A 57,671-nucleotide genomic window follows, 5' to 3' on the forward strand; every position below is an offset into this window, starting at 1 on the left:
TATTTGCCGATGATTTCCGTTAAGCTTACCCCAAAACGGGATGAATCATCTTCCATGACGATGACTTCACCGCGCGCGATGACCCGTCCATTGACGACAATGTCGACTGGGTCGCCGATTTGTTTGTCAAGTGTGATAACCGCTCCACGTCCGAGATCCATCAATGTTGCAACCGGCATTGTGGTACCGCCCAGAACAACCTGAACCTCGACAGGAATACTCATGATAAGATCGGCATTACTTGCGGAACTTGCAGATTCGCTTGGCTGTGCCTGGGTATTGTGTTTGGCGGCGTTTGCGCCAAAGGCGGCGCCTCCACCAAAACCGGCTCCTGCCGGCTTTTGTGGATTGGCTCCGAATTGACCTGTATTGCCCGGATTGGCACCACCAAATGGTGCTGCGCCGCCTGCCGGAGCGTTCGGTTTGAAACCGCCTGGCATTGCAGTGCCCGCTGTTCCCGGACGTGGTGGCATAGTCGGCTTGGCTCCCATCGGAGGCGGGGTCGTTGTCGGTTTCGTATCGTCTGCCATTATTTCACCGTTTCATTACAGCCCAAGGCCGTTTGCGATTAAAATTGTACTCTGTTGCCAAGATCCGATTTATGAACTCTGCGTTGGACAAAAACCGGCAGACCGTTATTCTGCATTGTTTGCTGATTAACCGAATGGGTTGTCGGGGCAGAATTTGTTGTGGGTCCATGCGACTGGGCAGTCAATATACCACGAAGACGGTTAAAATCTCCTTGCAACTGATTGCGGATTGTTTCCATATGGGCAACCGAACGGTCAACTTCGCGGCGGATCCGTGATGACTCGGTGATGCGTGCATCGAGTTTCTTGTTCTCATCCCGAAAATCCTGATGTTCTTCTCTGAGCGCCCTGACAGCGCGATCAAGGCTTGATGTTGCAGCATGAACCTGTTCGGCCAATTGACGCCCGAGACGAATGGTACTGGCCAATTTGCGTGATGTAATGACAAATACACCGACAGATGTCATCGCAAGAACGGCACCTATAATATTAATTATGAACCAGTTCATCATACATTTCCTCTTCTTCATCAATCGGGTCGGTAACCCGTACAGAAAAATTCGATCCCACTTTGCCCAAAGAGCATTTGTAAAGCGGTTTGTCGCCGCTGCGCAATCTTACCTGCTTAACGGCATTTGCCGGTAATGGCAGGACTTGTCCTACTTCGATATGCATCAAATCATTCAAGGTCATCGAGCCTTCAATGATATAAGCTTCAATCGCTACATGAGCCCGGCTGACTTCCTGACGCAAACGCTTGGCCCATAATGGATCGGTTCGCGTCGAAGGTGCCCGCAAAACTCTGGTAACGGCCTCCTGGATCGGCCGGTGACAACTTCTCGGCATAAGCAGAGTAAGGGTTGTTTCGACCTCTCCGGATTTGAACGAAAGGACACAGGAAAACATCCTTAATTGCTGGAATTCTTCCATGTCGAATTGTTGCGCATCCGTCGTTTCTTTATAGTTAAAAAGCGTCCCGTCACCATTCCCGAAAACATCATCCATTGCCAGAGATAAAACTTTGGCCAATGTCTCTCCTGTTCGCGTTTCAACGGCACTGAACGGCCGACCATTGCGGTTGAGAATCGCCGGTTCGGGTGCTCCGAAAAAGGCGTCTGTTACAACGCTTACAAGATTTGCATCCAGAACAAACAATACGTCACCACCCCACTGGTCTGCTTCGAACCTGACAACCAGCGTATCCCCCGAGATAATTTGGGGTAATGCGTCGGCTTTCAAAGTGTCGAGCGATTTAATTTCTATGGTGAATGTAGCAGACGTATATTGCGCCAACCTTGCGCTCAAATTTGTTGCTGCATCGCCAAATACATGTTGAAACGACATAAGGTCGTCGCTCGACAGCCCAGCAGCACGCAAAATATGCTCGGCCAAAACATCTTTTTTCTTTTCTTCCACTGTTTCTCCGGCAGCAGTGCTCGCGGCAGAAGCGGCGGGTTTTTGGTCACTTGTTGTGGCATTTTTAGTCGTGTTGCCAGGGGTTGCTTCCGACATCTTTATGCAGCCTCTTTACTTGAAGGTTGGCCGGAAATGGCTTCCTGCTCGACCACGTCAATTGTCGGACGGTCTTTTGCAGAAATCGTTTTGCGTCCATATTCAAGGGCAATTTGTGGCATTGCACCATTCATGTAAGCCAGAAGTGTCTGTTTTATCACGGTATAAATACGAGTTTTCTTGCCACGAACAAGCTTGATTTTCGACGCAATCGGAGCAAACACGGCATAAGCAAAGAAAATACCGCCAAAAGTACCGACCAAAGCTGCACCGATATAATGCCCCAAAACCTCCGGTGATTCATTCAGATGGCCCATCGCTTTAACAACACCGAGAACGGCCGCAACAATACCAAGAGCAGGCAAAGCATCGGCTACTGTTTGTAAAGCCGAAGCGGATTTGAGCGCATCCTGTGAAATGGTATGGATTTCCTCATCCATCAAAGCCTCGATTTCGAAAGGACGGGCATTTCCGACAAGTATAAGACGGCAGTAATCACAAATAAAATTGGTGATTGAGTCATCTTTCAATATTGTCGGATATTGTTGAAAAATGGCAGATTCTTTCGGATTATCGAAATGGCCTTCAACTTCCGACCGTGATTTTGAACGCATTTCGCGCATCAAGGCATAGAGAAGGCCGAGTAATGAAAGATAGTCCTTTTGTTTGGGAACAGCTTCTTTCATTGCCTCCAAGGTGGCTTTCATCGTGTCTTTTATAACAGAAAAAGGGTTGGCAATAATAAATGTGCCGAATGCAGCACCTAGAATGATCACAAATTCCCAAGGCTGCATAAGAACAGATACATGCCCCCCCATTGCCATAAAGCTTCCGAGGATACAGCCAAGTGCAATCGCTAATCCGAGAATAACACCCAACGCAAACGCTCCTATGTCTTAAGTCAACTAATCTATAGAATGATGGCCTTGCGTGAAACTTGCCAGATCAAAATCTATAATTCAGTCATGACATTATCGCAAGTTTCTTGCCAGAACGCTAAAAAACAGACATTCTTGATATTATATTATATTTATAATGACTGTTATGCTATTATCCATAATAAATATGATGACGACAACAAAACAGTCATGAGCTGTTGTAACGGTGAATTCAGTTTCGGGCAAGTTTCATCCGCTACATAACAATTACTGAGGAAAGGTAATCCTATGATTGGCACTTATGTCAGCTATAGAAGTACAATTGATAATATGTCAAAGACGCTTGACAGGGTTATGAGTGAACCCAATGTCAAGCGCGAAACAGACTATTACACTCAGAACATAAAAAGCGTAAAAACAGTTGACGATTTTCTTGGTGATACGCGCCTTTTCAATTATGCGATGAAGGCTTATGGCCTTGAAGATATGATCTATGCCAAAGGCATGATGCGCAAGGTTCTAACCGATCCCAAGTATGCCGCAGATCTGACGGATAAACGTTATCAACAATTCGCCGCTGCTTTCAACTTCAACGCATATGGAGATAAGGCCACTTCTCAGGACAGTGCAACAAAAGCTGCAGTCAATAAATACATGCAGCAGACACTGGAAACAGAAGTGGGTGACCAGAATGAAGGTACGCGTCTTGCACTTTATTTTACGCGTACTGTTGGTGGCATGGCTAAAAATGGCAGCTTGTCAAAAGATGAGTGGGCTTACCAGATCATTGCGGATAAAGCACTTGCAGAGGTTGTCTATACGGCTCTTGGTATTCCCGACAGCGTGCGCGGTTCCGATGTCGACGCGCAAAAACGACTTCTCGAACAGAAAATGAGCTTTGATGATCTGGCTGACGCGACAAAATTGGAAAAATTCATCGGCCGGTTTTCGGCAATGTATGATGCCAAAAACCAACCGCAGGTAAGTCCTGCATTAACTCTTCTGCAGAGCACAAATACGGGGAGCACATTCGGTTTTTCGAATGCCTCGATGATTGCAATGCAGTCGCTTAAACCGGGCGGCAATTGATCATAGCGCTTTTTGCGTTGATCTTTTGTCCGCCTCATTGGAAGCCAGACGTCGTGACACTGTCTGGGCAAGAAAGGACAAAGATTGATGCAAAATCCGATCTATGTTGGTGTTTCGGGGCAAATCAGTTTAGAAAGGCGCATGGAAACCATTGCGCGTAATATGGCCAATGTAAACACAACAGGTTTCCGGTCGGAAGAGATGAAGTTTGAATCTCTTGTTTCCCCTGTTGCCCGCGACAATAACCAGAACGTTAATTTCAGTAGCGCCGGAAAAACTTATATCTCGACCAATCGTGGGCCGGTTACGCAAACCGGCAATCCTCTTGATGTCGCCGTTAATGGCGATTCCTATTTTTCACTACAAACGCCGAATGGTCAGGTCTATACCCGTGACGGGCGTATGGTTATGACCCAGGAAGGTGGGCTCGTATCGGTTCAGGGATATCCGTTTCTGGATAATGGTGGTGCACCCATACAGATTGATCCCGCAAACGGCACCCCGCGCATTGCTGCCGACGGTGCAATTTATCAGAATAATTTGCAGGTAGCAGCTATCGGTCTTTATCAATTCCAGCCGGACAGCAATCTGCATTATGGCCCCAATGCTTCCGTAATTCCTGACAAGGCACCTATTCCGGTTCAAGGTGATGCGGCAAACGGCGTTGTACAGGGCTTTCTGGAAAACTCCAATGTCAATGGTGTTGTCGAGATGACCCGTCTTATCGAAGTTTCAAGAGCTTTCGAACGTGTTGAAGCTATGATGCGTCAGCAGGAAGAAAGAAGTTCGCAGGCAATTCAGACTTTGGGTGGTAAAAACCAATAACAGATAATCAGGACTGAAATTTCAGCCGCTTGAGATTATCATTTTTGTGGAAAAATTTTATGGAACAGAGCCCGGAAGAAAATAGTGATCTTGGTATATCCCGTACGAATGCCTTGTCTTTGCTCGTTGCTTTTGCCGAACATGAAAAACGTCAACAGTCGCCTTTGGTCAGCAAAGGCGGTTTGGTGAGTGATGTTTCGCGCGTTGCTGTCGAAGCACGCGGGCTTTCCGATGATGTTGCGCTTGGTGATAGTGTCCTGATCGATTGCGGACACAACATGGCGCGCGGAGAAATCATTCGTGTGAATGAAGATCATGTGTTGATCAAGCCTTACGATGAAACTCTTGTTCCGGCGCTTAATGCATCTGTATTTGCAAACGGGCCTTTGCTCGTTTCTCCCGACAAATCATGGAAAGGTCGGGTGGTCAATGCATTGGGAGAGGCCATTGACGATTTGGGGCCTGTTGCTACAGGTCCCGGAAAAATGCCGGTTGAAACGCAGGCTGTACCAGCCCTTAAAAGGGCACGGGTCGGTAAAGGATTGCGCACAGGCGTTAAAGTTATTGATATATTTACGCCGCTCTGTTTCGGCCAGCGTATCGGTATTTTTGCCGGTTCCGGTGTTGGTAAATCAACATTATTGGCAATGATGACCTCAACCGATGATTTCGACACAGTGGTCTTGGCATTGACCGGAGAACGTGGTCGTGAAGTTCGCGATATGCTTGACGATACGATGAAGGGAAAGCTATCCAAAGTTGTCACAGTCGTTGCGACAGGAGACGAAAGTCCGATGATGCGCCGGTTAGCGCCGGCTATGGCAACGACAATTGCCGAATATTTTTGTTCCTTAGGTGACAATGTATTATTGATGGTCGATTCCATTACCCGTTATGCGCTGGCTGCCCGCGAGGTGGCAATTGCGGCTGGTGAACCACCGGTTTCCCGCGGTTTCCCGCCAAGTGTGTTCAGCGATCTGCCGCGTTTGTTGGAACGCGCCGGTCCGGGGCCGGAAGGAAAAGGGTCAATTACCGGCGTTTACGCGGTTCTTGTTGATGGTGACGACCATAATGATCCGATCGCTGATGCTATTCGCGGTATTCTTGACGGACATATTGTGCTCGACAGAGCAATAGCAGCACAGGGCCGCTATCCGGCAATTGATATTCCGGCTTCAATTTCCCGTTTGGCACCGCATAGCTGGACTCCCGAACAAAAAAAGCTCGTAAGAAGTTTGAAAGAGATGATTTCACGCTATGAAGAAACGCGCGATCTACGTGCTATGGGTGCCTACCGTCCCGGATCGGATCCGGTTCTTGATCAGGCGGTGGTTATGGTGCCGAGAATTTACGATGCTATGAACCAGTCACCGGATACGCCGGTTCCCCGCGATCCTTATGATGATCTTGCCAAAGCCCTGAAAAATCAGTCCGCCTAAAAACGGCGCAGGAGAATTTCAATCATGACTGATATTACAAATTTTGGTTCATCCTTTCCGGGCTTTGGTAGCGAAACCTATCAAAAGTTCAGTGGTTTCAGGATGAAAAATCTGGCCAATAAAAAACGCAGCGATGCCACGGAACAAGAATTGGCAAAACTGTTGTCTGATCTCGAAAATATTGAAACTGATCGAGTAAACCAGAATAATAGGGAAAAAAATAAAGGTCAGTGGTTTTTATCCTGGCGTAATCCCGACGAGCTTTCGCCAATCGGCGCCAGCACAAATGGAGTTGCTGAGGACAAAAAGCATATTGGTGTTTTCAAGAGAGTGATTGCGGCAATATCTGCCGGTGTAGCAGGGCTGCAGGCATTCACATTTGCAAATTCGGCAGCAAGTTCATCGACAGGTGTGTTTTTTGGAATTTTCAGTTCTGTTGATTCCATGTTGCGCGCCATGGGGGTTGCTATGGCAATTGGCTGCGGCAGTTTGCCATTTGTTGTTTATGCGTTCCAGATTGGTGGACAGGGCGGGGCAGGTGCATCCGACAATAAGCCGGCAGCGGTAGGTACATTCAAACCTCATGATGGCTGGTACAAGCGCTCGCATTTCGAACTTGTCGATCGCGTCGATCCTTATGCTACGCGTGACTATGATTCAAAGAAAGCGATTATGTCAAACGGACGGGGGCTTCCAAAAAGCGAAAATCCTGACAAGACAGACGGAAGCTTGAAACCGACAGCTCCAAAGTCGAAACCCTATGTTGTCAAAGACGTTGTCAATGGAATGGCAATGATAGAATATGATCAGGGGTATTGGTTCGCAAGACCCGGCAGCAAACTTCCTGATGGAAGTTATTATGTCCGTGTTATGAAAGATAGCGAAACCGGTAAAGTTGCTCTCAAGACCTCGAAAGGAATAATTCCGGTCAATCAATAAGTTGCCGGTCAATCAATAAATTGAATATGAAGCCTTGAGAAGCACAAATTATCACAAAAGCCATATTTTGCCGAAACTGTTAGGTAAGTCATTTGAAGGGAAGACCTTTTCGGTAAGATGGCGCTGGTTCTTCCGTTTTGTTCTATTCTTGGGTTTCCTTTCAGAATTTAAAATGCGCTTGAGGGCGCTATCCGATATATGAAGAGAGCGATCCGGTAAATGAAATGTGTTAGATGAAGTTTTTGGGTGAAGATTGACAAAATTCATTGCTTTAGCGCCACCGGATTCTTAAAAACAGGTTTTGTTTTTATGATAACTCATTGAAATATTTTATATATTTATATTTTTTAAAAAACATTTCAAACGCAAGTCTCGCGCAAGTTTAAGGGCCTATTGTTTATTCTGTTCAATAGAGTATACGACAATGGGTCCGGTAAATCTTTTCGATATAGCAAATAAACAAGCAGACTGGTTGGCAACGCGCCAAAAGACTGTCGCGAGTAACGTTGCTAACGTTAATACTCCCGGATACAAAGCGCGTGACGTAAAAGACTTCGCTGCAATTCTCAACAATGATACCATGGCAATGGCTGTAACAAACAGTAAGCACATGGATGTCACGGATAATGGCATGGAATCCCATGCAATGCGGCCTGAAGATACGATTGAAACCACCCATTCCGGAAATAATGTCAATCTGGAAGAAGAAATGCGTAAAGGTGGTGAAATCGGCCAGCAAATGTCACTCAATACCGTTATCGTAAAAGCCTTTCATCGAATGATGATGGCTACCGTTAAAGGAGGATCGTGATCATGTCTGATCCACTCGTTGCAGCCGGCCGGGTCGCAACAACAGGGCTTGCAGCCCAATCAACCCGCCTTCGTATTATTGCTGAAAATATGGCCAATGCGAATTCGACAGGAGATACTGCCGCAGCAAATCCCTATCAACGCAAGACAGTCAGTTTTGAGGCCGCTCTTAATCCTTATGCCGAAGCTCAAGGCGTAGAAATTGCCCGTATTTCCACGGATAAATCACCTTACATTGTCAAATATGAACCGGGTCATCCGGCCGCCGATGCTAATGGTTATGTGAAATATCCGAATGTGAATGCAATCGTTGAAATGGCAGATATGCGTGAAGCAAACCGGTCTTATGAAGCAAATCTACAAGTTATTCGTCAGGCCCGGGATCTCGTATCCCAGACAATTGACCTGCTGAGAGGTTAATAAGTTGAAAACCATAATTATAAATAAAGATGAAAATCTTTCGAAGCTTGAAGAACAATTGAGTAATAATGAGATCAATATCAAAGGCCAGACTATAAAGATTAGCGATGAAAGTAGCTATAAAGCCAATCTCGAAGTTATCTGCCGCTCTGCACATTTGCTTGCAAGTGCACTGAAAATGACGGGGATTTGATGATGATACAGTCGTTAACATCAGCAACAACACGTGCCGCTCTTGAAAGGTTGGGGCAATCATACGGCTCTAATGCCAGCCAGACAACTTCATTAGACACGCAAGCTACAGGTCAGGCTCAGGGTGTAAAAAGTCCTAGTTTCGATCAGGTACTCGCTGAAGTTAGCGGCGCCGTCGGAAACAATCTTGAAAAGGCCGAAAGCCTTTCAATGCAAAAAATGGAAGGTGGCGACGTGTCGGTTCGTGAAGTTGTCAATTCGGTAATGGATGCCGAACGTTCATTGAACACAGCAATTGCCATCAGAGACAAGATCGTTCAGGCCTATCTCGAAGTTAGTCGTATGCAAATTTAACCGGTTGGTTCGGGTAACACTTGAGCAAATGAAAGAAATAAAGGGAAAAGTCCAATGGTTATGAGATCTTTATCAATTGCGGCCACCGGTATGAACGCCCAGCAGACCAATCTTGATGTGATTGCAAACAACATCGCAAACATCAACACCACTGGTTATAAACGCTCCCGCGCCGAATTCAGTGATCTTATGTACACGACAGATCGCGCTGTTGGCGTCCCGAATATGATGAATGAAGCAACTATTCCAGAAGGTGCCATTGTCGGTCTTGGTGTTCGTACTGCTGCCGTTCGCAAAAACAATATGCAGGGTTCATTCGTCCAGACAACCAACTCGCTTGATTTGGCAATCCGTGGACGAGGTTATTTTGAAATTCAGGATCCGAATGGCAACACGTTTTATACCCGTTCGGGTGCATTCAACCTGAACGAAAACGGACAGGTTGTCACCCTTGATGGCAATCTCGTCCAGCCGGTTATTACTGTTCCGAACGAACTCGGCAAAAACGGCATTATTACAGTGAGTGCAGATGGTCGCGTAACCTATCAGCCGGATGCCGATGCTGCTCCGGTTGAAGCCGGCCGTCTCAACATGATCAATTTTACCAATGAAGCAGGCCTCGAGCCGGTTGGTGACAATCTTTTTCGTGAGACACAGGCTTCGGGTGCACCTATTGCGGGTAATCCGGGTGAAGAAAATTATGGCACGATCATGCAGGGCTATCTTGAAGCTTCGAACGTTGATCCGGTGAAAGAAATTACCGAATTGATCGCGGCTCAACGTGCTTATGAAATGAATTCGAAAGTTATTCAGGCCGCAGATGAAATGTCGGCAGTTGTTTCGAAGAACTTAAGGTAATTTAAAATGAAAAAGCTTTCTCTCCTTATTGCTGGTTTATTGTTGTCGACAGCGTCGATAACGCAAGCCTATGCGGATAGGATAGGCTTTCTCGTTCCGACCACGACAGTCTATGCCGGACAGCCTGTAAGCAATGTCGGTCTTAGCGAAAGGATGTTTTACATCAAGGTTGATGCGGCTCCTTTATATGTAACCGATGTCAAGCAGGCTTTGAACAAGGTTGCTAAACGTACATTGCCAGCCGGCCGGCCGATCTCGTTATCTTCTTTGGGAGATCCGGTTCTGATTGAACGTGGTCAATCTACAAAACTGGTTTTCAATGCCGGTGATTTGGTAATAACCGCTTCGGGCGTTTCGATGGAACCCGGCAGTGCAGGTGATTTTATCAAGGTTCGCAATGTCGATTCCGGTCGTATTGTAAGCGGTACGGTCTTGTCTGACGGCAGCGTCAGGGTAGGTGGGCAATGATTGGTTGTTCGTTTGGGATTGGTCGTTCGTTAAGGATTGGTCGCTCTTTAGGAATCGTTGCGGCTTTATTGATGGGTGTTATGCCCGCATTTGCCGATGAAGGTGGCCGCAATGTTCGCCATTTCAATTCCGAAGCAGCATCCGATGCTTCATGGCTCGGTTCGGGCGGTGATCCGGCAAAGATGCGCTATTCCGACCTTTCACGCCCCGGAGTTGTTGCAAGATTGAAAGACATTGCTGAAATTCAGGGCGTCCGTGAAAACCAGCTCGTCGGCTACGGTTTGGTTATCGGTCTTAACGGCACAGGCGATTCGTTACGTAATTCACCTTTTACAGAACAATCTTTACGTGCCATGTTGGATAATCTCGGAATTAGCCCGCCGGCTGGTGCTTCGCGTGCAAATAACATTGCCGCGGTTATTGTTACCGCCGATATTCCACCTTTTGCAACGCCAGGTTCAAGAATTGATGTCAGTGTTTCATCACTGGGTGACGCAAAGTCCTTACAGGGTGGTACGCTGGTTATGACACCGCTTCTTGGTGCAGATGGCGAAACCTATGCTGTTGCACAAGGTAATATGATCATTTCCGGTTTTGCAGCACAAGGTGCCGCAGAAACTGTAACACAAGGGGTTCCGACCTCCGGTCGTATTCCGAATGGTGCGTTGGTTGAACGTAAAGTTGAAGGCAATTTCAACCGCGATGCCGATATTGTTCTGGAATTGCATAATCCGGATTTTTCGACAGCTATCCGCGTTGCTGATCTGGTCAATGTTTTTGCCAATAAACGCTATCATCAAAGCGTTGCAAAAGAACGTGATGCCAAAACGGTTGTTTTGAAAAAACCGGCAAGTATTTCGGCAGCCCGTTTCATTGCCGAAATCGAGGGGCTTCCCATTCCGACAGATGAAGTTGCCCGTGTTGTTGTCGACGAACGTACAGGCACGGTTGTCATCGGTGAAAAGGTCCGTGTTTCGCGTGTTGCCATTTCGCATGGCAGTTTGACTGTTCGTGTTACCGAAACGCCTTATGCGTCACAACCCGAGCCGTTCAGTGAAACGGGAGACACTGTTGTCCTGCCGCAAACAGCCGTCGATGCAAATGAACAAACGTCCAATATTGGTATTCTTGGCGGTACCAATCTCGACAATCTGGTTAAAGGTTTGAACCAGATAGGTGTCAAGCCCACCGGCATCATCGCCATCCTTCAGGCGATTAAAACGTCCGGTGCACTTCATGCGGAGCTTGTGGTTCAATGATCGGATCTCGGCGTAAAGTTCTGGCAATTCTGGGATTGGTTCCGCTGTGCGGGCTCATGAATAACGCTTTGGCACAAAAAGGTGCTGCGACTTCAAGCCCGAACAAATCATCCACCATTCCTTCGGCTCCGTCGCCGCAGCGTACACTTCCCTCTGCCAATGCCTCGCAGGATGAAATTGAAAAATTCTGCGGCAATATTGACAGTCAGGCGGCAGATGCCCGCTTCGAACTACAGAGTCAGCAATTGCAGCAATTACGCATGCAGATCGATGATCGCATCAAGGTTCTGGAAGAAAAACGTCAGGAATACGAGAACTGGCTGAACAAACGTAACGAATTTTTGGCAAAAGCTCAGGATTCATTGGTCAATATCATTTCCAAAATGCGCCCTGATGCTGCTGCTGCCCAATTGGCGCTGGTTGATGATTTTGCCGCAGCCGCCATTATGTTGAAACTGACGCCGCGTATCTCAAGTGCCATTATGAATGAATTGCCGCCGGAAAAATCGGCTAACCTCACCAAAGTTCTGGTGAGTGCACAAAAACTTCCGCCGGAAAACAAGCCGGCACCCAAGTCTGTAAAAGCAGGCCAATGATGAAAGTTAAACAAATGAAAAACGTTTTAGACACCCGTAAATCAAGAGTCGCGCTTATCAGTGTCGTTCTGGCAACGGTTGCGCTTTCTGGCTGTTCTTACAATACAAAAGATTTTAACTCGGTGCCGGATTTTTCGCCGGTTCGGGCAGATCTCGGCTATGCTCCCTCGATGAACCCCGATATTTATCCGACAAAACCGAAAGAAAGCAAATATTCGCTTTACCGTTCATCGTCAAACAGCTTTTACCGCGACCCGCGTGCGATGAAACCGGGGGACGTATTAACTGTCCAGATTTCGATCAATGACCGCGCCAATTTGAATAACAAGAGTGATCTGAAACGTGATGCCAATGGCAAATATACGTTAGGCGCAACTTACCCGCTGATAGGTAAAAACAGTGGTAGCGTGAATGGTGATTCAACCGCCCACTCGAAGGGTGATGCGAAGGTTGAGCGTAAGGAAGACATCAAATTGTCGGTTGCAGCAGTTGTTACAGATGTATTGCCGAATGGCAATCTGGTTATCAACGGTTCGCAGGAAGTTCGCGTCAACTACGAATTGCGTGTTCTGAATGTTGCTGGCGTTGTACGCCCGCGTGATATTACCGGTAACAACACGATCGAATACAATAAAATCGCTGAAGCCCGCATTTCCTATGGTGGGCGTGGTCGCATGAGCGAGATCCAGCAACCGCCTTATGGCCAGCAGATTATGAACCAGATATCGCCATTCTGATAGAATTTATAGATATGATAATAAAGGGAGCTTCATCTTCAACAGGCTCCCTTTGTTCAAGTTCTGTATAAGGACTTGAAAGCTTGCCACTTTAAGGTTTATTCATCTATTCTCTGATAGAATACTGATAAAACGGAAAAAAGGGCATAAATGCCTTGAACTTTAACTTAAGAGGTTTTTATGGCAGGAGAGCCTGAAAAAGGTGACGGAAAAGGAAAAAAGGCTGGCGGTTTCAAAGCACTGCTTCTTGCCGGTGTTATTTTAACTTTGGTTGCTGCTGGCGGCGGCTGGTTTTTGGGAACACAAATCGGTAAGGAAATTGCTCCTCCGCCGGAGCCGGTAAAAACCGAGGCCCAGAAAAATGCCGACACGATCGCGTCAAATAGCAGTGTTACCATTTTAAATCCTATTCTTACCAATATGGCTGCGCCCAATAACGCCTGGATCCGTATTGAATGTTCTCTCGTATCACAACCCGGTGAAGTGCTTTCTCCTTCTGTTGCTGCTGAAATTTCAAATGATTTTTTGGCTTATTTGCGAAATAGCACGATTGCGCAAATCAAAGGAGCTTCCGGACTTATGAATCTGCGGGAAGATCTTGTTGATCGGGCGCGTACCCGTTCACAGGGCAAAGTGACCAATGTTCTGATTTCTAGTCTGGTGGTCGAGCAATGAAACGCCTTTTCCTGCTGGCATTTTTTATGTTGCTTTTGGGCGTTGACAGTGCCTTTGCGCAGGAAACCAATGCCGCAGCAGCACAAGCATCAGGCGGCGGGGCGCTGTCAAATCTGCTGCCGCAGGCGGGGGGTTCGATAAGCGGGCGGATTGTCCAACTTTTCGGTTTGTTAACGGTACTTTCCGTGGCTCCGGGGTTGCTCATAATGGTAACAAGCTTCACCCGCTTTGCCATTGCGTTTTCCCTCTTGCGTTCCGGCCTCGGTTTGCAAACAGCTCCCTCCAATCTGGTCATGATTTCGCTCGCATTGTTCATGACATTCTATGTTATGGCTCCGACCTTCAATCAGGCGTGGACCGGCGGCGTTCAACCGCTTATGAATAACGAGATTAGCGAACAACAAGCGGCAGAACGCATTGGCCAGCCATTTCGTGAATTTATGCTCAGTCAGGTGCGGGAAAAGGATCTTGATCTTTTTGTCGATCTGGCAGACCCCTCGTTTCAGGTTGGCTCCGGTGAACAGGTCGATTACCGTGTTCTTGTGCCTGCCTTTATGATTTCCGAATTGCGGCGCGGTTTCGAAATCGGTTTTCTCATTGTTTTGCCCTTTCTGGTTATCGACCTTGTCGTTGCAACTTTGACAATGTCTATGGGCATGATGATGCTGCCGCCAACCGTTATATCCCTGCCTTTCAAAATTTTGTTCTTTGTTTTGATCGACGGGTGGAATTTGCTGGTAGGAAGTTTGATACGCTCATTTAATTAGACGAAAAAACTAATTAACATATTTTTGAAAAAATTTTTTTCTAAAAAACCTTTACAAAAATTAGTAAGCCGACTAAATAAGAGTCGTGAAAGGTTAGCGAGGTCTTCACAAAGAAAACCGCTTGTAGCTAATAGGCATGATGCCGTTCTTTCACCCGCTGGTTGGCCAGCATGTCCCTGTTAAATTCTAATCCGAAGGGACAATTATTATGGGTACAAGTCTACTTACCAACCAATCCGCTATGAATGCTTTGCAAACATTGCGTTCAATTGGTGATAATATGGACACAACGCAGCGCCGTGTTTCAACGGGCTTGCGTATTAATGAAGCATCCGACAACACCGCTTATTGGTCAATTTCATCTATGATGAAGTCTGACCGTAATGCATTAAGTTCTGTTTCCGATGCGATGGCTTTGGGTAAAAGCCAGATTGATGTTGCTAACGCAACCATTGATAAATCGAAAGAATATCTTGATAACATCCAGAAATCTTTGACCACTGCCTATGAAAAAGGTTCAGGCGATGTTGCAAAGATTCAGGCTGATATCAAAGCCAATATGAATGATATTCAGTCAGCTGTTTATTCGGCATCTTTGGCTGAAAAGAACATTCTTGGTAATGGCGGTGAGTCAGTCCGTATCGCCGGTTCCTACCGTCGTGAAGGCTCGAATGTTTATGTTGATATGATCGACGTTGGTGGTGCTGACCTTAACTTTGCAACCAAAGGCGCAGACGGTACGTTCGATTTGACCAAGGGCGTCTTGAAAGACGTTTTCGGGAAAGCAGAAACTGCACCGGATTTTGCGTCTTTGGACAGTGCACTTCAACAAGCTCAGGCTGATCTTGCTTCAAAAGGTGATACTGCTACTGACCAAGATAGAAGCAAAGTAACACAGGCTCAAGACGCCATTACTGAAGCTGCCAAGGATATGACAGTTCAGGATTTTGTTGATACCGATTTCAGTAAAGTTTCGTCGGCAACGATGGAACAGGTTCTGAAAACTGTTCAGGGCAAAGTTACGAATGCAACATCTAATGTTGTGACTGCTGGTGCAACACTTGGTGCTGCGAAAGCACAGGTTACAGGCCAGATCGACTATGTCAGCAAGTTGATGGATGCCGTTGATAAAGGTGTCGGTTCACTGGTTGATGCCGATATGAATGCAGAATCTGCCCGCCTTGCTTCTTTGCAGGTTCAACAGCAATTGGGCATTCAGGCTTTGTCAATTGCCAACCAGAACAGCCAGAACATCTTGTCGCTGTTCCGTCAATAATGGCAATCATGCTCTTCCGGTTGCAAATGCAACCGGAGTTGCTCTATTAATTTAAAAAGGCCGCGTCATTTACGCGGCCTTTTTTTATGGCCATTTGATATTTATTGCAGGATGTAGCGAAAATAAAAACATAAGCCGGCTAACTAAAACATTATCATTTTCTTAAAAAACGTAATAAAATCATAATGATAAATGTAAAACATAAATAAAAATAAAATCGATATTATTTTTTATAAAGTATATTTACATTTAAACCATTATAACGTATATATAAGACGTGACAGGTTAGTGAGGTATTTGAAAGAATACCGATAAAACTGATAGGCATGATGCCGCTCTGTCACCCGCTGGTTGGCCAGCATGTCCCTGTTAAATTCTAATCCGAAGGGACAATTATTATGGGTACAAGTCTACTTACCAACCAATCCGCTATGAATGCTTTGCAAACTCTGCGTTCCATTGGCGATAATATGGACACAACGCAGCGCCGTGTTTCAACAGGCTTGCGCATTAACGAAGCATCCGACAACACTGCTTATTGGTCAATTTCATCCATGATGAAGTCCGACCGTAACGCATTAAGTTCTGTTTCCGATGCGATGGCTTTGGGTAAAAGCCAGATTGATGTTGCTAACGCAACCATTGATAAATCGAAAGATTATCTTGATAACATCCAGAAATCTTTGACTACTGCCTATGAAAAAGGCTCAGGCGATATCAAGAAGATTCAGGCTGATATCAAAGCCAATATGAATGATATTCAGTCAGCTGTTTATTCGGCATCTTTGGCTGAAAAGAACATTCTCGGTAATAATGGCGAGTCAGTTCGTATTGCCGGTTCCTATCGTCGTGAAGGTTCGGCTGTTTATGTCGATATGATCGACGTTGGCGGTAAAGAACTCAACTTTGCAACCAAGGGCCCTAACGGCACATTCGATTTGTCCAAAGGTGTCTTATCGGATGTCTTCGGCTCGTATGATACGACCACTCCGCCTCCAGAGGCAAACAAAACTCTTAGTAAACTGTTAGACGCCATCAAGTCTGCGAAAGAGAATTTGGATAACTCGACCTCGACCGCTGGTGCTCAAGAAGAAGAAGGAGGTGCCGAAGGAGGTACCTCTACCTCTACCAATCCACTACAAACTGCTTATGACGACGCCGTAAAAGCCTTAACTGACGTAGCAGACAAATTGACAGTGAAGGATTTTGCTAACGCTGATTTTAGCTATGTTTCTGCGTCAGGTATGGAGAAGATTATTAAAGCTATTCAGGGCAAAGTCACGACTGCAACGTCCAATGTTGTGACTGCCGGTGCAACAATTGGTGCTGCGAAAGCTCAGGTTACAGGCCAGATCGACTATGTCAGCAAGTTGATGGATGCCGTTGATAAAGGTGTCGGTTCGCTGGTTGATGCCGATATGAATGCAGAATCTGCCCGCCTTGCTTCTTTGCAGGTTCAACAGCAATTGGGCATTCAGGCTTTGTCGATTGCCAACCAGAACAGCCAGAACATCTTGTCGCTGTTCCGTCAATAATAGCAATCATGCTTCTCCGGTTGCATCTCTAACCGGAGTTGCTCTATCAATTAAAAAAGGCCGCGTTTCTAACGCGGCCTTTTTCTTGAATAGACTTCTTGCATGCCATTTTTTCTTAAACGCTTTTTTGCCGGTGGCATGAACACTTATTGATTAAAATTTTCTCATCTATTCCGGAATGTAATATCAAGCCTGTTTTCCGACCTATTCATTGTTAAGCTTCAAAAAAACAGGCAGATCGGAAAACGCAGTCAGAATGACAGGCCTGAATTATTGTGCAACATTGATCTGGGTAATCATAGCATCAACACTTTTAAAACTGTAAGGCATAGAAACAGTTTTTTCCACGGGTTGTGGATAGCGTACATTCGTTTTCGGGTCGACATAGTGGGTCAATTTCATTGCTACAGAACAACGAATAACGTCACCACTCGGGCCAATAGTACGCGGGTCGGTCAAAGTAATTTTTGCCTTCTGCCCATTATAATAGTCGTCAACTCCGATTTGATAGTTCATCCCAATGACCAATTTGTCGTGAAGAGCGTCCAACACGGCTGTTGAACTACAGGTCTTTTTTGAGCCGCCACAGGCAACAAGCGGCAAACACAAAATTGCTGTGAAAAATAAACGGTACATCGATTATCCTTTTTATTTGCAACAATTAACCATCCCCCGACGAAACAACATTACAGTTGCGGCATTGTTTACACTTTTATTGATAGCTGTTTTACACAGGTCAACAAGGTTGACACGTTGTGGGTATCACGTCAATCGGACAGAGACAATAATATTAACCATAAAGTCGCTTTCGAAAAATTGTCGCTTGAACCTTGCCGGATTGATCACCCTCGCGCAAGCTTCAGCTTTTATTGTGCAAAGTAAAGTTAGGGATATATCAGCTTTTGAAGGCTATATCTTTAACGAAAACCAACGGGTTTTTGCCCAATAAATACGGTAAAGATAGATGGATAGAATACTGGCTCTGTTTTCTTCGATTGGCTCGGCTCTTGGCAAATTGGGCGCCAAACGCCTGATTGCGCTAGGTCTGGTCGGAGTTGCATTATTCGGAACGATTCTGTTTTCAAGCTTTTATCTCACCCGCCCGACTTATGAAACACTCTATGTCGGACTAACACGGGATGATGTGAACCGTATGGGCATGGCTTTGGGTGAAGCAGGCATTGCTTTCGACGTTTCTTCTGATGGAACATCCGTTCAGGTGCCGGTTGGACAGGCTGAAAAAGCACGTATGTTTTTGGCTGAAAAAGGTCTGCCGACATCCAACAATGCCGGCTACGAACTTTTTGATAATATGGGTTCGCTTGGCCTTACTTCCTTCATGCAGGAAATCACCCGTCAACGTGCTCTGGAAGGCGAAATTGCTCGCACAATTCAGGCTGTTCAAGGCGTAAAGGCTGCACGTGTCCACATTGTTTTGCCCGATAAAGGCTCTTTCCGTCGTGCCAATCAGAAACCTTCTGCTTCTGTTGTTATCCGCACTGATGGCAATTTTGCTACCGAGTCGGCACAATCTATTCGTCAGTTGGTAGCGGCAGCCATTCCGTCCTTGGAAGCAAGTTCGGTTACAGTGCTCGATACCAGTGGCAAATTGTTGGCTTCAGGGACAGATGCCATGAATGGCGCTCCTGTCATGATGGCATCTCTTGAACGTCAGGTTGCTGCCCAGATTGACGAAAATATTCGCAAACAATTGGCTCCTTACCTCGGCATGGATCACTTCCAGACCAGCGTTCAGGTTGCATTGGATACCGACCGCCGCCAGACGAATGAAACGATTTATAATCCGGATTCGCAGGTTGCCCGTTCGGTCCGCAGTGTTCGCGATCAGGGCGACTCCCAGAACAATCGTAATAACGGCGCTGTCGGTGTTGAACAGAACATTCCGCAAGAAGAAATCGGAGGCGGCTCGGGTGAAAACTCTTCCGATAAAAAGGACCGCCGTGAAGAAACAACCAATTACGAAATCAACTCGAAAACAATTTCTACAGTCAGCGACGGTTTCAACGTCAAAAAGCTTGCTGTTGCTGTTGTTATCGACCGGTCACGCTTGAAACCAAGCGACAAAGAAGCTCCCGCACCGGCCAACTATGTTGATGATCAGGTCAACCGCATTCGTCAAATGGTGGCAACAGCTTCGGGGCTCGATCCTGACCGTGGTGATATAATCAATGTAACGGCTGTCGATTTTGTCGCAAATGATGATGAAAATATGCAACCTGTTGCAACACCGATCTGGCAATCTATTTCGAAATATACATCGGGTCTGGTCAATGGAGCAGCCCTTGTCATTGCGGTTTTGCTTATCATGTTCTTAGGTGTACGTCCGCTTATGCGGGAAATGCATGGCAATCAGCTTGCTCTTGCCGGCAGTAACGAAAGTGCATTGGCAGGCCCCGAGAATATGCCTGCTTTGCCGAATGAGGCTAGCAAAAATGAAGGGTTTGATGGTAATATGATACCGGATGAAGATGGCCTACAAGATTTACGCAACCGTATGCGTGTTCCGCCGCAAAATCGGCTTGATCAGATGATTTCTATGGATGAAGACCGTTTTGCAAATGTCTTACGTGAATGGGTACAGGAAGATAATAATAAAGGAACGCCTGCACAAGCAGCTTGATAAAAAAGATACTCTGGTGAAAGACGATGAGTGTAATGGATAACAGCGATACAAAAATGGAAAATAAGAAAGCGACTACGCTTTCCCATTTTTTGAGCGACTTTGCGCCACGCCAAATTCCCGACACCGAAGTTGAAGTTTTACCAATGGATGCGGAGGTTCCTTTTCACGAGGAAGCAACGGTTGAAGAAGCCGATCCGATGGTCGATTTCCATCAGGCGGAAAGCAAGCCGGAAGATACATTTGACGAAGCATCTCTGGTAGCTCAAACCAAAGTCAATGCGGAAGAACTCAGGCAACAAGCAATTGACGAAGCTGTAGAGAAAACCAAGACCGAGCTTGAAACCCGATTTGCTCGGGAAAAAGACGCACTCATACAAGAACATGAAAAGGCTATGAGTGACCTTAAAGATAAGACAATAGCGGAAGTTGCCGCCAATCTTGATGAAAATTTAAAGAACGGCCTTGATAAAATAGTTGAAGATATCAGTAAAGATGTCGCAAAAATTCTGGCAGTCTTTATTGGCGAAAAAATGCATGACGATGCTCTTGCCGATTTTGCCAAACGCATTGCCCGGGAAGCTTTGTCGGCGAAACAGCCACTTGTCATTGAAGGTAACAGCGACCTGTTGAAGGCTTTGGAAAAGCGTCCTGATTTCAATAAGATGAAATTTGTTTTAAAGCCGACAGACTCTTCCGATATCCGGCTCGAGCTTGGAGATCAGGTTATTGCGACGCGTCTTGAACCGGTCATGAAAGAATTGAAGGGGCTGGTACAATGAACTCCGACGAGCCCGAAGAACACAATGAAATTATTATAGTCCGTCGCGGTGGACAGGGCGAGGGCGAGCACCATGGCGGCGCCTGGGAAGTTGCCTATGCCGATTTTATGACATCGATGATGGCATTCTTTCTGGTTATGTGGCTGATCAATGCTGCAAATGAAGAAACCAAAGCAGCTGTCGCGAGCTATTTCAATCCTATCAAACTGGTTGACCGTCGTACCAATCCGAAAGGCATTCAGGACAATGATGCGGTGGGCGACAATGACCAGAAATCGGGCAATGAAGCCCACGGCGAACCCGGTGCCAAGGAAAGCAGTGACGACCAATCCAGTGTCGACCAGCAAAAAATGATGAGCGAGCCTTATGAAGAGCTCGACAAGATAGCACAAAAATCGGCAGCGGAAGGCTCTCAAGGGGATGGGGCAGGTGGAAATGCCGAAGGCGGCTCACAAAAAGGAGCAAGCGAAGGAACAGCTTATCGTGATCCGTTTTCACCGGATTACTGGACCAAAAATGCCTCGCATGAAATAGCCGAGACCGATGGAGGTCCAAGTCAGAACTCGGGTGGGCGTGATCCAAATCAGCCGAGCCAGCCTGGAGTTGCAATACCGCAACAAGCGGCTAGCGAACCCACTGTTCCCGGAAATGAAGGTAAGCCGGTACAGGCTGCTCAGGAAACCCAGCAAACACCGAAAGATCAGTCTTCCAATGAGAACAAGCCTGAAAATGCTGAAAATGCCGAAGCTCAAAAGAACGGTCAGCAACAGACGGAGACAAATAAAAATGAGCAGACAGGGGAAACAAACGGCGATTCGGCGCAGGTAGCCGAACCGCAAGTCAATTTCAGCAAGGCCGAAACACCGCAAGACGCTGCCAAGGATAAATCATTGCCACAGGTTGTTCGTGAAATTTCGGGCGAGTTGAGCAAACTGATCAAGGATACGAAAAGTACGCAACAACCGATGGTTCGGGTTGTCTCGGTCAAGGATGGCGTCGCTATTGAATTGATGGATCAGGCGCATTACGGAATGTTTTCTGTCGGTTCTGCGAAACCGGATAAGAAAGTGGTCGATCTTTTGGCCGGCGTTGCAAAAATTCTGCAAGATAAAAAAGGCGATGTTATTATTGCAGGCCATACAGATTCCCGCCCTTATAGAAATGCCACTTATGACAACTGGCAGTTATCAAGTTCGCGTGCCCAAATGGCTTATTACATGCTGGTGCGTGGCGGGCTTGATGAAAAACGTATTCTCCGCGTTGAGGGCTACGCAGATCGTCAATTGAAAAACAAAGCTGATCCTTATGCGGCAGAAAACCGTCGCATAGAAATATTCATGCGCTTGCCACAAAGTGGAACGGAAGGGAAAGGCGGCGAAGCCAATACGGATAAGGCAGATGACGCAACTAAAGTGGAGAAGAAACAATGACAAATCGTTTCTTTAAAATGATATGTCTTGCCGGTGTGGCATTGCCACTCCTGACATCGACTCCGCTACAAGCCCAGCTTGCCGAATCTTCTTTGGGACCGGTTCAACTTATCCGCTCTCTGGAAAGCCTGCAGGATGACATTGCCAGCGGACAGCCCGGTGCGTTGCAAATGCAGCCGCGTGTTCTTGCCGATATCGGACAAAAATTTTTAAAAGAGGATCCATCGACCTGGGAAAATGCGCAAAATATTTTTGCAGCATTGACCTATCTATTTAATGGTGGAAACCCCGATGTCGTAGAAACTATTCTCAAGAATGCACCGGACGGGATTATTCCGAAGAATTATATTGATGGTGCCCGTGCCTATGCCCACCACAAAAAAAATAGATTTCTAAAAGCTTTTGACGATTTGCCGGAAGATGATTCAGAAATTCCTGCGGCATTGTTACTTTCCATTACTTTAAGCACTGTTGCCGATATGGCCGAGGCGAGTCCGGAAAAAGCATCCGAACGTCTCAACTGGGTAAGATTGGCAGCACCCGGTTCATTGTTCGAAGAAGCAGCGATAAGGCGCCAGATCAAAGTTGCTTCCATGACCGGAGATATCAAGCTTTTACGGCTTCTTACCAGAAATTATGTTACACGTTTCTCAAGATCTCCCTATGCAAATGAATTCTGGCGTGATTTTGCGACAACTTTACCTTCGCTGGATAATCATCTTGATGATCAACAATTAACCGAGTTTGTCAATTTTGCTCCTAAAACAATCCAGTTGGTTATCTATTTGAAGATTAGCCGTACCGCTTTGATAGATGCGCGTATGGCACGCGCCCATTTCGGAGCTGAAAAGGCAATTGATATTGCCCACAGCCTGAATGTCTCGGACGCGTCGGCGCGCCTTTATTATGCAGCAAGTTCGGTAGGTTCGACAGCGGCAGAAGATGCCGGAGCAATGTTGAAAACAATTTCCGTGAACGAATTGCCGGAAAAAGACCGGCCATTGCTGATGGCTGCACAGGCTGTAGCAAAAGGTGTTGTTCTTGATACGAGTATTTTGCCAAAGCAAACTGATAATGATGAAGAAGATGACGATCAATCGGCACTGAAAGAAGCGGTGGGCGTGCCTGTTGATCAGGTCGGTACGAAAACAAATGAGCCTTTACCGACGCCAACAAATACCACTTCGGGGAAAAAAGACGAACAAAAGATTTCAGGCGAAATTGATCAATTTATGCAGCAGACACAAAAGAAAATCGATGATGTAGACAAATTATTGGAGAAAAAATGATGGTAATATCGGGGGAATTTACGAGCATTAATACAAACTTCAATCAAATCAGGACTGATAATAAAAAGTCCCAGCAAATCCCGCAGTCGTCACACGAAAGCTTCGGTGACGTCTTGAATAAGGCTGGAGACAATAACAAGTCCGGCTCTTCAAGAGAAACAGACCGCCAATCGGCAAAGTCAAATTCGGACAAAGCCTTTGCTGATAAGTCTGCAAATGACAAGATTTTAAACGACAAGGCTGCAAACGATAAGATTGCAAACGACAAGCTCGGCTCTTTGAGAGAAGCAGACCGTCAATCGGCAAAGTCAAATTCGGATAAAGCCTTTGCGGATAAAGCTGCAAACGATAAGATTGCAAACGACAAGGCTGCTGTTGACAAAGCTCTAAACAATAAAACGCATTCTGACCAATCTGCGCAAACGAACGCTTCTGACAAAAATAAAGTCCGTGATGAAAGTGACAAGAATAAGGAAAATGCCAAGCCCTCCGTTCCTGATGGTCATGACGAGTTGAATGATCAGTCGGCTTCATCTGTTCATGACATTCTCGAACAACTGGATACACATAAAAATTTGGCGTCGAACGAAAAAAATGGTGCCAAATCCGGTTCGACTGAAGGGGCAGACGACAATCTGGCTTTGACAGTCGGGACAGACTCCCCGAATAAATCGCATTCGCTCAAGCCGAAGGATGGAAAAACAGTCGATGCCGACGGTGAGGAAGATGGTAACGAAAATAATGTCAAAGTGGCATTCGGCCCGTTGCCGACATTGAACCATTCTACCGTCAATCCGGATAATAGTGTCAAAAACGGTGACTCTTTGAATGGTGATAAAAACAATGACGGCAAGCATCAGATAGATGTCAATATCGGGATTGCAGGTTCTTCTGATAAGGCTGGCGATGCTGCTTCGAAAAATACTCGCGACGCTTCGGCTCCGGCTTTAGAGACGAACGAAACTGTTAAAGCCAATGCCGCAATAGAGACGGGTGTCCTTGCAACTGCGGGAACCGGTAAAGTAGCTGGCGCACATAATGGAAATGCCGAACCTTCTGATAACAATAACGTTTCGGTGGCAGATGATGATTTTGTGGGCAAATCCGGTCTTACGTTGGAAGATGAAACCGCACCACTTGGCGACAAGAATGCCAACGACTTCAAAACCACTGATGACAAGTCCGGTAATACTATATCGGGCCGCAAACAAAGTAACGCCAAACGCACGCAAGACATTGCAAGCCAGCTATCCAATAATTCGCAACAATTAAATTTCGACGACGCGGCAGATAAAATGCAGGCCGGTCAAACATTGAATATCGGAGATAAAATTGCAACCAACACTGCGAGGGCCGAAAACCAGAATGTACTCGGCCGTATTGCTGGCGTTGAAATCACCGAAAACAAACAGGTCGGGGATATGCGTGTATTGCGCATACAGTTGAATCCTGAAAATCTTGGTATGGTCGAAGCAAGGTTGCGCAAAACAAATGATGGTCTCCAGATTGAAATTCATGCCGAACGTCAGGAAACGGCACGCCTCCTTGCAGCCGATAATCATGCTCTGCATAAAGCTCTGGAAAAGTCGGGGGTCAGTGATAATGGCCAGCTGTCAATCATGATTGTTGATAAAAGTTCACAAACTGTCCAGCAAGGACAATCAGCCAATTCCGGCCAATCCAACTCTCAGGATAATAGTGGTCAGAATTTTAATGGTCAGCGGCAGTCTGCAGGTCAGCAAGGTCAAGGTGGACATAATGCTTCAAGGCAAACATTCAGCGAGTTTCCTTTCACTGACACGCCTTTGCAGGAAGAACATTTACGTGTCGAAAATACTCGTCGCGATCCTCGCCGTCTGGTGGTCTAGTCTGACAGTTGTTTTTGAGGCTTCTGCAGGCAATGCCTGTGAAGGAGAAATGATTGAAGCATCCAAACGTTACGATATTCCGCTCGGTATATTGTATGCCGTTGGATTGACTGAAACAGGCAACAAAGACTCACTCCAGCCTTATGCGCTCAATATTGATGGAAAAGCAGTATTTGCACAAAGTGAGTCGCAGGCTCTGAAGATTTTTTACGAGGCAAAACGTCGCGGAGCGAAACTCATTGACGTTGGTTGCATGCAAATTAACCACTATTATCACGGAGAGCGTTTTCCATCTGTGGCAGCAATGTTCCAGCCACATCTCAACGTAGATTATGCCGCGCGTTTCCTTAAAGAACTGAAGGAACGGGAAGGTAGCTGGACCATGGCAGTGGCACGTTACCATGCCGGCCCGAATAATAATCCGGCACAAAAACGATATGTCTGTCAGGTCATCGCCAATATGATCGCTTCCGGGTTCGGTAAATGGACGCAAGCTTCGCGCCAGTTTTGTCGTGGAGAACTGCAGGTGACGTTTTAATAAGCATGGTTAAATTTTATAGTTAACGTGCTGGCATCTGACTAACTGTTTGAAAATCAATGATTTTCATACGAAAAATGACGGTTTGAAATAAGAATTTATTAAAAAAATCGTCTATTTTTGGGAAAGTATGGCGGATTCTTGGCAGAAAAAGTTAAAAACAACTTGTAATTTCTGCCGCGAAAGATATCTTAAAGAAAAGTCCTCATTAAGGATAAGTTCTTGAGTTTTAGGACTTAGTGAGGAAGTTCATAGGAATAGGAACATGATAATAGTTGTAGACGAACGCAAGCTGGTGACTGATGGTTATTCTGCCTTGTTCGCACGGGAAGGGATCTCGGCAACAGGTTTATCATCTGCCGATTTTGATGATTGGGTAGAAACCGCCCCTAAATCGGAAATGTCAGCAGTCGAAGCGATTCTTCTTGGTGATTGCAAAGACCGCATTGAGCTGCCAAAGAAAATTCGCGCTCATTGTGATGCTCCTGTATTGGCCGTCACAGAAACCAATTCGCTTGAACAGACACTGGCACTGTTTCAGGCCGGAATTGACGATGTATTGCGCAAACCTATTCATGTTCGTGAAATATTGGCTCGTGTTGCAGCAATACGCCGTCGCATGGGTGGCGAAATCCGCCAATCGGATGCTGCCGTTGTTCTTGGGCCGATCAGCGTGTTCAATGACGGTCGTGACCCGAAAATCAATGGTGTCGATTTTGTTCTTCCCCGTCGCGAACGTCGCATTCTTGAATATCTCGTAGCCAATCATGGCCGTCGTGTTAACAAAACACAGATTTTCAATGCGATATATGGCGTGTTTGATGCTGAAGTAGAAGAAAATGTCGTTGAAAGTCACATCAGCAAATTGCGTAAAAAACTGAAAGCCAAACTTGGAACCGATGTTATTGATTCAAAACGGTTTCTGGGCTATAGCTTGAATATTGATTAAACATTTTCGTAACTCCATACGATTTCTTGAAGCCTGCATTTTTTGCAGGCTTTTTTTTATCTTTTGAAAACAGCTTTTTTTGAAAAATACCGGATTTATCTTCATTATAGAAAGGGCTCTGATCATAGTTTTTCTTGGGGTATGTTACCTTGATCAAAGCTCAATAGGGAAAGTTTCGCAGCCAATCACACCGACATATATTCGTTATTTTTAGTTTGGTCTTGAAAGCTAAGTCCGTAAATATGTTTTGGAAAAAACAGTTTCGAATGCTGTCAACTGTCTTCTTGGGTGACCATTTTTCCTTTGTAAACTGTGACAACGCCAGCTTCGCACAAGGAAGCGCCTCTATGGTGCAACTATGGTTCTCAACTTAAGGAGATAACAATGGGTATTTACGGTATGATGCGTACCGGCGTTGCAGGAATGAACGCACAGGCAAACAGACTTACAGGCGTTGCAGATAACGTCGCTAACGTTAGTACGGCAGGTTACAAGCGGACGGATACCCAGTTTTCCGATCTGGTTATGCCATCAACGCGTAACGCTTATCAGTCCGGTGGTGTCACGACAACGGTTCGCCATGATATTTCAATGCAGGGTGCAGGGCGTGGAACAGGGAAGCCAGGCGATATTATGCTTGAAGGCAACGGCTTTTTCCGTGTGCAAGATGAAGCCGGAACCGAATATCTGACCCGTGCGGGTTCTTTCCAGAGAAACGGTCAAGGTTATCTACAAAATGCAGCAGGATTTTATCTGCTGGATGAAACCGGCAAACGCGTCATAATTAAAGGTGGCGCGGGTGAATTGATGCAAGGTAAAGTGACCGAGAATATCAACCTTACCGCCAACCTACAGGCTGATAAAAAAGCTATCAAAAGAACAGGTGATGATAAGGTAGATTTTGATATTAAAAACGAAAAATCTTATCATTTTAAAAAATCTAAAACAATTTACGATGAACAAGGTACAGCCGTTGATGTTGATTTTTATTTTACCAAAACAGATGATAACACATGGGAAATAAAAACCTATGTTGGAGATCAAAATATAGCCTTGGCAACTAAAGATCAAGACGGGAAAACAATATTAAAACCAGGCACAAACCCGGATGATAAAATTCCGAACACTGTGATAACTGGCCTTAAATTTGATAAAGAAGGAAATCTGGCAGGCCTTGTTGACTCCGAAGGTCATACCCTTCTTGGCACCGACGGTGAGCCCGATCTCAACATAAAAATTGGTCTTGACGTTCCTAATGTTAACAAAGAGGCAGGTACTAATAAGGTAACAACTTTTTCTACAATGGTTAATCTTTATAATCCGGATAAAGATGGGAAAACAAGTCTGACACAGATTGGTGCCAACTTCACATTCGATGCGGAAGCTGACGGTTATGCACCGGGAACCTATAAAGGGTTCAGTTTTGGAACAAACGGCGAAATACAGGTCAGCTATAGTAATAGTCAGATAAGAACAATCGGCACCGTTGGCCTTTCCACAGTGACAGCGCCTGACTCGCTTATTCCTCTTACCGGAACAGTGTTCCAGGCCGTACCGGAAGCCGGTGGTCAGACATTCGGACATCCGGGTGAAGGTACATTCGGCGTTTTAAGAAGCGGTATGTTGGAAGAGTCAAATGCCGATATCGGTGATGAATTGACAGACATGATCGAAGCACAGCGCAATTATACTGCGAACTCGAAAGTGTTCCAGACGGGTTCGGAAGTAATGGATGTTATTGTCAATTTGAAACGATAGGACTAACCTTACTTGAAACCGGCTCGACTGCCGATTACATGAGATAAAAGAAGGCTAAAATGACACTAGGTACAGCACTTTCGACAGCAAGAAATTCACTCAAGACATCGTCTGGACAGATGAGTGTTGTATCCCAGAATATTGGTAGTGCGCGTGACACAAACTATACTCATCGCACTACCCATGTCCTATCTGGCGCCAATGGCATGGTGAGTTCCAAGCTTATTCGGGATGACAATCCCGAACTTCTTGGAAACTACCTTCTCAAGTCAAGTCAATCGGCAGCGGCTGCGGCTATAAATGACGGAGCAACACAGCTCTCGAACATCTATGGTACAAACGACTTTCAAAATTCTCCGTCGCGTTTGCTTGATGATTTCAAAAAAGCTTTGCAGTTCTACGCCAATAATCCAAGTCAAAGAACAGCCGGTGACGCTGCTATTGACAAGGCAAAAGATCTTGCCAACAGTTTGAATGCCGGTTCCAAGGCAATTGATAAATTACGTACCGATACCGATAGTGAAATCAAGGATTCTGTCGATCACATCAATGATCTTTTAAAGCAATTTCAGCAAGTCGAGAAAGAAATTGTCAATGAAAAAGGGTCGGGGCGCGATGGCTATGCCTATATGGATCAACGCGATGCAATTCTTAAGGAATTGTCTCAGGAAATTGGTATAACCACTGTTACTCATCCCGACGGGACAATGTCGATCTACGGGATGGATGACAGCACGCTTTATGACAAGGTACCGCGTCAGGTTTCATATTCTCCAAGCGCACCATTAGTGGCAGGAAAAGCGGGTAACCCTGTCCTTGTTGATGGCGTTCCTCTTTCGCATGATGCTTTCAATTCTCCTAATGGCTCTGGCAAGCTTGGTGGTTTGTTGAAGGTTCGTGATGATATAGCGCCGCAATATCAAAAACAACTTGATGAAATAGCAAATGCACTGACCGATATTTTTAAAGGACCTCCCGCTCTATTCGAGGGTGGTGACGAAACTAACGTTACCGGAACGGCGGGTAGAATTAGTGTTAATCCGGAATTTGATAGCAATACGGTTGACGGTGGTCCGGAAAAGCTCGGTAAAGATCTTCAGAAACTGGTCGACAATCTCGATAAGCCTCGTAATTTCGCTAATGATACAGGGCTTGATAATACTCAAAGCATCGCGTCTTACACCAAGCAATCTTTGTCATGGATGGAAGGCGTACGCAAGTCCGCAACTTCGGATAACGAATATAAAAGCACAATGTTCAGCCGCGCGGGCGAAGCTTTGTCTAATGAAACCGGTGTAAATACTGATGATGAAATGGCTCTTATGCTTCAATTAGAGCAGACTTATTCAGCAACTGCGCGTATAATAACGACAGTCGGCAAAATGTTGGATGACTTGATGAGTGCGGTAAGATAGGTGTGAAATGAAAATTAACCCGATTTCTACTTATGTATTGAATAATTCACAACGCTCGATTGTCTCGCAAGCGCAGTCAGAACTTGATGAAGCAAGCTATGAGGCCGCAACACAACGGATCAGGGATCCCGGCTTGAAACTTGGTCGTCAGACGGGTCGTTTTGTTGAAAATGAAAATCAGATTTCGACATTGCAAGGATTGAGAGATAGCAACAATTTGGCATCGCAGCGCATGGCTTCTGCACAAACGGCACTGCAAAGTCTGGTGGAAGCAAGCAGTAAGGATAAACCCGGTGGTAGTCTTATACAGTTTAATAAAGCGCTGATGGGCGACAATGTTGCTGCAACTCCGGCGACTATGCAATCTGCTGCACAAACAGCACTCGACTCCTTTGTCTCGGCAATGAATACGAGCTATAATGGTGAATATGTCTTTGGCGGCACCAATACCAGTCAGCCACCGTTCGATTATTATAGAGCGGGGAGTAATACCGGCACGAGTAAAATTGTGCAGGATACGTTCAGAGATTATTTCGGCTTTAATGTGGATGACCCTCAGGTGGCCAATATTTCTGCCGATGACATGAAATCTTTCATTGATGGACCATTCAGTAAACTTTTTGATGATCCGAGTTGGGGTACAAATTTTTCACGTGCCAAAGACGGTGAAGTCGCAAGACGCATTTCGCCCAGCGGTGAAAATGCTGATATTTCCGCAAGCGCCAATGATGCGGGCTTCCGTCAGGCCATGAAAAATATGATCCTTGTGGCCGAGTTCGGTAATATCGGGTTATCTTCGAACGCTCAGGGGGCAATTGCTGATCGCGCACGGGCTTCTTCGGACAACAAATCGACGGGTAGTGCTATTAACGAGATTATTACGTCGGCGTCCAATCTTGGTAATTCGCAAAGTCGCGTCACCAATGCCACTAATCATATTAATGCACAGCTCGGTATTTTGAACCAGACACGCAATGACATGATTGGTGCTGATCCAACCGAAGCAAGTGCAAAGATGATCCAGCTTCAGAACGTATTACAAATTTCATACACTATGACAGCTCGTATCAGCAAAATGACATTGGCCAATTATATTTAAATTAATCCTTTTGGGTTAAATAATACGGATGTAATATCTGGGGAATTTTGATGTATCAGATGCGGTACGAAGATGTAATGGAAGACGATCAGATGGGCGCTCGCGAACGCGAGAGTATTTTGTTCGATCGTTGTATAAAAATGCTGCGTGCTGCCCAGAAGGCCGGGCCAAGCACTCGCGAGACATATGAAGCGGTAGCATTCACACGTAAATTATGGATTATTTTAATTGAAGACTTGGGGCTGGCGGAAAATGCACTGCCGACAGAACTGAAGGCATCTCTGATTTCTATCGGTTTCTTTATTTTGAAAGAAATCCAGAGATTGGAGAATGGGGAAACAGCAGACTTTGATGCTTTGGTGGAAATCTCTGAATCCATCAGAGACGGTCTTGCTACAAATCCGGAGAAAAGTGAAAATGACTGATAAGACGATGCATATAACATTACGGCCAAATGAAAAGTTTTACCTGAACGGCGCTGTGTTACGCCCCGATCGGAAGGTAACTTTAGAGCTCTTGAATGATGCGACGTTTCTTCTTGAAGCTCATGTAATGCAAGCGGAAGATACAAATACACCGCTAAAGCAGCTTTATTTCACTGCACAAGTGATGCTGATTGATCCCGATACAGCCGACAAGACAGTAATGATCTTCATTGAAATGCTTGGCAAAATGCTCCGCACTTACAATGACCCGATTATTCTGGAAGGTCTACGCAAATGCATTGATTTGACCGAACAAGATAAGATTTTTGACGTTTTGAAAGTCATCCGCGGATTGTTCGATAGAGAAGCAACCATAATGGGCAAAAAGCCTGCGGTTGAAAAGGAACAAAAAACCGCCTGATTAGGAGAAAGTTCATGACCATAAGTGCTGTAGACAACAATACATCAAGCCTTATGAAATATACTCCGGCAACCAATGCGGCTGCCGGAAAGTCCGCTGCAGCAACATCCAACTTCGCTTCGGAAACGCAAGCTGCATCCGACAAGGATAATACGTCGAAGACAAATACAAATGCTTCGGCAAATACAAATAGTTCGACACCGTCAACAACGCCTTCAACTTCTGGTACGAGTAGTACACCCTCTTCCAATAATACCACTGGAAGCACCAGCACAACTACCAAGACGCCGAATGCAGATTATAATACTTTTATCAAGTTGCTTATTGCCCAGATGAAAAATCAGGATCCGACCAAACCAATGGATTCGACCGAATTTGTTTCACAATTGGCAAGTTTTTCGGCTGTCGAGCAGCAACAGCAGACAAATACCAAACTTGATTCAATGGCACAATCGCTCAAGAACATTATGGTTGATGGGCCAATTTCCCGTGCGGAAGGTTATGTCGGCAAATATCTCTCGTTTACAGACGAAAAAGGTGCTGTAACTGCCGGTACTGTCCAGTCGGTTACAATTTATAGCGACGGTTTGATCGCTAAACTTGATAATGGAAAAGACTTGCTTATCGGGCCCGGCGTTACAGTCATGAATAGTCAACCGAAACAAGCTTGAGTTTTGTTGCGGGAGCTTGAGAATGAATGAAGCCGATGCCGTCGATATGGTAACTGCTGCGATTTGGACCGTTTTGGTAGCAAGCGGTCCGGCCGTTGGCGCTGCTATGGCAATAGGCATTATCATCGCTCTTTTTCAAGCTCTTACCCAGATACAGGAAATGACATTAACATTTATTCCTAAAATAGTTGTCATTTTCGTTGTTCTCGCATTGACGGCCTCTTTTGTTGGCGGGCAAATCTATTCTTTCACCCAATTGGTTTACGGGCGAATTGAATCGAGCTTTTAAATAGAAATGGCCCGGCATTGATAGCGGGAAAAAGCTTTTGGTGCATTGCTGTTAACCTCGTCAAAAACCACATAGAACAATAAAATTAAATAAACGCATCACTTATTGTGTTTTCCGCTCATCAGCGCTTTTGGCTGGTATTTATGCATGCTTAAATCGGAATGCGATAACGCTTTCCTTTCATAAATTATATTCACGCGCTGCCAAAGGCTACTGTTTAACTTGAACAAGAAAAGCGCGAATTGATGTGCCGTAAATTCAAACTTGGTAAAAGTTGTATTCGGTGGTGTGCATAGGGGAAGAGGAGAACGTGGAAGAGGTAGAATAACTCCTCTCTTAGGACTATTGAGACGCTTTACTTTCCTTTCATAAGTTATTTTTTGTATTGCTAAAAGCCATTGCTTGGCCTGAACAAGAAAAGCGCGAATTGATAAACGGTGAAATCGAAATTTGTAAAAGCTATTTTTGCTGGCGTGGCTAAAGGCAAAAGGAACGTGGAGGAGGAGGTTAAACAAACCCTCTCTTCGTGTCGTTGAAACGCAGTGGAATAGCCTTCAGTCTTTTCTGTCCCGAATGACTGGACTGAAACGTTTTTGCGTTTATTTTCCGGTCGATCAAAGCCTGTTCGTCAATCAAGTTTCATTTTGTTTTATAGAGAAAGCTTTTGCCACTTATGATGAGTTAGTTGTTTACGGATTCTTTCATGGGGCTATTGATCAATCGGATGTTTTTGCTCAAGAACGAAATTATATCAATGGAAGCCGAAAATTCAGGTAACCGGTAAAACGGCATATGTGCCGCTTTAACGGCAATCCTGCAGAGCATTTTATCTCTATCCCAAAGCTTGTGAATGGCGCTTCAATGACGGGGCAATTGACAAAATCATAAAAACATTGTCAGCAGGGGCAAAATGGTTATCTTTCACCCCTTATCCATGTTCTCCTCAACACAATTACATAATAAAAAATGGAAATAGCTATAGAGCTATTTCCACACTTATTCGATGAATTTAACAACACTTCAATCAGGAAGATCAGATATCTTCCTTCTCGTTGGGTGTCGAGACATTTGTGTCGCGTTGTATATTTTCCCGCGAGCCAATATCTACATCCCCTGCCGGCATAGTTGTAGCCTTCCCCGTCTTGATGGGTGAAGTTTCATTGTGTGTATTGTCAGCTTTAGCGGCATCAACTTTTTTATCAGTGTGCTTACCGTCAGAAGGCAAGGGCGGCAAATCGGAATTTGTCTTTGTTGCCGTTTTCAGACTGGTCTTGGTTATATTGTCGCTATTGACAGAATCTGAACTGCGACCATCGACCCCATCAGCATTTTCAGCATCAGAAGAACTATCCGACAAAGTACTTTTATCAGTAATATTGTCTGAAACTTTCAATGTTTCATTGTTAATCCCGTTGACTTTCTCATGCGGATCCAAGCCATTATTATTATCCGCTTTACCGTCAACATTATTATCAGACCGTCCTTGGACTGCTTCAAAGAGCTTTTCCATTTCAGCGCGTGCTTCATCAAGATTTTTCTGATGAAAAGCCTCTTCAGAGGCAGTTTGTTGCTCTTTTATAAGCTCTGTGATGTGAGCCATTATTTCTGCGACGCTTGCAGATATCGGATAATGTGGCCTCGGTTCTACGATAGGTATTTGTTCGACAACCGAGTCGGTCCGAGCCGTCTGATTAGAAGGCGTCGCTACTCGCACTGTCGTCAACGAACGGGCGCCAGATGTAGCATCAACCGGTTGCATAATTACTCTCCAAAACTCTTAACAAGCCCCAATCTTCATGATTTTCCTTGTTATGTTTCGAGCTCCTCATAAGCCTTAATGGCATAGTATTCTATTTATCCGAAAAATGCAACAATTCTCGTTATTTTTTGATTTATCAAACAAAATATAAAGAAAGAGATAAACCTTTAAAAAAGTTTTGTTACGCTTTTTTTGTTAGAACAGATTTGCTGTTAACAATGTTCTTTTCATTCTGGAGCTTAAAAATTTTATTTAAAAACCGGATATGGAAATATAAAACATCTTTTTAATCAGATAATTATGAAAATATATTATTTTTAAAAATCAACGTAGAATTGAAAATTACGCTTAAAAAGTATTTTTTTAAATTGTATAAGTAAATAGTTTAATCAAGCAATTTTATTGAAAAAATTGATCACCCCATTCGTTCAGAAGCATAACTTCCCGGTGTCGCCGGAAAGACGACGGTCCGGTTGTCGTTGATAAAAACACGATGATGAATGTGGGCATGGATAGCACGTGCGAGAACCTGAGCTTCAACATCGCGTCCCAGAGCAACATAATCGTCAGCATTTTGAGCATGTGTCACGCGCACAATATCCTGCTCTATAATTGGTCCTTCATCAAGATCGGCAGTTACGTAATGGGCTGTTGCTCCGATAATCTTTACGCCACGCTGGAAAGCCTGCTTGTAAGGATTTGCGCCTTTGAAGCTGGGCAAAAAGGAATGATGAATATTGATGATTTGTCCCGGCATTTCTTTACAAAGCCGATCCGACAGGATTTGCATATAGCGCGCCAAGACAACAAGTTCGGTTCCTGTCTCCGAAATAATTTCGAATAATCTATCTTCGGATTCTTGCTTGCGGTCTTTGTGGACAGGGATATGGTAAAACGGCAGATCGTTATTAACGACCAATTTTTGATAATCCAAATGGTTGGAGACGACCCCGACGATATTGATTGGCAAAGCACCAATCCGCCAGCGATAGAGTAAATCGTTGAGACAATGACCGAATTTCGATACCATGACGAGAACCTTCATGCGATCTCGTGTATCAAAAAAATTGGCTTTCATAGAAAATTCTTGGGCAATTGGCCGAAATGCATCTTCAAGATCATGAATAGCTTTGCCGCCTTCACTGTCAAAACCGATACGACAGAAAAATTTTTTAGAAATCGGGTCGTCGAATTGTGAACTATTGACAATATTGCATGTATTTTTTGCCAAAAACGTGGAAATTGCAGCAATAATTCCTCTTTTTGCAGGGCATATGACGGTTAAAACGAAACTAGACATGGTCATTCAGAAAACTGTCCTATCGGTCAAATTGAGTTTATTCATAGCGCTTGTCTATTGATATGAATTTCGCTTAAAGGTCTTTTTAAGCAAATATTATGAATATAAAGTTATTTTCTCTTCTTGAAACTGAGGCTTAATATTCTTTTCTGAAAAATTCCGATTTACCCATATTCCACTTTATAAACATGGCAATTTTCCGCATCCGGTTATAAAATAAAACGGGTTTTGTGAAGAAACAAAATCGGGTTCATTAACTCTATTTGGCATGATTTAAATTGTTATCGAATAAAAAACCGGGCTGGTTTGTAGCTATTGTCGGGCCGAGTGGTGCCGGAAAAGACACAATTATAAACGCTGTTCATCATGCTCTCAAAAATAATCCGGAATTTCTCTTTGTTCGCCGTACGATTACGCGAAAGGCTGGCGTAAACAGCTTTAACGATCATGCTGAGACATCGCGAAATATTGGAAAGGAAGATAATATTGGAAATGAAGATAATATAGGCGTTTCGCTCGAGAAGTTTTTTGAACTTTCTGAAAAAGCTTCATTTTCCTTGCAATGGTTGGCCCATGGTATCCATTATGCTTTACCGATCGGGATTGTTGACGAGGTTCATAAAGGGAAAATCGTCATTGCCAATGTTTCACGTGCAAAGCTCGGACACGCAAAAGAACTGTTTGGAAAGGTTTATGTAATTGAAATCAATGCACCAATTGGAATTTTGAAAGAACGTCTCTTAGGTCGTAAAAGAGAAAAAATAACCGATATTGAGGAACGTCTTAAAAGAGCAAATATTCCGATCCATTTGCCTGAAGGAGCAAAATATTGTTATATTGATAACTCGGGAAATGTAAATTCTGCTGTCGATAAAATGTTATCTATTTTTCAATCATTATCATCAGAAAATCAGCCTTTACCCGATCATCAAATATCCCGAGAAATGAAATAACTTCAAAACTCTTTCTAAAAAAATCTATAAAATAAAACAGGAAGTTTATTAAAACCAAAGCGGTTGAAAAGTTAAAAAGCAGTGTGGCATTCAGCGCTTGATGGAAATGCCGCCCCCAAGAAACAGCGGGTCAAATAATATTCTTGTATGACCAGCAAGGAAACAACCGAACATGCCTGTCGGGATTGCACTGTCAGGAACAGATTGTTTCAAGTCTTTATATTTTTAAATAAAATGCGGCTATCGTCATTATAGAAAACAAATGACATAGAACATAATTGGCGGAATAACGGACAATTGGCGAATAAATCATCGAGCCTTGCATAACGAATGCGGCCATAAATGAGGAACGGGAGGTCAGCAATAAACCTCCATTCCTTTGGTTCATCTAAGTTCTTAATGAAAACCAACCGATCAGTCGGGTTCACCTTTATCTGGTTCGCTGGTGAAGAGATTTTCCCCGACGACATCTCTATCCTCGTCACTTAACGGGTTTTCAATGTCTTCAGCTTTCTTGTTCCGGGGACGAAACACACCATTATCGTCGCCTGTAACATCATCAAAAATATCGACAGTATCGACAGGACCGTTTTTTTCGTCATCCTGCTCATCGATTTTTTCGACGTCGACGACTTTTACATGTTTGCTTTTATCATCTTGGGTCATCATAAATTTCCTGTATTCGTTAGCCTGATTAAATGTGTGGTCAAATTGGACAGACTGCAAGATTAGATCATTTTTTTATCATTCGAGTAAAATGGGGCAATTATAAAATACGACAACTCGTCCATTATTGCACGAGTAACAGTCTCGTGCTTTCTGCCCGTTTTGTCAGTTTTTTTGATATTTCGAACATTAGAGTCTGGAATGGCCTGTTTGGTAGAAGAATAACAACAATTTAATGGCCGGTCTCAAGCTACGGGGCATGGTGAAAAAGCCTAGAATGGAAGCTCTGTAAAGTTTTAGACGGGAACTCTGTTATCACGAATGGCCCTGACAATATTCTCTGTAAAAATTTCAATTTAATATAATCGCAAATGATTATTCGGACGAAATGGGAATATTTGCCGCTTATCCGGATATGAATGCAAAAAACCGGCTGATAGCGGAAAGCCTTTCGAAAAAACATTGAGTCTTTTAAAAAGATAGCATTATGGCTCGCTATTAAATCAATCGGTGAAAGCGGTCATAAAAGCTTGGCAAAGTAGTTCGACAATTCGAACAAGAGGTAAATGAGCGGCATAAAAATTGTCTACCCCACGCTAAAAAAAAGTGTCTACCCTTTTCACCACAAAAAAATCAGAAAGTAAATTATATAATCATTTTCAAGAAGAAATATTGGCTGGGGAACCTGGATTCGAACCAGGACTGACGGAGTCAGAGTCCGCAGTTCTACCGTTAAACTATTCCCCAGCATTTCTGCTTCAAGCGAGAACAGGATGGCTTTTAGCATATCCATTTCAAGATACAAGCCTAAACTTCAGAAAATAATTTTTGCCTCTCCATTTCGGTTAGTGATCGGAATTCAAACAGAAAGAGCTTCGGAATGTGACGAACTTTTTATGAGCTCTCGCGAAAGATTCGCCGATTTTCTAGGCTAACTACCCAAAAAAATGAAGAACCGTGGTTCAAGCTATTGGTAAAAACGGGCAAGGCTGTTACATTAGAAACAACGAAAGATAATGAAGTGTCCATTGCGAGGAAATGTCCCCATGGCTCTTTTAAGGAAAGAAGATGATGACTCCGTTGATCGACAACTCCAAAGGGTCGGAGCGGGGAAAGCTTGGCGTAGATGATGCAAAAGGTTTGCACGAACGCCCGGAAAGGCACGAAAATGGTGGTAACGAACCGCCTTTAACAGAGTCTTTTGCTGTTCCCCCGTCTAAGAAAAAGCGCGCAAAACGGCGCCAGAAGGGAAAGCTGCGCGTTTTGCATGAAGGCACATCGGAGAGTGGAGCGGAAAAAAACAATCGCACGAAAAAACGTTCACGCAAAACGCCGACACTTACCAAACCTCATGATAACGACACTGTTCTAAAGAGTGCACATTCGGGTGCTTCCAAGGAAGAGACGAAAAGACATCACAATTCGGCTCGTCCACCAGCGCAAAGGGTGCCGCTTTACGCAGCACTTGATCTAGGAACGAATAATTGCCGTTTATTGATAGCTGCCCCTACGAAACCCGGCCATTTTCATGTTGTTGATGCATTTTCACGGATTGTACGTTTGGGGGAGGGGCTTTCTCGTACCGGTCGTCTTAACGAGAATGCAATGGAACGCGCCATAGAAGCGCTTAAAGTTTGCCGTTCGAAACTTGATCAAAGAACAATCAAACGGTGTCGGCTCATTGCAACAGAAGCATGTCGCGCGGCGGAAAATGGCCAATGGTTCATTGAACGGGCGGCTAGAGAAACCGGTATCAATCTTGAAATCATCGACCGGGAAACCGAAGCGCGTCTTGCTGTTGCCGGATGTGGTACATTGGTCGAAGCGGATACCGATGCCATTGTGGTTTTTGATATTGGCGGCGGTTCATCAGAAATTGTATTGATTGACCGCTCAAAGAAACGGTCTCCGCGTCTGGCAGAACATATCATTGCCTGGACATCGTTGCCTGTTGGTGTCATTACTTTGGCCGAGCGTTTTGGCGGTGAAAACGTTACAAAAAACGATTTCGAAAATATGAAGAATTATGTCCGCCATTTGCTCATGGGATTTAAAGGCCGTGACAAATTGGGTGCCTTGGCAAAAAGTCCGCATTTTCATTTATTGGGTACGTCGGGTACGGTAACCACTCTCGCAGGCATACATCTGGAACTAGCGAAATATGACCGCCGCCTCATCGACGGTATTTGGCTCAATAATGACGATGTTGAACGTATGACCAAACGTTTGCTTTCATGGAATTTGGCAGAACGGATTGCCAATCCCTGTATCGGGCACGATAGGGCCGATCTGGTGCTCGCCGGTTGTGCCATTCTTGATGTGATCAGAGAAGAATGGCCATCCGAACGATTACGCGTTGCCGACCGTGGCTTGCGAGAAGGAATATTGACAGAATTGATGTCACGTGATGGAGCATGGAGAAAACGCCGTCATATCAATGATCGTTTTCACTTGCGGAAAAATCGTGAAAGTGAGCGCCTATGACAATGAAAAAAACTGGAACACATGCAGGTGGAAGAGGCGGTGCCGGTACACATGAACTCCACACAAGGGTAAAAAAGAAAGCCGGAACAATCAAGGCTTCATCACGCCGGTGGCTTGAGCGACATCTGAACGACCCTTATGTGCATCAGTCAAAAATAGACGGCTACCGTTCCCGTGCGGCATATAAACTTATCGAAATCAATGAACGCTATCATCTCTTGAAAAAAGGACAAAAGATTATTGATCTTGGTGCTGCCCCCGGTGGCTGGTGTCAGGTAGCAGCCAAAATTGTCGGCTCTACAAATGATCATCCTTCTGTCGTCGGTATTGATTATCTCCACGTAGACCCGTTGCCAGGTGTTACAATGCTGGAAATGGATTTTCTTGATGATGATGCACCTCAAAAACTGATGGATGCTCTTGGCGCCAAGCCCGATCTCGTAATTTCAGACATGGCTGCACCGACAATCGGTCATAAGCAAACCGATCATATCAGAACCATCCACCTTTGTGAGGTGGCAGCCGATTTTGCCGTGTCTGTCTTGAAACCGGGTGGGCATTTTCTTGCCAAAACCTTTCAGGGCGGCGCAGAAAATGAATTGCTGACAATATTGAAGCAGAATTTCAAAAAAATTTACCACGTCAAGCCGCCGGCAAGTCGGGCGGAATCGGTCGAGCTTTATTTGCTGGCCTATGATTTTAAAGGTAAAACCGCTTGAATGGGCTATAAGTGGCTGCTTGTGGAGCCACTTTATAAGGCTCCAAAGCCATGCATTTCATATGATTTTATGTTTCGGGCAGAAAAATATAAAATTGAACATGTTCTAAAACGGGCGCTAGACAAAAATCGCCCGCGAGATCAAAAGGATTGTCGCAATTCCGGTGTGTTGCCTAAAATCATGTTGACGACCGGACCGATTTCGAAAACCTGTTGAAGAGACAGTGACTATCTCTCGGTTCGGATATGTTTGAAGTTAAAATGCGTTTCGTTGTCTGGCTGGATGATTTCGCGACAGAGCAGTTTTTTGCCAAAAGAGTCGATGTGATCATACTGACAGCGTTTGCAGATCAGGCTAAAATCGGGAGGGCTTTTTCGCTTTCCAACTCTATAGCCTTGTCTGGAACTTTGCGCTATGAGAGAGGCGAAGATCAACGAAGAGTATAAAAAATGAAATTTCTCGATCAGGCGAAAGTCTATATCCGCTCCGGTGATGGCGGAGCAGGTGCAGTTTCCTTCCGGCACGAGAAGTTTCTCGAATTCGGCGGGCCCGATGGCGGTGATGGCGGTCGGGGTGGCGATGTCTGGGCTGTTGCGGTCGATGGTCTCAATACCTTGATCGATTACCGCTACCAGCAACATTTCAAGGCAAAAACCGGTACGCATGGTATGGGCCGCAATATGACAGGTGCCAAAGGCGCAGATGTTATCTTGAAAGTACCGGTCGGTACCCAAATTTTTGAAGAAGATAACGAAACGCTTATCTGTGACTTGACAGAGGTCGGGCAAAAATTTTGTCTGGCAAAGGGCGGAAATGGCGGTTTTGGCAATCTGCATTTTACCACGTCGACCAATCGCGCGCCCCGTCGAGCCAATCCCGGACTTGAGGGGCTCGAGCGCACAATCTGGTTGCGTTTGAAATTGATTGCCGATTGTGGACTTGTCGGCCTTCCCAATGCCGGAAAATCCACTTTTCTTGCGTCTGTTACAGCTGCAAAACCCAAAATTGCCGATTATCCATTTACCACATTGCATCCTCATCTCGGCGTGGTGCGTATCGACGGGCGTGAATTCGTCCTTGCGGATATCCCTGGTCTTATAGAAGGTGCCCATGAGGGCGTTGGTATTGGCGACAGGTTTTTAGGCCATGTCGAGCGCTGTCAGGTTCTCCTTCATCTTGTGTCTGCACAGGAAGAAGATGTCGCAAAAGCTTATCAGATTATCCGTGACGAATTGGAAGCCTATGGTCACGGGCTTTCCGAAAAGCCGGAAGTTGTTGCTTTGAGCCAGATTGATATTCTTGATGAAGAAACAAAACAGATAAAACAAAAACAGCTCGAACAAATTTCAGGGAAAAAAATCCATCTATTGTCAGCAGTGACGCACGCAGGAATAGAGGAAACTTTGCGTTCCATTGCCCGTATTATTGAAGAAAGTCGCAAAGAGCAGGTGGTGAACGAAGCCGGAGAATAGGCATTCATGGTGCAGGAATTAAAAAAACTCGATCAATATAAACGTATTGTTGTCAAAATCGGGTCAGCTCTTCTTGTTGATCGCAAGCACGGTCTTAAAGCCGAGTGGCTTGAAAGCCTGATTAATGACGTCGCTGCATTGGAGAAAAAGGGCGTAGAGATTCTTCTGGTTTCTTCCGGTGCTATTGCCTTGGGACGGACACTCTTGAAACTTCCGTCGGGTTCGCTCAAACTTGAGCAAAGTCAGGCATGTGCGGCAATCGGTCAGATCGAACTTGCCAAAGCCTATGGGGCCCAATTGTTAAAACATGGCTTGATGACGGGCCAGATTCTCCTGACACTCGTCGATACGGAAGAGCGCCGCCATTATCTCAATGCAAGGGCAACAATCAACACGTTACTTCATTTTGGCGCAGTTCCTGTCGTTAACGAGAACGATACAGTTGCAACCGGTGAAATCCGTTATGGCGATAATGATCGGCTGGCAGCGCGCGTTGCAACAATGATGGGGGCGGATCTCCTCATTCTTTTATCCGATGTTGATGGTCTTTATTCTGCACCGCCGCATCTTGACGATCATTCGCAATTCATCCCCTATATCCGTTCGATTAATCCGGCTATTGAAAAAATGGCGGGTGTTGCCGCTTCCGAATTATCGCGGGGCGGAATGAAGACAAAACTTGAAGCAGGCAAAATTGCCAATCAATCCGGAACAGCAATGATTATTACTTCGGGTAAGCGCCTCCATCCACTAGCGGCTATTGATCAAGGTGAAAGAGCAAGCTTTTTTGCAGCGAGCGAAAAGCCCGTAAGTGCATGGAAAACATGGATTTCCGGCCAGCTTGACCCGTCCGGCACATTGACGATTGACGAGGGGGCGGTTCGTGCTTTGAAAAGAGGCAAGTCGCTTCTTGCCGCCGGTGTTGTCGCCATCGAAGGGGATTTCCATCATGGCGATACAGTGGCGATTGTCGACAAAGACAAACTCGAAATTGCAAGAGGATTGGTCAGTTATGATCGCGATGAGGCCGATCGTATTATCGGATTGAAAAATTCCGAGATCGAAGCTGTTTTAGGTTATGAACCAAGATCTGCAATGGTTCATCGCAATGACATGGTTTTGCGGAGTTAGTCATTATTCGTTATCAATAATATTTGTCGGGCTTATATTATAGATATCGTTCCTTGAGCTTAACGGACTTTGCCGGTCATAATATATATTGAGTTATCGGATGTGATGTGGCTAACTGCCGGAAAGCGGTGGTTTAAAAGGAAAATATTTCATGGCTGGTTTGCACGACAATCTTTTGAAAATGGGTAAAGATGCCCGCTCGGCTTCCCGGACATTGGCGCTTAGCCCCTCAAAACAGAAGACGCAAGCACTTGAAGCGATCGCCAAAAATATTCGCGACCATCAAGCTGATATATTGGCGGCCAATGCCAAAGATATAGAGAAAGCCAAAAAAAATGGCATGAGTGCAGCTCTTGTCGACCGGCTTTTGCTTGATGAAAAACGTATTTCTTCGATAGCCGATGCCGTTCATACAATCGCCAATCTTCCTGACCCCGTCGGCGAAATTATGAGTGAATGGAAACGCCCGAACGGGTTAGAAATCCAGCGCGTTCGCACACCCCTTGGCGTTATAGGTGTCATTTACGAAAGCCGGCCTAATGTGACTGCCGATGCAGGCGCCTTATGCCTGAAAGCGGGTAACGCTGTTATTCTTCGCGGTGGCTCCGATAGTTTCCTGTCGTCCAAAGCCATTCATGAAACAATGGTTGAAGGCTTGAAGTCTGCCGGTTTGCCGGAACAATCTATCCAGTTTGTCGACACAGTCGATCGTGACGCGGTGGGAGAATTGCTCACCGGTCTTGATGGAAATATCGATGTTATTGTTCCAAGAGGAGGAAAAAGCCTTGTTGCGCGTGTACAAAAGGAAGCACGTGTTCCGGTGTTCTCCCACCTTGAAGGTTTGTGCCATATCTATGTTGATAAATCTGCCGATCTCGACATGGCAAAAAAGATAATTATCAATGCCAAATTGCGGCGCACAGGGATATGCGGTGCGGTGGAAACTATTCTTGTTGACAAAGCGATTGCCGATAAGATCATTCCGGTTATTATTGCACTTCAACAGGCGGGTTGCGAAATTCGTGTGAGTGACGATCTCCTCGATAAAATTCCGGGTGCCAAGCTTGCCACAGAAGCTGACTGGTCGACCGAATATCTTGATGCCATTGTATCGATAAAGACAGTCAATGGTGTAGAGGGGGCAATCAATCACATCAACCGTTATTCATCCCACCACACAGAGTCGATTATTGCCGAAGATAAAAAGGCAGTTGACCTGTTTTTCAAAAGTCTCGATTCCGCTATTCTGATGCACAATGCGTCGACACAATTTGCTGATGGTGGCGAATTCGGTTTTGGCGGTGAAATCGGTATCGCAACGGGCAAAATGCATGCGCGTGGTCCGATCGGTGTCGAACAATTGACGACATTTCAATATCATGTCAACGGTAACGGGCAGATACGTCCTTGAATGACTTTTTCCGATATGAAAACAAAATGCCGCATTGCGAAAGCGGCAACCGGATAGGCCTTTTTGGCGGGTCGTTCAACCCGCCGCATGAAGGACATCTCCTCGTTGCAAAAATTGCGCTTCGTCGATTGAAACTTGATGAGTTGTGGTGGATGGTGACCCCCGGAAACCTTCTGAAAGACAGAAGCGGGCTTTTGCCACTTCATGAGAGAATGCGTTTAAGTGCCGAACTTGTTGACGACCCACGCATAAAAATTACCGGCTTTGAAAAGAAAATCAAATCCTATACGTCGATCACAACGCTCTCCTATATACTCGCTCGCCATCGCAATATTCGTTTCGTCTGGGTGATGGGTGCCGATAGTCTTGCGACATTTCATCAATGGCAGGAATGGAAAAAGATTGTGGCCATGATCCCGATTGTTATTATTGACCGGCCATCGGCCTCAATGTCGGCACTTTCTTCTCCCATGGCGGAAACATTCCGGAAATTCCGTGTTAAAGAATATGATGTCGGCGCTCTGCCCTATAAAAAACCTCCCGCATGGGGATATATCCATGGCCGACGCTCTTATGCATCTTCTACGGGCTTGCGGCAGAAAAACGCGAAGTAGAGAGGAAGCGGCGAGCAAGGGCAAAATAAGAAAAATACCGATTTTCCTTGAAAAAAAGCGGCAAGTCTGTAACTTTTATTAATCAAGAAACTGGTGGTAAAAACGAGAATTTATATCGGGTTGAAAGGTGAATAATCTGAAAAAAACTATTGTGACACAAAAGAAAAATAGAATTGGCAAAGACGCGGCGGCCCAAGAAAATTTACAAGCCGACAATACCGGTTTGATCGTTGAAAATAATTTGCAACGCGTTCTTTCGAGCCTTGATGATTCAAAGGCGGAGGATGTTGTTACTATTGATCTTCGTGGTCGTTCCCCGTTAGCCGATTATATGGTGATTGCTTCGGGCGGTTCGCAGCGCCATGTTTCGGCATTGGCGGACCATCTTCTCTATGCCATGAAAGATTGTAATAAAGGTCAAACCAGAGTGGAAGGCTTGAGTGAGTGCGATTGGGTGCTGATTGACCTCGGTGATATTATCGTGCACCTTTTCCGGCCGGAAACACGGGAATTCTATAATCTCGAAAAGATGTGGAACACGTCCGACGAGGGTGACCGGATTCATTTGCGAGTCGGAGAAAATTGACGTGCAGATTTCGGTATTTGCCGTCGGCCGTATGAAAAAAGGGCCCGAGCAGGAACTTGTCAGCCGTTATTTTGACCGTTTTTCAAAATTGGCTCCGTCATTGGGGCTGAGCTTTCAAAATGTCCATGAAATTGTGGAGAGCCGGTCACAAAACGCCAATCAAAGGATGGAAGAAGAAGGAGAGAACCTTCTTGGCACTTTGCAAGAGGGGAGCCGTCTTATTGTTCTTGACGAACGCGGCAAGTCAATGACATCGGTTCAGTTTGCCCGTAAATTGCAAGATTGGCGTGATGCCGGCTGCAAACATCTGACGATAGCTTTGGGTGGTCCCGACGGGCATTGTGAAAAAGTACGAAAGCGGGCCGATTTATTGTTATCATTCGGGGCAATGACATGGCCTCACCAGATCGCGCGCATTTTGCTTAGCGAACAGATCTATCGCGCCGCAACTATTTTAAGTGGACACCCCTATCATCGCGTGTAAAATCGGGCTTTAGCGAAAAACTGTTAAATTACCTGTTTGTTAACACGATCTTAGTCTGATGCGTTTATAACTTTTTCGTTTAGAGCAGTTCGAATTGGTAGAATGATAAAATGCATTATCATGCGTGTTGGTAAGATTTTATCCTCTTTAAGTCGGGGGGGTGTCGTTGCATGCTTGATATTGTTTTGGCCATATTGGTCTTTTGCAGATGAAAATGCGAATAAGGAAGCTGCTAATAAAGCATTAAATGACATTCGCGCGACCATGACGCTGTCACGCCAGAAAATGGCGCAATTGGCCAGTCAGGTTGATAGTCTTAAAAAAGATCAGCGAACCTTGACTTCCGAGATTGTCAAAGCAGCCAAAAGCGAGCGTGAAACTTCCGAAAAAATAGCTCAGAGTGAAGAAAAATTAACAAGACTTTATGATGAAAAGTCGAAAGTCAAACAGGATCTTGAAAGTCGCAGAGGAGAATTTTCTGAAGTTCTGGCTGCTCTTGAACGCATGGGCCTAAATCCTCCGCCGGCTATTCTGGTTGAACCGGGTGATGCCCTGAAATCTGTGCGTAGTGCTGCACTTTTGGGAACGCTTGTTCCGGAAATGCGCGAAAAAACATTGTCCTTGTCGGCTAGTCTCAAGGATATGACAGCAGTTGAAAACTCTATCAAAGCACAACATGACGAGTTGAAAAATCAGGTTCAATTACAGGCAGAACAACAAAAACGTTTAAGTTTGCTCGTTGAAGAAAAAGCAAAATTGCAAAAAACTTCGGAAAACGAATTGGCAACACAGCGTAAAAATGTTCTCGAGCTTTCCGAAAAAGCCAAATCGCTTGAAGATCTGTTAACCGAGCTCGAGCGTCAATTACGTCAGGACAAAACAGACAATAATTTCAAACTTGAAGATACCGAATTGACACGCAACCTCGATTTCGAAGGGAAAAAGGGAAGTCTTGTTCTGCCTGCAGCCGGAAAAATTGTGCAGAAATTCGGGGAAAACAACGGGGCAGTCCTTGGGGATACTGTTGAAACGCAACCGGGTGCTATTATAACTGCACCTGCCGATGGTGTGGTTGCTTATGCCGGACCTTTTCGTTCCTATGGAGAATTGGTTATTCTTGATACGGGACAAAATTATCATATATTGCTTGCGGGCATGAACAAGGTTAATGTTGTGCAAGGACAATTTTTGCTTTCAGGTGAACCGCTTGGCACGATGGGGAATCAACAAATTGCTAGCGCGGCGTCTTTGGATATAGGCAAAACTACTCCGATGCTTTACATTGAGTTCAGAAAACTAGGTAAACCTGTAAATCCGGCACCATGGTGGATGGCTGGTAAGTCGGGAAGGAACCAGAATGATTCGTAAATTGACTGTTTTAGCTGCCGGTGCATTGCTGGGCGCAAGTTCGATGATTATGATGCAATCCTTTGCAGCTAATAATGACGGTGACACCTATAAACAGCTAGCCATTTTTGGTGACGTCTTCGAGCGCGTGCGGGCACAATATGTGACAGTGCCGGATGACAAAAAGCTCATTGAAAATGCGATCAATGGTATGTTGACCTCGCTTGATCCGCATTCTTCCTATATGAATGCTGAAGAAGCAAAAGATATGCGGGTTTCCACCAAAGGCGAGTTTGGCGGCTTGGGCATTGAAGTGACTATGGAAAATGACCTTATCAAGGTTGTTTCGCCAATGGAGGATACACCAGCCTCCAAGGCCGGTGTTCTTGCTGGTGATCTTATATCCAAAATTGATGGCGAGCAGGTGCGCGGGCAAACTCTGAATGATGCTGTCAGCAAAATGCGTGGCGAAGTCGGCAAACCGATCAAACTGACAATTATCCGTAATGGTGTTGATAAACCGCTCGAAATTACTGTCATTCGCGATATTATCAAAGTCAAGGCGGTCAAATATCGGGTCGAAGGTGATGTCGGTTATTTACGTCTCATCCAGTTTACCGAACAAACTTATGATGACCTTCAGGCAGCCATTAAAGACATCCAGTCGAAAATTCCGTCAGACAAGCTCAAAGGATATGTCCTTGATCTGCGTTTGAATCCGGGCGGATTGCTGGATCAGGCTGTCAGTGTATCCGACGCATTCCTTGATAAAGGCGAAATTGTTTCAACGCGTGGGCGTGATCAGGCAGAAGTCATGCGTTTTGATGCAAAGCCGGGCGATATTTCTAATGGCAAGCCGTTAATTGTTCTCATTAATGGTGGCTCGGCCAGTGCTTCCGAAATTGTCGCTGGTGCTTTGCAGGATCATCGCCGTGCGACAGTTCTTGGTACACAGTCATTCGGAAAAGGTTCGGTACAAACAATTATTCCGCTTGGTGATAATGGTGCTTTGCGTCTGACAACGGCGCTTTATTACACACCTTCGGGCGCTTCAATTCAGGGTAAAGGGATAACGCCGGATATCAAGGTCGACCAGCCATTGCCTGATGAATATAAAGGCTATGACGTCAATTTGGGCGAATCCGAATTGAAGGGGCATATCAAGGGTAATCAGGAAGATGATAAGGGTTCGGGTTCTGCCGCCTTTGTCCCGAAAGACCAGAAAGATGATATCCAACTGAATGAAGCCTATAAATTGCTTCGTGGTGAAATGGCCAATGCTGCTTTTCCGCCAAATCCGCAAAAAGGCGTTCCGAATTGAATACAATAAAAAGCGCGTTCAACGCGCTTTTTATTTGTCAAAATCGTGCTTTGGAAGCTTGCCCTCTAAAGGAAAGATCTGAAACGGAAGGTCCCGATTTTTAAAATATAACTTAGGGGTGGCAGGCTTGATCAAAGCGTTATAGAATCTTGATATGATTTCGGATTGCAACACATTTGGTAATAAAAGATGACAAAAAACGATATGGATAAACAAAAAAACAAGACAGATTTGCCTTACCGTAAGTGCGTTGGAATCGCCTTGTTTAATAAAGACAATCAGGTATGGGCCGGACGGCGAATTACCAACCGTTTAAGCGAGCTCGAAGGTGCTTCCAAAATATGGCAAATGCCGCAAGGGGGAATTGACAAGGGTGAACTCCCGATTGAAGCGGCAAAACGTGAACTTTATGAAGAAACCGGTGTCCGTTCGATAGAATTGATTGCGGAGACTGAAGGGTGGCTGACATATGACTTGCCTAAGGAGCTCGTCGGCATTGCATTGAAGGGGAAATATCGCGGGCAAACACAAAAATGGTTTGCATTCCGCTTCACCGGTGATGACAAAGAAATTGCGATCAATCCACCTCCCGCAAACAATACAGCAGAGTTCGATCAGTGGAAGTGGGTGGATCTGGAAGCACTTCCGATGATGGTTGTGCCGTTTAAACAAGCCGTTTACGAAAAAGTTGTTGCCGAGTTCCGGCATATCATTGCTTGATATTGTCAAGTGAATGAAATTTTTCTGGTTTTAACACGTAACTTTCTTTATACATTTTGGCTGAATTTCGAATATCGGGGAAAATACTTCCAGAAAGAATTTTAATATGAAACGTTTACTCTGTTCCTTTTTTGTGGCCGGTTTACTTTGTTCTACTTTATCAGCCGCCGCTAATGATAAGGGTGGCAGGCCCAATGCCGCGACGTTGCCGAATGGTGCATCGTCATTGACTGAAACCTATGGGCTGTGGACCGTCAATTGTGCCATACAAAATGGCGAAAAAGCTTGCGCTCTGCTCCGTCAGGAAGTTAACAACCAGAACCAGCCGGTCATCAGCATGAATGTTTCGACAAACAATAACGGCGATGTTTCCGGTGTTATTGTTGTACCTTTCGGCATTCTGGTTTCCAAACCTGTAAAGCTTCAGGTTGATGATACCAAGGCGGTTGTCGAAACCGGCGTTCGTACCTGTATGCCTGTCGGTTGCATTGTTCCTGTTGCCTTTGACAAAACGTCAACTCAGGCTTTGCGCGCTGGTAAACAACTCAATGTCAAAGCAACTTCGGCCGGAAATAATGAACAGCCGCTGGATAATCTCTTCGTGCAGCTTGATGGTTTCGGCCCGGCTCTTGATCGCTTGAATGCACTAAAAAAATAATTCGGCAACTCTATAATCATTCGCTCACTATGATTTGGAAAAATGGCTCGAACGAGCCATTTTATTTTTTGAATAATAAAAGCCGCAAAGCATTGAGTGTGACGAGAACAGTCGCTCCGGTATCGGCCATAACAGCAAGCCAAAGGCCTGTAATGCCGAAGATTGTTGTCAGAAGAAAGATCAACTTCAAACCGAGCGCTATGGCAACATTTTCCTTGATATTCAACATGGTAGCTCGGGCAAGCGAAATCAGTGTCGGTATATCGCTCACGCGGTTGCGCAATATGGCTGCATCGGCTGTTTCCAATGCCACATCGGTTCCCGAGCCCATGGCAATGCCGACATTTGCCGCTGCCAGTGCCGGTGCATCATTGATACCATCGCCAACCATAGCAACAATATGATTTTTGCCTAGTTCCTTGATGGCTTCCACTTTCATGCCCGGCATCAATTCCGCTTTGACTGCAAGCCCGAGTTTTCTTGCAATGGCTTCTCCGGTCTGTTTATTGTCACCGGTCAGCATAACAGCTTCAATGTTCAACCGGCGGAGTTCTTCCAAAGCCGCGAGCGCATCGTCCCTTGGCTCGTCGCGCATTGCAATAACGCCGATTGCCTTACCATCATGATGAACAACGACGACGGTTTTTCCTTCGCTTTCGAATTTGTCAGCACTTTTTTGCAATGTTTGGCCGATAACACCGTAATCGTGCGAAAATCTCGGTGCTCCGATGAAAACCGGCTTGCCTTTCCATTCGGCAATAATACCTTTACCGGCAACGGCTTTGACATCTTTCACCGAAACGGCTTCGATTTTCCGTTTTCCGCTTTCGGTGATAATGGCAACAGCAAGCGGGTGGCTCGATTCCCGTTCCAAAGCAACGGCAAGTTGCAATACCTCGTTTTCCGAATATTCGGTTGCAACAACATCTGTGACAACAGGTGTGCCTTTGGTCAAAGTACCGGTTTTATCGAATGTTATACAATCGACCTTCGATAAAGTCTCGACCACGTTCCCGCCCTTGACAAGAAGACCATGACGGGTGCCGGTCGAAAGTCCGGATGCAATAGCTGCCGGTACAGAAATAACAAGCGCACAAGGGCAACCGATCAATAATAGAGCCAAGCCGCGATAGGTCCATTCTCTCCATTGCCCGTCAAAGAGTGGAGGGATGATGGCGACGAGGATAGCGATACCGACGATAATCGGCATATAGACTTTAGAAAAAGCATCGATAAACCGTTCTGTCGGGGCTTTCGCATCCTGTGCTTCTTCGACAAGCGAGATGATGCGTGCAATGGTATTATCGGAGGGTTTTGTTTCCACACGAATACGCAATGTTGATTCATTGTTGATGGAGCCGGCGAAAACCTTGCTGTTGATTGTCTTTGTTACGGGGATCGATTCACCCGTAATCGGCGATTCATCAACACCGGAGGTTCCCTCAATAACAACGCCGTCTGCCGGCAAACGATCACCTGGTCTTGCAAGAACAATATCGTCAATTTGAAGGCTTTCGGCAGGGACTTCTTCAAGCTTGCCATTAACTTCTTTCCAAGCGGTTTTAGGCGCAAGTTTGCTTAATGACTTGATGCCCGCACGTGCATGACCTGTTGCAACACCCTCGAGCACTTCGCCGACACAAAAGAGAAAGACAACCACGGCTGCTTCCTGGGTTGCATTAATGAAAATGGCGCCGATAGCCGCAATTGTCATCAGCATTTCAATCGTAAAGGGACTGCCATTTTTCAATGCGGCAAACGCCCGTTTTGCAACCGGAAGAAGTGCAGCGAGTGCGGCAATTGTAAAAAACCAGAATGACAAATGTGGTAAAAACGTCGATGCAATATATGCAAGAGCAAGGAGAACACCGGACAAGATCGCCGCTTGGCCTTTTTGTGTTTGATACCAGTATTTTTCTTCCTGTTGTTCACGCGGTTGATTGTTGTCGATTTTTAGAAGGTGATAGCCAAGCGATGCGACTGTTTTCTCTATCTCTTCGGGGCTCACACGGCTTTTATCCGCTTTTAAAGACAATCTTTCTCTGGTGAGCGAAACATGGACATTTTCGACGCCCGACATGCGTTCCAAAGCGGTGGTAATGGTTCTTGCACAGGCTGCGCAATCCATACCTTCAACGCGCCATAAAGAATCATTTCCTGCCTCTAACCGCGGGTCATCATCAATGATTTCTTCATCCTCGTCATCATGCTCATGGGAGTGATTATGGTGGTCGTGCGAATGATCGTGATAATGGTCATCAGAGCAATGATCATGCGTGTGTTCATGGTGTTCGTCATGATGATGTCCGGCATGCGCGTGATGTTCATGATCATGTTCTTTTTTATTTTCGGGCGCCGGTTCTGCCTCGGTTCTACAGTGTGCGGCTTCTGTTGACGAAGAGATAATTTCATGATGTTTGTCATCATTTCCTGCCTTATCGGCGCTATTCTTTTTATGATCATGACCATGTGGAATAGTTTCTTTTTCGACTTCAGCCATGGGTCTATCTCCTGTTTTGGCTTTTCCGTCATGCAGCGAAAATCTCGACACTCGAAAATTGATGAGCGTTGAATTTCATCGTTCAAAAATTTGGCTATCGAAATCCACCAACTGAAATTTCGAAATAGGACATTTCCGATGGTGGAATTCATTGTCGAATAATTATATAATTCCTGTAGTAACTACAGCTTCAAGAGGAAAAATGCAGAAAATTTATTTTTCAATTGGCGAACTTTCAAAACATACCGGCTGCAATATCGAAACCATCCGTTATTATGGAAAAATTGGCCTCCTAGACGAGCCTGAGCGTACAGAAGGCAATCAGCGCCGTTATGTCGAAGCTGATTACAAGCGCCTATTGTTTATTTTAAGAGCCAGAAATCTCGGCTTTTCTATTGAAGCCATCCGCCAACTTATAGCATTATCCAAACATCCGGATGATCCATGCGGGGAAGCGGATACAATAGCGCACAAGCAACTTGCAGAAACACGTATGAAAATTGCACGATTGAAAATTCTGGAAAAAGAGCTGGAGAGGATTACAAAGCCGTGCGTCGGCCACAAAATACATGAATGCAAGGTTATTGAAAGCCTTGCGGATACAAGCTCTCTTCAAGCATGATCGCTTGAAGAGAGAATTTTATTGATTTTCACAGGGCTTGAGGCGTATAGCCTTCTTCCTTCATAATGTCGGCCAAACTTGCCTTGTCAGCCACACCTTTGACTTTGACGAGATGTTTGTCGAGCTCAATATTGACATCGGCAGACGGATATTTTTCTTTGATTGCGTTGGTGATTGTTTTTACACAATGTCCGCATGTCATATCTTCTACCTTGAACAAGCTTGTGTTTTGATCAGACATTTTTATATTCCTTTGCCTATTGACTATTTACTATAATATGAGGGGTTCCTATAGGGTAAGGTCAAGGGCGGGGAGTTGTTTATTTTTATAAAGCCCGTAAAACAGGAAAAAGATGAAGTCTGCACGTAATTTGAATAGTGATGACATACGCACGCTGGCGCTTGCCTCTTTGGGGGGAGCACTCGAGTTCTATGACTTCATTATATTTGTGTTTTTTACAGCCGAAATTTCCCATACGGTTCTCCCGTCAGAAATGTCGCCTTGGCTGGCCACAACATGGACCTATGGCATATTCGCCGCCGGTTATCTGATGCGGCCCATCGGGGGAGTCGTCATGGCGCATCTTGGAGATAAACTCGGTCGCAAGCGTATTTTTACGTTCTCGGTCCTTTTGATGTCGCTTGCAACCTTGGGCATGGCTTTTGTGCCGACCTATAACCATTTCGGTATTCTTTCTCCGCTTATTCTTTTGGCCTGCCGGATGATGCAAGGGTTGGCCGTCGGCGGCGAGGTTCCCGGTGCATGGACATTTGTAGCCGAGCATGTTCCGGAACGTCATGTCGGGCTTTCAACAGGTGTTCTCACCTCAGGTCTTTCCCTCGGCATTCTGATCGGTTCTTTTATCGCTTTTGCGATCAATCATATTGTTCATAACAATGTTTTGCCGTGGCCTGAAAATGTAACCGATTTTTGGGGCTGGAGAGTTGCCTTCATCATTGGCGGGATTTTCGGGCTGATTGCTGTCTGGCTCAGGCGCTTTCTGGAAGAAACGCCAATATTCAAAGAATTGAAAAGGAAAAAAGCTCTATCCAAAGAAATTCCTTTGAAAGTAGTTTTGACGAAATATTTGGGAAGCGTTGTCGTAGCAGTTCTTTTGACATGGACTTTATCGGCAACAATTATGATTAGTACCTTGCTCACCCCGAACTATATGAAAGCTGCACCTTATAATTATTCGGGTGACGTCACCCTTGCGGCCAATTCGATAACAAGTTTTTTCCTCATTCTTGGAACGCCGGTTGCAGGATTTTTGTGTGACCGCTTCGGTAGCGGCAAGTTTTTTACGTTTTCCGGAATTGTTTTTGCGGCCGTCTCCTACATTTTTTATCATTGTGCCGGCTATTCAACGGCATTGTTCTTTGTGCTTTCGGCCTTTCTCGGTTTTTTCGCCGGCTATGTCGGCTCGGTCGCTTATGTGATTGTTCGTAGTTTTCCGGCAACAATAAGGTTTTCCGGTTTGTCTTTTTCTTATAATATTGCCTATGCAGTTTTCGGTGGCTTGACGCCGTGGGCAATCAATTTGATGCAACCGGTTTTTCCCATGTTCCATATGTGGTATCTGATTATCATTTCCCTTCTTGCAAGCCTTGTCGGGCTTTACCTGATTTTTTACGGGGAAAAGAAACAAATGCCGATAGGGATAGAAGAGCTTGAAACAAAGGATTTGTAATTGCTCCGACCGAAATGTGCATCAAATTCAAAACTTTCCGGTGTTCTCGGCGGTTTTCACGAAAAGCTTGAATGCTTGTTAAAAAAAGTCTTGCCCATCAAACATTTGAATGGCAATTTTGCTGTTCATCGACTTTCGAAGGAATAGAGAATGATTTATGCTTTGCTATCTGTGGTAGATATTATCTTTAAAGTCTATATTTTCATTCTCATTGCGGGCGCTGTTTTTTCCTGGCTCTATGCGTTCAACATCGTTAATCCGCACAACCCGCTGATAGCTGCAATCGGCAATTTTCTTTATCAGGTCACCGAACCTGTGCTCGCGCCGATCCGGCGTGTCCTGCCAAACTTGGGATCAATCGATGTTTCGCCAATTGTCGTATTCCTGATTATCTATTTTATTCACATCTTTATGTGGCGCGCCTATGCCGGACTCTTTTTCTAAATCCGAACGGCATATGCGGGATTAAAAAAGTATCCAAAGAAGATGGTAAGGGATGTGGTTGGCATCCCTCATTGATGTGATCGTTTCTGCGGCCATTAGTGAGTTTTTTTGTTCCGGCTTAAAAATACTGCACCTAAACACAAAATGTTGGTGAAGATGAGGTAGAAGGCCGGCGAGGAGGGATTGCCGGTGAGCTCCAATATCCACGTAACAACGATTTGGGCGGTTCCGCCAAAGAGGGAAATTCCCAAAGCATAAGAGATAGAAAATCCGGTGGCTCGCAATCTTTTCGGGAAACATTCACATAAGAATATAACAATTCCGGCACCGCTAATGTTCTGCAAGGCTGTGAAAATGGTGATAACGCCGAAGAACACCCAAATGCTGTTGAATTGGTTGACGAGGTAAAGTCCCGGCCACAGGATAACGAGCAATATGATGCGGGGAGCAACGATTGTTATCCGCCGTCCGAACCGGTCGGCACAATAACCGCCAATCAATGCAAAAATAACAACCCCCAATCCGACAACAAAAGTGGCAAGCATCGCAAAATTCTCGCCATAGTGCAGTTCGGTCAGGGCATAAGTCGTTGTGTAATTTAAAAAATATTGCGTAACGGTACTTCCTGAAAGGACGAATATCCCGATAAAAATCAGAGCACTGTGATGCTCGAATATTTCTTTTAGCAGTCCCTTTGTCGAGTTGTTTTCGGCTTTGTCTTCAAGTTTTAATGTTTCACCAAGATGGCGACGCATCAAAATTGCAATCGGTAAAATGCAAAGTCCCAGACCAAAAGCAATGCGCCATCCCCAATCGGTTTGTTGTTGGTGTGTCAGATAAAGGCTTAAGATATAGCCGACCAAACCGGCAGTTATTGCCGCGGCGCCCTGTGCCACAATCTGCCAACTCGCATAGAAAGCGCGTTTTCCTTCCGGAGCAGCCTCCATGATGAACGTTGTCGCAGGCCCTGCTTCGCCGCCCCAGGCAAGCCCTTGTGCCAATCTGGCAATCACCAGCAATATGGGTGCTGCAATTCCGATTTGCTCGTAGCCGGGCAGAAGAATAAGCCCTGCAGTGCCGATTGCCATTAACAACATTGTCAGGATCATTGCGGGTTTGCGTCCGACCTTGTCGGCATAGGTGCCGATGAGGATTGCCCCCAAGGGGCGGGCTATAAAACCTATGCCGAATGTTGAAACCGACGACATCAGGCTGACAAACTCGTTGTCAGATGGGAAAAAAGTTTTCCCGATCATGACAGCGAATGTTGTGTAGACGATAAAATCGTAAAATTCGACAGCATTACCGATAGCAACAGCGGCAACATCACCTTTGGTGATGGTGTGGCTTTTTTCAGGGGCTTTTACTGCAGCATCCATACGTCAAAAATCCCGTTGCACTCTCTTTATCGGAATTGGGCGCCGGTTTTGCACCAATTATTATCAACCTTTTAATCAAAAAGACCGGTTACGGACAGATAACAAAAACAAGTTTTTTGGTGCGTAACGGCATTTTGATTAAGCCTCGCTTTAATAAGCAAAAAATATGATTTGTTCAGCAATTTGTGTGATTATCATTCCAAGCTTATAGGACATTTATACGGGTTGCCAAATCAGCAGCTTGTCAATAACAAGTTTTTGTCGGCAATTTCTTTTTTCGGGACAACGCATAAACAGTCGATCATCGGAATGCCGCTCTCCCATAAGCAGTCAATGACAATCACACCCCGTATAAATAAAACTTGTACAAGAAAACCAGGCAGGACATTGTCCCGGAAAAACCAAGCGGGACAGGCTTCAAAGTGGAAAAGAGGACAACGGACGTGTTGCTGTTAAAACCACTTGCCATGATGCTAAAAAAACAACGCCCGACAAAGTTTGACGGGCGCTTTAATCAAATATTTTTAAAGCTGATTGACAGAAGACTATCAATTATTTCCAAGGATTATTTTTTTGCGCGCTTGATTGCTTTGTTGATGAGCTCGCGGGCAAAATCTTCATCTTCCCATCCGCCAATCTTGACCCATTTGCCGGGTTCGAGATCTTTGTAATGCTG

General features: G+C 45.2%; 60 protein-coding genes and 1 tRNA gene (2 of these 61 only partly in view). 48 read left to right on the top strand and 13 right to left on the bottom strand.

The window, feature by feature from the left end; genetic code table 11:
* The 4 genes from fliN to motA form a co-directional block, all read right to left on the bottom strand.
* Window positions 1-440: the 5' portion of a flagellar motor switch protein FliN gene (fliN, locus tag H3S82_RS11385; protein ID WP_370541273.1), read on the bottom strand. 1 nt of this gene lie to the left of the window's left edge; the window shows 440 of its 441 coding nt (coding positions 1-440); its start codon is at window positions 438-440; the stop codon is cut by the window's left edge — 2 of its three bases fall inside, at window positions 1-2.
* 128 nt (window positions 441-568) lie between these two features.
* Window positions 569-1,042, bottom strand: coding sequence for a BAB2_0123 family type IV secretion system effector (locus H3S82_RS03830; RefSeq protein ID WP_225867953.1), 474 nt, complete (start codon window positions 1,040-1,042; stop codon window positions 569-571).
* On the bottom strand, window positions 1,020-2,042 hold the full coding sequence (locus tag H3S82_RS03835; protein ID WP_198232553.1) for a FliM/FliN family flagellar motor switch protein: 1,023 nt from the start codon (window positions 2,040-2,042) through the stop codon (window positions 1,020-1,022). The genes H3S82_RS03830 and H3S82_RS03835 overlap by 23 nt, the downstream gene beginning before the upstream one ends.
* A 2-nt stretch (window positions 2,043-2,044) precedes the next feature.
* Window positions 2,045-2,920 (bottom strand): flagellar motor stator protein MotA, encoded by an 876-nt coding sequence (motA, locus tag H3S82_RS03840; protein WP_077970501.1) that lies wholly within the window; start codon window positions 2,918-2,920, stop codon window positions 2,045-2,047.
* 288 nt (window positions 2,921-3,208) lie between these two features.
* Here motA and H3S82_RS03845 point away from each other — a divergent pair, with 288 nt between their 5' ends.
* The 17 genes from H3S82_RS03845 to H3S82_RS03925 all read left to right on the top strand — a co-directional run bounded on the left by H3S82_RS03845 (window position 3,209) and on the right by H3S82_RS03925 (window position 17,159).
* The gene (locus H3S82_RS03845) at window positions 3,209-4,009 is read left to right on the top strand and encodes a DUF1217 domain-containing protein (protein ID WP_198225215.1); all 801 of its coding nucleotides are present in this window, start codon (window positions 3,209-3,211) and stop codon (window positions 4,007-4,009) included.
* An 84-nt stretch (window positions 4,010-4,093) separates the two neighbouring features.
* Window positions 4,094-4,834 carry a flagellar basal-body rod protein FlgF gene (gene flgF, locus H3S82_RS03850; protein WP_198232552.1) on the top strand — a complete coding sequence of 247 codons (741 nt, stop codon included), beginning with the start codon at window positions 4,094-4,096 and terminating at the stop codon, window positions 4,832-4,834.
* A gap of 59 nt (window positions 4,835-4,893) precedes the next feature.
* The gene (gene fliI / locus H3S82_RS03855; protein ID WP_077970506.1) at window positions 4,894-6,273 is read left to right on the top strand and encodes a flagellar protein export ATPase FliI; all 1,380 of its coding nucleotides are present in this window, start codon (window positions 4,894-4,896) and stop codon (window positions 6,271-6,273) included.
* A 24-nt stretch (window positions 6,274-6,297) separates the two neighbouring features.
* Complete coding sequence (locus H3S82_RS03860) at window positions 6,298-7,212, top strand: hypothetical protein (protein ID WP_077970507.1); 915 nt, start codon at window positions 6,298-6,300, stop codon at window positions 7,210-7,212.
* Between the two features lie 424 nt (window positions 7,213-7,636).
* On the top strand, window positions 7,637-8,023 hold the full coding sequence (flgB, locus tag H3S82_RS03865; protein WP_077970508.1) for a flagellar basal body rod protein FlgB: 387 nt from the start codon (window positions 7,637-7,639) through the stop codon (window positions 8,021-8,023).
* Window positions 8,023-8,442 carry a flagellar basal body rod protein FlgC gene (gene flgC, locus H3S82_RS03870; RefSeq protein ID WP_188317780.1) on the top strand — a complete coding sequence of 140 codons (420 nt, stop codon included), beginning with the start codon at window positions 8,023-8,025 and terminating at the stop codon, window positions 8,440-8,442. The genes flgB and flgC overlap by 1 nt, the downstream gene beginning before the upstream one ends.
* A 4-nt stretch (window positions 8,443-8,446) precedes the next feature.
* Window positions 8,447-8,635 carry a hypothetical protein gene (locus tag H3S82_RS03875; RefSeq protein ID WP_077970510.1) on the top strand — a complete coding sequence of 63 codons (189 nt, stop codon included), beginning with the start codon at window positions 8,447-8,449 and terminating at the stop codon, window positions 8,633-8,635.
* Window positions 8,636-8,637: 2 nt separating this feature from the next.
* Window positions 8,638-8,988, top strand: coding sequence for a flagellar hook-basal body complex protein FliE (locus H3S82_RS03880; protein WP_077973433.1), 351 nt, complete (start codon window positions 8,638-8,640; stop codon window positions 8,986-8,988).
* A 60-nt stretch (window positions 8,989-9,048) separates the two neighbouring features.
* On the top strand, window positions 9,049-9,846 hold the full coding sequence (flgG, locus tag H3S82_RS03885; protein ID WP_077973434.1) for a flagellar basal-body rod protein FlgG: 798 nt from the start codon (window positions 9,049-9,051) through the stop codon (window positions 9,844-9,846).
* 6 nt (window positions 9,847-9,852) lie between these two features.
* A complete protein-coding gene (flgA, locus tag H3S82_RS03890) occupies window positions 9,853-10,314 on the top strand; it encodes a flagellar basal body P-ring formation chaperone FlgA (RefSeq protein ID WP_077970511.1) in 462 nt (153 codons plus the stop codon).
* The gene (locus H3S82_RS03895; RefSeq protein ID WP_198232551.1) at window positions 10,311-11,573 is read left to right on the top strand and encodes a flagellar basal body P-ring protein FlgI; all 1,263 of its coding nucleotides are present in this window, start codon (window positions 10,311-10,313) and stop codon (window positions 11,571-11,573) included. The genes flgA and H3S82_RS03895 overlap by 4 nt, the downstream gene beginning before the upstream one ends.
* Complete coding sequence (locus H3S82_RS03900; protein WP_198232550.1) at window positions 11,570-12,169, top strand: MotE family protein; 600 nt, start codon at window positions 11,570-11,572, stop codon at window positions 12,167-12,169. Before H3S82_RS03895 ends, H3S82_RS03900 begins: the two co-directional genes overlap by 4 nt.
* Window positions 12,170-12,183: 14 nt before the next feature.
* Window positions 12,184-12,906: a flagellar basal body L-ring protein FlgH gene (flgH, locus tag H3S82_RS03905; protein WP_077973435.1), complete on the top strand. Its 723-nt coding sequence runs from the start codon at window positions 12,184-12,186 to the stop codon at window positions 12,904-12,906.
* A 180-nt stretch (window positions 12,907-13,086) separates the two neighbouring features.
* Window positions 13,087-13,581 (top strand): flagellar basal body-associated protein FliL, encoded by a 495-nt coding sequence (gene fliL / locus H3S82_RS03910; RefSeq protein ID WP_077970517.1) that lies wholly within the window; start codon window positions 13,087-13,089, stop codon window positions 13,579-13,581.
* Between the two features lie 26 nt (window positions 13,582-13,607).
* Window positions 13,608-14,348, top strand: coding sequence for a flagellar type III secretion system pore protein FliP (gene fliP / locus H3S82_RS03915; RefSeq protein WP_198232580.1), 741 nt, complete (start codon window positions 13,608-13,610; stop codon window positions 14,346-14,348).
* Window positions 14,349-14,556: 208 nt separating this feature from the next.
* A complete protein-coding gene (locus H3S82_RS03920) occupies window positions 14,557-15,624 on the top strand; it encodes a flagellin (protein WP_198232549.1) in 1,068 nt (355 codons plus the stop codon).
* 398 nt (window positions 15,625-16,022) lie between these two features.
* Entirely contained in the window at window positions 16,023-17,159 is a 1,137-nt protein-coding gene (locus H3S82_RS03925; protein WP_198232548.1) for a flagellin, read from the top strand.
* Between the two features lie 270 nt (window positions 17,160-17,429).
* Here H3S82_RS03925 and H3S82_RS03930 read toward each other — a convergent pair whose 3' ends face one another.
* A complete protein-coding gene (locus tag H3S82_RS03930) occupies window positions 17,430-17,795 on the bottom strand; it encodes a hypothetical protein (RefSeq protein WP_198232547.1) in 366 nt (121 codons plus the stop codon).
* 328 nt (window positions 17,796-18,123) lie between these two features.
* Here H3S82_RS03930 and fliF point away from each other — a divergent pair, with 328 nt between their 5' ends.
* The 14 genes from fliF (at window position 18,124) to fliQ (ending at window position 32,734) form a co-directional block, all read left to right on the top strand.
* Window positions 18,124-19,800, top strand: coding sequence for a flagellar basal-body MS-ring/collar protein FliF (gene fliF / locus H3S82_RS03935; protein WP_077970524.1), 1,677 nt, complete (start codon window positions 18,124-18,126; stop codon window positions 19,798-19,800).
* A 26-nt stretch (window positions 19,801-19,826) separates the two neighbouring features.
* Window positions 19,827-20,582 (top strand): hypothetical protein, encoded by a 756-nt coding sequence (locus H3S82_RS03940; protein WP_198232546.1) that lies wholly within the window; start codon window positions 19,827-19,829, stop codon window positions 20,580-20,582.
* Window positions 20,579-22,012 (top strand): MotB family protein, encoded by a 1,434-nt coding sequence (locus tag H3S82_RS03945; protein WP_198232545.1) that lies wholly within the window; start codon window positions 20,579-20,581, stop codon window positions 22,010-22,012. Before H3S82_RS03940 ends, H3S82_RS03945 begins: the two co-directional genes overlap by 4 nt.
* The gene (locus H3S82_RS03950) at window positions 22,009-23,301 is read left to right on the top strand and encodes a chemotaxis protein (RefSeq protein WP_198232544.1); all 1,293 of its coding nucleotides are present in this window, start codon (window positions 22,009-22,011) and stop codon (window positions 23,299-23,301) included. Before H3S82_RS03945 ends, H3S82_RS03950 begins: the two co-directional genes overlap by 4 nt.
* A 113-nt stretch (window positions 23,302-23,414) precedes the next feature.
* Entirely contained in the window at window positions 23,415-25,169 is a 1,755-nt protein-coding gene (locus H3S82_RS03955; protein WP_198232543.1) for a flagellar hook-length control protein FliK, read from the top strand.
* Window positions 25,170-25,218: 49 nt separating this feature from the next.
* A complete protein-coding gene (locus tag H3S82_RS03960; protein WP_246785231.1) occupies window positions 25,219-25,707 on the top strand; it encodes a transglycosylase SLT domain-containing protein in 489 nt (162 codons plus the stop codon).
* Window positions 25,708-25,972: 265 nt separating this feature from the next.
* On the top strand, window positions 25,973-26,656 hold the full coding sequence (locus tag H3S82_RS03965) for a response regulator transcription factor (RefSeq protein WP_077970533.1): 684 nt from the start codon (window positions 25,973-25,975) through the stop codon (window positions 26,654-26,656).
* A 384-nt stretch (window positions 26,657-27,040) separates the two neighbouring features.
* On the top strand, window positions 27,041-28,414 hold the full coding sequence (locus H3S82_RS03970; RefSeq protein ID WP_198232541.1) for a flagellar hook protein FlgE: 1,374 nt from the start codon (window positions 27,041-27,043) through the stop codon (window positions 28,412-28,414).
* 59 nt (window positions 28,415-28,473) lie between these two features.
* Window positions 28,474-29,829, top strand: coding sequence for a flagellar hook-associated protein FlgK (flgK, locus tag H3S82_RS03975; protein WP_198225203.1), 1,356 nt, complete (start codon window positions 28,474-28,476; stop codon window positions 29,827-29,829).
* A gap of 7 nt (window positions 29,830-29,836) precedes the next feature.
* A complete protein-coding gene (locus tag H3S82_RS03980) occupies window positions 29,837-30,928 on the top strand; it encodes a flagellar hook-associated family protein (RefSeq protein ID WP_198232540.1) in 1,092 nt (363 codons plus the stop codon).
* A gap of 50 nt (window positions 30,929-30,978) precedes the next feature.
* The gene (gene flaF, locus H3S82_RS03985; RefSeq protein ID WP_077970539.1) at window positions 30,979-31,353 is read left to right on the top strand and encodes a flagellar biosynthesis regulator FlaF; all 375 of its coding nucleotides are present in this window, start codon (window positions 30,979-30,981) and stop codon (window positions 31,351-31,353) included.
* Complete coding sequence (gene flbT, locus H3S82_RS03990; RefSeq protein WP_370541214.1) at window positions 31,340-31,774, top strand: flagellar biosynthesis repressor FlbT; 435 nt, start codon at window positions 31,340-31,342, stop codon at window positions 31,772-31,774. Before flaF ends, flbT begins: the two co-directional genes overlap by 14 nt.
* 14 nt (window positions 31,775-31,788) lie before the next feature.
* Complete coding sequence (flgD, locus tag H3S82_RS03995; protein ID WP_369458957.1) at window positions 31,789-32,445, top strand: flagellar hook assembly protein FlgD; 657 nt, start codon at window positions 31,789-31,791, stop codon at window positions 32,443-32,445.
* 22 nt (window positions 32,446-32,467) lie between these two features.
* The gene (gene fliQ / locus H3S82_RS04000) at window positions 32,468-32,734 is read left to right on the top strand and encodes a flagellar biosynthesis protein FliQ (protein WP_077970540.1); all 267 of its coding nucleotides are present in this window, start codon (window positions 32,468-32,470) and stop codon (window positions 32,732-32,734) included.
* Window positions 32,735-33,767: 1,033 nt separating this feature from the next.
* Here fliQ and H3S82_RS04005 read toward each other — a convergent pair.
* Together H3S82_RS04005 and purU are read right to left on the bottom strand one after the other, a co-directional pair.
* Window positions 33,768-34,493, bottom strand: coding sequence for a hypothetical protein (locus tag H3S82_RS04005; protein ID WP_198232539.1), 726 nt, complete (start codon window positions 34,491-34,493; stop codon window positions 33,768-33,770).
* A gap of 415 nt (window positions 34,494-34,908) precedes the next feature.
* Window positions 34,909-35,793 carry a formyltetrahydrofolate deformylase gene (purU, locus tag H3S82_RS04010; RefSeq protein WP_198232578.1) on the bottom strand — a complete coding sequence of 295 codons (885 nt, stop codon included), beginning with the start codon at window positions 35,791-35,793 and terminating at the stop codon, window positions 34,909-34,911.
* A 278-nt stretch (window positions 35,794-36,071) separates the two neighbouring features.
* Between purU and H3S82_RS04015 the strand changes: the two genes are divergently transcribed.
* Window positions 36,072-36,746 carry a hypothetical protein gene (locus tag H3S82_RS04015; RefSeq protein ID WP_198232538.1) on the top strand — a complete coding sequence of 225 codons (675 nt, stop codon included), beginning with the start codon at window positions 36,072-36,074 and terminating at the stop codon, window positions 36,744-36,746.
* Between the two features lie 414 nt (window positions 36,747-37,160).
* On the opposite strand, the gene H3S82_RS04020 is transcribed toward H3S82_RS04015, so the two are convergent.
* Window positions 37,161-37,415, bottom strand: coding sequence for a hypothetical protein (locus tag H3S82_RS04020; RefSeq protein WP_149867549.1), 255 nt, complete (start codon window positions 37,413-37,415; stop codon window positions 37,161-37,163).
* A 670-nt stretch (window positions 37,416-38,085) separates the two neighbouring features.
* Window positions 38,086-38,159, bottom strand: a tRNA-Gln gene (locus H3S82_RS04025).
* A 324-nt stretch (window positions 38,160-38,483) separates the two neighbouring features.
* On the opposite strand from H3S82_RS04025, the gene H3S82_RS04030 reads away from it, so the two are divergent.
* The 13 genes from H3S82_RS04030 to H3S82_RS04090 all read left to right on the top strand — a co-directional run bounded on the left by H3S82_RS04030 (window position 38,484) and on the right by H3S82_RS04090 (window position 50,359).
* Window positions 38,484-39,896: a Ppx/GppA phosphatase family protein gene (locus tag H3S82_RS04030; RefSeq protein ID WP_198225784.1), complete on the top strand. Its 1,413-nt coding sequence runs from the start codon at window positions 38,484-38,486 to the stop codon at window positions 39,894-39,896.
* Between the two features lie 2 nt (window positions 39,897-39,898).
* Window positions 39,899-40,615: an RlmE family RNA methyltransferase gene (locus H3S82_RS04035; RefSeq protein WP_077973440.1), complete on the top strand. Its 717-nt coding sequence runs from the start codon at window positions 39,899-39,901 to the stop codon at window positions 40,613-40,615.
* A gap of 245 nt (window positions 40,616-40,860) precedes the next feature.
* Complete coding sequence (locus tag H3S82_RS04040) at window positions 40,861-41,061, top strand: hypothetical protein (protein WP_198225199.1); 201 nt, start codon at window positions 40,861-40,863, stop codon at window positions 41,059-41,061.
* Between the two features lie 3 nt (window positions 41,062-41,064).
* Window positions 41,065-42,087 carry a GTPase ObgE gene (gene obgE / locus H3S82_RS04045; RefSeq protein ID WP_198225198.1) on the top strand — a complete coding sequence of 341 codons (1,023 nt, stop codon included), beginning with the start codon at window positions 41,065-41,067 and terminating at the stop codon, window positions 42,085-42,087.
* Between the two features lie 6 nt (window positions 42,088-42,093).
* Complete coding sequence (proB, locus tag H3S82_RS04050; protein WP_198232536.1) at window positions 42,094-43,218, top strand: glutamate 5-kinase; 1,125 nt, start codon at window positions 42,094-42,096, stop codon at window positions 43,216-43,218.
* A 151-nt stretch (window positions 43,219-43,369) separates the two neighbouring features.
* A complete protein-coding gene (locus H3S82_RS04055; RefSeq protein WP_198232535.1) occupies window positions 43,370-44,629 on the top strand; it encodes a glutamate-5-semialdehyde dehydrogenase in 1,260 nt (419 codons plus the stop codon).
* 26 nt (window positions 44,630-44,655) lie between these two features.
* Window positions 44,656-45,243 (top strand): nicotinate-nucleotide adenylyltransferase, encoded by a 588-nt coding sequence (locus tag H3S82_RS04060; protein WP_077970558.1) that lies wholly within the window; start codon window positions 44,656-44,658, stop codon window positions 45,241-45,243.
* 127 nt (window positions 45,244-45,370) lie between these two features.
* Window positions 45,371-45,829, top strand: a complete 459-nt coding sequence (gene rsfS, locus H3S82_RS04065) for a ribosome silencing factor (RefSeq protein WP_370541216.1) — start codon at window positions 45,371-45,373, stop codon at window positions 45,827-45,829.
* Window position 45,830: 1 nt separating this feature from the next.
* The gene (rlmH, locus tag H3S82_RS04070; RefSeq protein WP_077970560.1) at window positions 45,831-46,313 is read left to right on the top strand and encodes a 23S rRNA (pseudouridine(1915)-N(3))-methyltransferase RlmH; all 483 of its coding nucleotides are present in this window, start codon (window positions 45,831-45,833) and stop codon (window positions 46,311-46,313) included.
* Between the two features lie 120 nt (window positions 46,314-46,433).
* Window positions 46,434-47,681: a murein hydrolase activator EnvC gene (locus H3S82_RS04075; RefSeq protein WP_198232534.1), complete on the top strand. Its 1,248-nt coding sequence runs from the start codon at window positions 46,434-46,436 to the stop codon at window positions 47,679-47,681.
* Window positions 47,671-48,981, top strand: coding sequence for a S41 family peptidase (locus H3S82_RS04080; RefSeq protein WP_077970564.1), 1,311 nt, complete (start codon window positions 47,671-47,673; stop codon window positions 48,979-48,981). The genes H3S82_RS04075 and H3S82_RS04080 overlap by 11 nt, the downstream gene beginning before the upstream one ends.
* A gap of 204 nt (window positions 48,982-49,185) precedes the next feature.
* Window positions 49,186-49,701: an RNA pyrophosphohydrolase gene (locus H3S82_RS04085; RefSeq protein ID WP_198232576.1), complete on the top strand. Its 516-nt coding sequence runs from the start codon at window positions 49,186-49,188 to the stop codon at window positions 49,699-49,701.
* 106 nt (window positions 49,702-49,807) lie between these two features.
* Complete coding sequence (locus H3S82_RS04090) at window positions 49,808-50,359, top strand: invasion associated locus B family protein (protein WP_198232533.1); 552 nt, start codon at window positions 49,808-49,810, stop codon at window positions 50,357-50,359.
* 61 nt (window positions 50,360-50,420) lie between these two features.
* Here the strand turns inward: H3S82_RS04090 and H3S82_RS04095 are convergent, their stop codons facing one another.
* Window positions 50,421-52,859 carry a heavy metal translocating P-type ATPase gene (locus H3S82_RS04095; protein WP_198232532.1) on the bottom strand — a complete coding sequence of 813 codons (2,439 nt, stop codon included), beginning with the start codon at window positions 52,857-52,859 and terminating at the stop codon, window positions 50,421-50,423.
* Between the two features lie 202 nt (window positions 52,860-53,061).
* On the opposite strand from H3S82_RS04095, the gene H3S82_RS04100 reads away from it, so the two are divergent.
* Window positions 53,062-53,481: a helix-turn-helix domain-containing protein gene (locus tag H3S82_RS04100; RefSeq protein WP_198232531.1), complete on the top strand. Its 420-nt coding sequence runs from the start codon at window positions 53,062-53,064 to the stop codon at window positions 53,479-53,481.
* Window positions 53,482-53,509: 28 nt separating this feature from the next.
* On the opposite strand, the gene H3S82_RS04105 is transcribed toward H3S82_RS04100, so the two are convergent.
* A complete protein-coding gene (locus H3S82_RS04105; protein WP_075870258.1) occupies window positions 53,510-53,722 on the bottom strand; it encodes a heavy-metal-associated domain-containing protein in 213 nt (70 codons plus the stop codon).
* Between the two features lie 112 nt (window positions 53,723-53,834).
* Here H3S82_RS04105 and H3S82_RS04110 point away from each other — a divergent pair, with 112 nt between their 5' ends.
* Window positions 53,835-55,172: an MFS transporter gene (locus tag H3S82_RS04110; protein ID WP_198232530.1), complete on the top strand. Its 1,338-nt coding sequence runs from the start codon at window positions 53,835-53,837 to the stop codon at window positions 55,170-55,172.
* 150 nt (window positions 55,173-55,322) lie between these two features.
* On the top strand, window positions 55,323-55,616 hold the full coding sequence (locus H3S82_RS04115; protein WP_198232529.1) for a YggT family protein: 294 nt from the start codon (window positions 55,323-55,325) through the stop codon (window positions 55,614-55,616).
* A 95-nt stretch (window positions 55,617-55,711) separates the two neighbouring features.
* Here the strand turns inward: H3S82_RS04115 and H3S82_RS04120 are convergent, their stop codons facing one another.
* The gene (locus H3S82_RS04120) at window positions 55,712-56,995 is read right to left on the bottom strand and encodes an MFS transporter (RefSeq protein ID WP_198232528.1); all 1,284 of its coding nucleotides are present in this window, start codon (window positions 56,993-56,995) and stop codon (window positions 55,712-55,714) included.
* Window positions 56,996-57,560: 565 nt separating this feature from the next.
* On the bottom strand, window positions 57,561-57,671 hold the end of the coding sequence (ppa, locus tag H3S82_RS04125) for an inorganic diphosphatase (protein WP_077970583.1). 417 nt of this gene lie beyond the right edge of the window; only the last 111 of its 528 coding nucleotides appear in the window; its start codon lies off the right edge, out of view; the stop codon is at window positions 57,561-57,563.

The organism is Bartonella sp. M0192, assembly GCF_016102305.1.
GTDB classification, from domain to species: domain Bacteria; phylum Pseudomonadota; class Alphaproteobacteria; order Rhizobiales; family Rhizobiaceae; genus Bartonella; species Bartonella apihabitans.

Excerpts from the sequence above, each read along its gene's own strand:
- fliL (WP_077970517.1), top strand. The coding sequence starts at position 13,087 with ATGGCAGGAGAGCCTGAAAAAGGTGACGGAAAAGGAAAAAAGGCTGGC.
- H3S82_RS04055 (WP_198232535.1), top strand. The coding sequence starts at position 43,370 with ATGGCTGGTTTGCACGACAATCTTTTGAAAATGGGTAAAGATGCCCGC.
- H3S82_RS03830 (WP_225867953.1), bottom strand. The coding sequence starts at position 1,042 with ATGATGAACTGGTTCATAATTAATATTATAGGTGCCGTTCTTGCGATG.
- H3S82_RS04040 (WP_198225199.1), top strand. The coding sequence starts at position 40,861 with ATGTTTGAAGTTAAAATGCGTTTCGTTGTCTGGCTGGATGATTTCGCG.
- H3S82_RS04090 (WP_198232533.1), top strand. The coding sequence starts at position 49,808 with ATGAAACGTTTACTCTGTTCCTTTTTTGTGGCCGGTTTACTTTGTTCT.
- flgG (WP_077973434.1), top strand. The coding sequence starts at position 9,049 with ATGAGATCTTTATCAATTGCGGCCACCGGTATGAACGCCCAGCAGACC.
- purU (WP_198232578.1), bottom strand. The coding sequence starts at position 35,793 with ATGTCTAGTTTCGTTTTAACCGTCATATGCCCTGCAAAAAGAGGAATT.
- H3S82_RS03880 (WP_077973433.1), top strand. The coding sequence starts at position 8,638 with ATGATACAGTCGTTAACATCAGCAACAACACGTGCCGCTCTTGAAAGG.
- H3S82_RS03980 (WP_198232540.1), top strand. The coding sequence starts at position 29,837 with ATGAAAATTAACCCGATTTCTACTTATGTATTGAATAATTCACAACGC.
- H3S82_RS04080 (WP_077970564.1), top strand. The coding sequence starts at position 47,671 with ATGATTCGTAAATTGACTGTTTTAGCTGCCGGTGCATTGCTGGGCGCA.
- H3S82_RS03920 (WP_198232549.1), top strand. The coding sequence starts at position 14,557 with ATGGGTACAAGTCTACTTACCAACCAATCCGCTATGAATGCTTTGCAA.
- H3S82_RS04030 (WP_198225784.1), top strand. The coding sequence starts at position 38,484 with ATGACTCCGTTGATCGACAACTCCAAAGGGTCGGAGCGGGGAAAGCTT.
- H3S82_RS03900 (WP_198232550.1), top strand. The coding sequence starts at position 11,570 with ATGATCGGATCTCGGCGTAAAGTTCTGGCAATTCTGGGATTGGTTCCG.
- H3S82_RS04085 (WP_198232576.1), top strand. The coding sequence starts at position 49,186 with ATGGATAAACAAAAAAACAAGACAGATTTGCCTTACCGTAAGTGCGTT.
- H3S82_RS04100 (WP_198232531.1), top strand. The coding sequence starts at position 53,062 with ATGCAGAAAATTTATTTTTCAATTGGCGAACTTTCAAAACATACCGGC.
- H3S82_RS04115 (WP_198232529.1), top strand. The coding sequence starts at position 55,323 with ATGATTTATGCTTTGCTATCTGTGGTAGATATTATCTTTAAAGTCTAT.
- H3S82_RS04095 (WP_198232532.1), bottom strand. The coding sequence starts at position 52,859 with ATGGCTGAAGTCGAAAAAGAAACTATTCCACATGGTCATGATCATAAA.
- H3S82_RS03950 (WP_198232544.1), top strand. The coding sequence starts at position 22,009 with ATGACAAATCGTTTCTTTAAAATGATATGTCTTGCCGGTGTGGCATTG.
- flgA (WP_077970511.1), top strand. The coding sequence starts at position 9,853 with ATGAAAAAGCTTTCTCTCCTTATTGCTGGTTTATTGTTGTCGACAGCG.
- H3S82_RS03965 (WP_077970533.1), top strand. The coding sequence starts at position 25,973 with ATGATAATAGTTGTAGACGAACGCAAGCTGGTGACTGATGGTTATTCT.
- fliP (WP_198232580.1), top strand. The coding sequence starts at position 13,608 with ATGTTGCTTTTGGGCGTTGACAGTGCCTTTGCGCAGGAAACCAATGCC.
- H3S82_RS03940 (WP_198232546.1), top strand. The coding sequence starts at position 19,827 with ATGAGTGTAATGGATAACAGCGATACAAAAATGGAAAATAAGAAAGCG.
- H3S82_RS03945 (WP_198232545.1), top strand. The coding sequence starts at position 20,579 with ATGAACTCCGACGAGCCCGAAGAACACAATGAAATTATTATAGTCCGT.
- H3S82_RS04110 (WP_198232530.1), top strand. The coding sequence starts at position 53,835 with ATGAAGTCTGCACGTAATTTGAATAGTGATGACATACGCACGCTGGCG.
- H3S82_RS04005 (WP_198232539.1), bottom strand. The coding sequence starts at position 34,493 with ATGCAACCGGTTGATGCTACATCTGGCGCCCGTTCGTTGACGACAGTG.
- H3S82_RS03925 (WP_198232548.1), top strand. The coding sequence starts at position 16,023 with ATGGGTACAAGTCTACTTACCAACCAATCCGCTATGAATGCTTTGCAA.
- H3S82_RS03845 (WP_198225215.1), top strand. The coding sequence starts at position 3,209 with ATGATTGGCACTTATGTCAGCTATAGAAGTACAATTGATAATATGTCA.
- flaF (WP_077970539.1), top strand. The coding sequence starts at position 30,979 with ATGTATCAGATGCGGTACGAAGATGTAATGGAAGACGATCAGATGGGC.
- H3S82_RS04035 (WP_077973440.1), top strand. The coding sequence starts at position 39,899 with ATGAAAAAAACTGGAACACATGCAGGTGGAAGAGGCGGTGCCGGTACA.
- obgE (WP_198225198.1), top strand. The coding sequence starts at position 41,065 with ATGAAATTTCTCGATCAGGCGAAAGTCTATATCCGCTCCGGTGATGGC.
- flgH (WP_077973435.1), top strand. The coding sequence starts at position 12,184 with ATGAAAAACGTTTTAGACACCCGTAAATCAAGAGTCGCGCTTATCAGT.
- H3S82_RS03970 (WP_198232541.1), top strand. The coding sequence starts at position 27,041 with ATGGGTATTTACGGTATGATGCGTACCGGCGTTGCAGGAATGAACGCA.
- flgB (WP_077970508.1), top strand. The coding sequence starts at position 7,637 with ATGGGTCCGGTAAATCTTTTCGATATAGCAAATAAACAAGCAGACTGG.
- fliF (WP_077970524.1), top strand. The coding sequence starts at position 18,124 with ATGGATAGAATACTGGCTCTGTTTTCTTCGATTGGCTCGGCTCTTGGC.
- H3S82_RS03835 (WP_198232553.1), bottom strand. The coding sequence starts at position 2,042 with ATGTCGGAAGCAACCCCTGGCAACACGACTAAAAATGCCACAACAAGT.
- H3S82_RS03960 (WP_246785231.1), top strand. The coding sequence starts at position 25,219 with ATGATTGAAGCATCCAAACGTTACGATATTCCGCTCGGTATATTGTAT.
- H3S82_RS03860 (WP_077970507.1), top strand. The coding sequence starts at position 6,298 with ATGACTGATATTACAAATTTTGGTTCATCCTTTCCGGGCTTTGGTAGC.
- H3S82_RS03895 (WP_198232551.1), top strand. The coding sequence starts at position 10,311 with ATGATTGGTTGTTCGTTTGGGATTGGTCGTTCGTTAAGGATTGGTCGC.
- H3S82_RS04020 (WP_149867549.1), bottom strand. The coding sequence starts at position 37,415 with ATGATGACCCAAGATGATAAAAGCAAACATGTAAAAGTCGTCGACGTC.
- flgK (WP_198225203.1), top strand. The coding sequence starts at position 28,474 with ATGACACTAGGTACAGCACTTTCGACAGCAAGAAATTCACTCAAGACA.
- fliQ (WP_077970540.1), top strand. The coding sequence starts at position 32,468 with ATGAATGAAGCCGATGCCGTCGATATGGTAACTGCTGCGATTTGGACC.
- proB (WP_198232536.1), top strand. The coding sequence starts at position 42,094 with ATGGTGCAGGAATTAAAAAAACTCGATCAATATAAACGTATTGTTGTC.
- H3S82_RS04105 (WP_075870258.1), bottom strand. The coding sequence starts at position 53,722 with ATGTCTGATCAAAACACAAGCTTGTTCAAGGTAGAAGATATGACATGC.
- fliI (WP_077970506.1), top strand. The coding sequence starts at position 4,894 with ATGGAACAGAGCCCGGAAGAAAATAGTGATCTTGGTATATCCCGTACG.
- H3S82_RS04060 (WP_077970558.1), top strand. The coding sequence starts at position 44,656 with ATGCCGCATTGCGAAAGCGGCAACCGGATAGGCCTTTTTGGCGGGTCG.
- H3S82_RS04075 (WP_198232534.1), top strand. The coding sequence starts at position 46,434 with ATGCGTGTTGGTAAGATTTTATCCTCTTTAAGTCGGGGGGGTGTCGTT.
- H3S82_RS03930 (WP_198232547.1), bottom strand. The coding sequence starts at position 17,795 with ATGTACCGTTTATTTTTCACAGCAATTTTGTGTTTGCCGCTTGTTGCC.
- H3S82_RS04120 (WP_198232528.1), bottom strand. The coding sequence starts at position 56,995 with ATGGATGCTGCAGTAAAAGCCCCTGAAAAAAGCCACACCATCACCAAA.
- flgD (WP_369458957.1), top strand. The coding sequence starts at position 31,789 with ATGACCATAAGTGCTGTAGACAACAATACATCAAGCCTTATGAAATAT.